The following is a 56,798-nucleotide window of genomic DNA, read 5'->3' on the forward strand; positions in this document are numbered from 1 at the left end:
GTACTGATTATCTAGTTTCCATGTATTGTTAAAAGTCAGAACTTAACTAATAAGGAGCGAGAGTTGTCACGCGATATCGGTATTTACATAGTTAAAAAAAGACTCCCCTCTACTTTTCTCCTCAGAGATTCAATCATTCATTCAGGGTTTCCCTGCGTACTGGATGACGAATTTGATCCTTTAACGTTCAGCGGCTTCTTACCTTGCCCTGTTAATGGTTCAATTTCAGGCTTCGAGTATTATGTACATGAAGTGGATGATGATGAACTTAAAGAGTTAAATGCTACCTTCGTACCTGATTTAGCTATTATTTTATCAACAGGCAGATATGAACTTGAGTGGATTTCTGCTGTAGCGACAGCATCCTGTATTGCAAGTCTTGCAGGAGGGCTTGTAGTTGACTATTTAACCGGCAATCAATACTTTGCTGATGATGCGGTTAAATGGGCTAAAGCTGAGGTGTCGAAAATACAATAGTAGACTGATAAGGTTCAGTCTTTAGTAACCTGCTAACGCCAGTCAATTGTATCTTTTGTTTGCGGCATGACATGTGGGGTACTCTTGAATTTATCATACTACAAAGTCCGCTTCTCGCTCTTCGCTGCCCATGAGCCTTTCCTTCGACTGCTGTGTGCCAGAAGCGGACATTTAAAAAATTTGTTTGCTGAACTGCAGACAGTTGTTTTGAGTGCATAACCATGCAGGCGCACCGAAATCATCAGGGGCGTTTTTTAGTGATATGGGCGGGAAAATGCCGGGCACGGCCACCCGTCCCAGAAATGCATTGATGGGTACTCAGATGATGCAGGCACGAAATGTTATCAAAGTATATTTACTGACGTATCGAGCAGCATTTCTTCCTGCAGTAATAGCGTCAGCCAGTCTGCAAATACCCCACAGCGCGAGGGAGATGCCTTCGGTGCTGACATGCGCTCACCCCCGTTCCTGTAAGTAGCGATGGACAAATGTCACGGCCATCGCCCCCTCGCCAACGGCGGACGCAACGCGCTTCACGGAACCATGTCTGACATCCCCCGCGGCAAAAGAGCCTGGCACGCTGGTTTCCAGATAAAAAGGCTGGCGAGCTAATGCCCAGTTCTCGGGCCAGCTGCTCCCTCGGGAGAGATCGGGCCCGGTTAGCAAATAGCCTTCAGAATCGCGCAAAATATGCGTGTCGCTGGCCCAGTCGGTGTTAGGCTGGCCGCCAATGCAGACAAAAAGTCGTGAACAGGCATGGCGACTTTTTCCACCCGATAACCGGTCGTGAAGAGTAATCGCCGCGAGGGAATCTTCACCGTCGAGCTCAGCTATCTCGCTATTGAAGATGACCTTTATATTGGCTTTTGAAGCGATACGTTGGATTAAATACTTCGACAATGTTTGAGACAGGCTGCTTCCTCGTACCAGCATCGTGACCTGAGCAGCATATTCAGCAAAGTGCATCACCGCCTGGCCTGCCGAGTTGCCACCCCCCACCACATAGACGTGGTCATTCGCGCAATAAGGTGCCTCTGCTGCTCCGGCGCCATAAAACAGGCCGTGACCGAGGAATTTATCTTCGCGGGGTAAATTAAGGCGGCGATACTCAACGCCGGTGGCGCAGATATTGGTTCTGGCGGTTAGCGTCTCGCCATTGGCAAGACGAACATGGATTTTGCCATCCTTAAAATGGGCTTTTACCCCTTCACTCATGGTCACCAACTCAGCACCAAACTTAATTGCCTGCTTGCGGGCCCGATCCGCCAGCGCAGCCCCGGAGATCCCTTCGGGAAAACCGAGATAATTCTCGATTAATGAACTGGTACCCGCCTGGCCACCTGGCGCCTGTCGTTCAATTAATATGGTTCGCAGACCTTCGGATGCGGCATAGACGGCGGCGCTCAACCCCGCCGGGCCCGCGCCGTAAATGGAGACGTCATATTCGCGATATTTGGGGAGCGTGATGTGCCCTAAATAAGCGGCGATGTCATGCAGTCCCGGGGCGAACAGGCGAACCTGTCCCGGAAATTCAACAACGGGAAGACGCAGGTCATTAAACCCTGACACCCCTAATGCCGACAAACACTCTTCTTCACTATTTAGTTCAATCCATTCAAAGGTAACCGCGCTACGCGCCAGATAGTCCCGAAGCAGATAGCCTTCCGGCGATCCCGCCCGGCCAAAAATACGTATGCTGTTTGTTTCTTTATCGGTCATTTTTAGCAACCTCACCATGCAGGGATTGAAGAGCATCGGACGTTCAGAAAGCGGGCTTATCCTGAGGTTTACGGGCAATCGCCCTCATGATGGCATCCTCGATGAGATTTAACGGCTGCGCGCCGGAAATCGTCTCGCCTTCAATGTCAAAATTCGGTACACCGCGGATCCCGGTGGCAAAATTGATTGCCGCCCGCGTCTCTTTTACGCCAGCGTCACCGGTGAGGTAAGCCAGCGCTTCCGCTCTGTCGAGACCATTTTCCGCGGCGATATCAGCCAGAATTTCCACATCGCCGATATCGCGGCCCTGCTCAAAATAGCCATGGAAAATCCCATTCGCGACGGCATCAGCGGCGCCATGCCGATGGGCCAGATTCATCAGACGATGCGCGCGGAAGGTGTTCGGCGTCTTCTGCATTGCATCGTAATTAAACGCGATATCATCCTCCGCGGCAGCCAGAATGGTTTTTCTGTCCAGCGACTGGCTGTACTCCCAGCTGCCAAATTTGGCGGAACGGTAGTTCTTACGATCGACGCCTTCTACCGGCATCGTGGGATTAAGCTCATAGGGCTGCCAGAGAATAGTCACCTCCACATCATCGGGTAAACGACGAATCACCTTTTGCAGACGGCGTTCGCCAATAAGGCACCACGGGCAAATAAAATCAGAGGTGAGCTTGACGGTAATATTCATATTGACTCCTGCTGGCTATGAGTGGGTCGGGAACATCATTGTGTTCAAAAGATGATTGGCGCAAAAGATGAAATACATTACGGACGCTGCGGCGTATTGATATTTAATATCCTGATGATGGTGACATATCAATTGACATCAGGCGGTTGCCCATGTTCATTCCCACCTGCTTCAGGTATTTACCGAGATGCCGCTGCTCCGGCTCCCAGCGTGCCAAAGCGGCATCGATATCGTCAGGATAATTCAGAAACGCCCATAGTAACGCCAGGGCATTTGCCGCCGCCTTGGAAGTGCTTGCCGCCGTGTGTGGGCGTGGAATAGACGCTGCATCGCCAAGCAATAGCACCCGATCTTTCACCATGCTATCAACGGCCAGATCCCGAATAGATTGCGCGAAAGGCTCTTCTGTCGCCAGCACCACGTCTCTGAATCCTGGCGGAAGCATCCGCGCGGCCTCTTTATAAATATGGCTTTTCCATTTTTGCGCGATGACACCTTCAGGTAGAGAATGCCCGCGCATTAGGCCATTTTTATCGGTCATCACGGATTCGCGAGTCGCGTCGTCCATAACGCGATACCACACCCAGTTATAAAGCCGGTGCCCCGGGCGGAGATCGTTATTTATCCCTGGAACTAGGTAGCCCAGAATCTGCGATCCCTTGCTATTGGCAAACGCAAAGTTGCCATGAAGATCGAGGCGCGCGCGCTCCGGCAGCCGATCTTCACGGATCAGCCCTCGCCAGGCGATATAGCCAGAATAGGTCGGGGTTTCACCCGGCCAGAGCAGCTGGCGGACGGTGGAGTTATTGCCATCGGCGCCAATCAGAATATCGCCTTTTATATGGCTACCGTCCTCAAACCACGCGGTAACGCCCTCTTTTTGCGAATCGATACGCTGCAGTTTTTTCCCCTGATGGTAATTCTCTTTACCGGTAGTGGTCAGTAATGTCGAATAAATTAATGACCATGAGGTTTGCATTTGTGGGGCCAACTGTTTGTATTCAACCGTACCGTCGGGATTATAAAAAATGCGGTATTGGGAACGAACGCCCATCTCATCCCATTTTTTATTAACGCCGCTTTCCTGAATCACATCCACCACCTGCGGCTGAAGCACTATTCCACCGCCCTGGCTATCCAGATTTTTTGCCGAGCGTTCGAAAATATCCACATCCCATCCGGCTTTTTTCATCATATTTCCGGCAAAAAGTCCGCCAAGGGAACCGCCGATAATAATGGCTTTTTTAGGTCGGGTAATATCTGACACAGGCACCTCCGCATTTTATTTATGCCACGCAGGTAAGAGCATAAATAATAATTAACTGTCTGGCTGCTGACGTTAACCATAACAGCCTCAGCAATAGCGGAGAATACCAGCAAAACCGGAAACACTATTGCGTAGCACGCAAAGCTGACTGGTATTCCTCACTCAAAACAGGCTAAGGTAAGGACTCACTCAGGCGTTTTTCCTATACGAGAAAGTTAAAGCTATGGATATGTTTTCGTCCTTACAGGCACTGGTCGCGGTGGTTGAGGAAGGCGGATTCTCTTCCGCCGGGCGGCGCCTGTCGCTTGCCACCTCTTCCGTCACCCGGCAAATTGACACGCTTGAGCAATATCTTGGAACGGTGCTACTGGTTCGCTCAACCCGAAAGGTATCGTTAACCGGGGCCGGAGAGCGGTACTACCAGCATGCCTGCAGGATTATGGCCGATCTCTCCTACGCTAACTACGAAGCCCGCGACCACTCCGGTATGCCCCGCGGGATCCTCAGAGCCAGCCTGCCGGTATCCTGGTCACTGCAATATTTAGCCACTTTAGTGCCTGAATTTATGAAGCAATATCCGCTTATCCGGCTTGAACTCACTTTTACTGACGATGTGCTCGATCTGGCTGAGAACCGGCTGGATCTCAGCATCCGGCTGGGGAAAATTTCTGCGCAAAACGTCATTGCCAAAAAGCTGCTGTTGCAAAAGCGCGTTCTTTGCGCCAGTCCGGGCTATCTTGCTGAAAAAGGCGTGCCATTGCTGCCTGCCGATTTACGACGCCATAATTGCCTGCTTTTCTCCTACTCTTCCGGTCAGACAAAATGGTTTTTCTTCCGCGATAAAACGGAAGGCGTCAGCGTTGAGGGAAACCTTAGATGCAACAATTCGCAGATACTCAGGCAGGCGGCTTTGGGCGGACAGGGTATTGCTTTGCTTCCGGACTGGCTGGTGAATAACGACGTTCAGCGCGGTGACCTGTTAGCGCTTTTTCCGGATATACGCGTTGATGTGACCGCTGATGAGGATGAATCCGCGGTGTATGCGCTTTATCATCCAAGCCGTCGCGACATTAAAATGGTGAAATTATTTGTCGATTTTATTTATCAGTTCCTCAACCAGCAGGAGGCAGAGGAAGCTGATATTTTCTGCAGGAAGCCAGGCTAAAGCAGCGCGCCGGGTTATTTATCTAAACTAGCGGCGGATAAACGCAAGCACATCTTGATTAAACTGCCCGGCATTTAGCTGAGCCAGACCGTGGCTGGCGCCGGGATAGATTTTCAGCTCGGCGTCGGCGATTATCTTCGCGCTCTTAATGCCTGCCGCAGCAATGGGCACAATTTGATCGTCATCGCCGTGAATAATCAGGGCTGGCTTATCGATTTTTTTCAGATCGTCCGTATAGTCGACTTCGGAAAACTCACGGATACAGTCATACTCTCCTTTGATACCGCCCTGCATCCCCATCCGCCAGAACGATTCGACCAGGCCATCATTGGTGGCGATATTTTCGCGATTAAAGCCATAAAACGGCACCGCCAGTTCGCGGAAGAACTGCGAACGATTGGCTGCGGTGCCGGTGCGGATATTGTCGAAAACCTCCAGAGGCGTGCCCTGCGGGTTATCAGCCGTTTGCAGCATTAGCGGTGGAACCGCGCCGACTAACACCACTTTTGCCACGCGAGAAGATCCGTGACGGCCGATATAGCGGGCGACTTCCCCACCGCCGGTCGAATGGCCAATCAGTATTGCATCATGCAGATCGAGATGGTCGATCAGCTCTGCCAGATCGTCCGCGTAACGGTCCATGTTGTTGCCTTCCCAGGGCTGCCCGGATGCGCCGTGCCCGCGGCGGTCATGGGCGATAACCCTGAAACCGTTCTGCCCGAAGAAAAGCATTTGTGCGTCCCAGGCATCTCCGGAAAGCGGCCATCCGTGAGAGAAAACAACCGGCTGACCTTTGCCCCAATCTTTATACGCAATACGAACATTATCTGAGGTAGTGAAATGGCTCATTATCGTTCTCCTGAAATTAACGGCATTAATTAGGAAACTACATCCCGCGTCGGGTGCAGTTAACTTAAACTACAATGTCAGAGGTGATAATCCGGGGAATATACAACGTAGTTTTGCATCTGGTGCAACGCTGGCATTGTTTCGGGCGCTTCCGCAATTAGCGACTATGCCGAGGAGTGAAAAGCCCCCGGCGAATGATTCAAAAAATTAATCCGCGGTGGGTAAGCGGCAGCCCGATACTGGGCGCATTAGATGTGGTACCCACGACCCTGAACCGTGACTTGTCAGGGGCAATATTGCGTTCGCGACTGCATAGATATAAAACCAGCGCGATCGGTAAGCAAATAAGGAAAGCAAAATAGCTTGTGCGAACGCGATCTGGCCAATCGCCTCTTTGATGCAGGAAAATCCCAACGATCGCTACACCTGCGAGTGCGTCGATCTTCTGATTTGTATTAAGGGTGGTAGCGCCAATATTTAAGTCTCCGGGCCCGGTTTCTTATATCGCCCCGAAGTTCATTGCTGTAATGCCTGTGACCATTTCGAAGTTGCAGATAATCACACCAATCGCTAAATGCCAGAAGGGCGCTGAGTCAGCGGAGACGAGCGATAACACTGTGCCAATGGCCGCCATGAAAGGTCGCTAACCAGGACGGCTTGATTATCTCACTTGCTGCTCAGGTAGGCCTCCAGCCCAATACAGAATTGCGTACCACTGAGACAGTACTTGAGATGTCAGTAACGGGAGCTACCTTGTTTGACCATAAGATACAGACCGTGGGAATCAGAAACTTTGCAGGGTTTTGCGGATGATTTTAAGTTGGGGATTTTTGTGTCGTTGGGAGGTATCAGGGGGCACTGCGTTATCGAACTAACCTGACCCCAGATTGACCCCAGATTTTCCCGATGCGAAGGGAGCACTGCAAATGTATCGGGAAGACTTTTCACACTAGCTTATTGAAGCGAAATCGTGTGGGGATTCGCCAAGCTGCATGAAAACAAGAAATTGGCTCATCTGACTGGGATCGCCTTTGCCAGTAACTGGCTAATAAGTAAGCTAAGCCTGAATTGCTAGTCTGTCAAGACCACCATAATGACCACCAATAATTGCGGATTCCATAAATCTGGTATGAGCGTTCCGCAGCATGGGTGAACATTACTATTTTACTCTCTGAAAATGAAGCGTAGTTAGAGGTAACGTCGAAGGCGTTTACCCTATGTGAAACTGTGTGCAAAGAGGTTTAACTGTCGGCTGAGTGCCAGAAGCGGGCGTTGCTAACGTCCGCGCTGCATCAATTGGAGGGAGCAGGTCAAACAAAGGGATGAGATCACTTTCACGGTAAAGAAAAAGAAGTAAACTTATGATATCCATGACTATCTCATGCTATAAAAATCACCCATAGATAGATGCACTTCGATACAAGGAATTATTGGATGGACTTTTTTGAAATTGATGAAGATACTGATTTAAACCTCCTTCATTTCAAATTTAAGGATCTGAATAACAAGTTAGGGTACGCCGGTGCTAAAGAGGTTGTTTCTTCTTGGGGAAATGACTTTTATGATCGCGATAAAAAAGCTAAAAATGAATTTCAAACATCGTTTCACTCTACTTTTTGGGAGCTCTATCTTCACGCAGCACTGAAGGAAATGAACTTCAAAGTTAGCGAAAAGCACAATCGACCAGACTTTATCGTTGAAGCCCCCACAGGAATGTATATTGAAGCAGTAGTGTCAGAGATTAAAAAAGATGGTGTTCCTGAAAAACTACGAACTATAGAGGATGTGGAGGCCAACTTACGGCCGATTATAACCAAGCGTGAGTTTTCAGATATCATCGATGAGGCAATATCACGTCACTCTAACTCTCTAAAATCAAAGTTAAAAAAATACACTGGATATATAAGCAAAGATAATGTGCCGATTAAAGGATACGTCGATTGTAATTGGGTTTCGCCTAATGTTCCATATATAATAGCCCTATCCTCCCATGACCAAATTGCCTATGGCAGAGAATTTATTTATTCCATGTTTGCTTTACTGTATGGGCACTATTACGACCCAGAAAATAAAGCATACACCAAAAAAAATAAAATTAAAAAACCCGGCACTAACTCGGATTTAGATCTTGGGATTTTTTTGAACCCAGCATTCAAAGAAGTTTCAGCCGTTTTATTTTGCAATACACTGACATTAGGTAAAGTATCTTCGCTACATAAATCAGAAAAAATAAGTTTCGATACAGTTATAAACATTAGATACTTGCAAGATGAACCGCATTTTCGCGTGCATGAAGTAACACCAGAAAATCCCGAGAAATTACTGGATGGTCTGTACATATTCCACAACCCATTTGCCAAAAACAAATTAGATTTCGATATATTTAATAAGTTGGCACAGTTCTCTATGGATGAATATGGACCACATCAAATTGGCAATTACCCTCTAATTGTGTCTAGGTTTCACACCAATTTGTTGCCTAGTTCAATAATTCCAAGTATAAAGACTGATGCTTTTTCAAGCTACAACCCGGAGTACTGTATGCGAGAACTCAAAAAAGAGAGCAGTCTTTTAAAGTTCGCTAAAAGCGAAATGATCAGGCAAAAGAAAAAAAGGATAAATAGAATCGCGAAGGCTTCCCGCAAAAAAAACAGATGATAAACTTAACTTTATCAACCATTTATCAGCGCCAGCTCTTCGCTCACAGCAGACTTAATGACCACTAATCCTGTCTGCTGCGTGCCCAGGCTGTGTGAAAACTCTGACCTGAAACTGAAGTTCGCGCATCTACGCAAAATCTGGAATTAATCGACAGGTTAGCTGAGCCAAATTTTACGTATGAGCGCTGTTTTCAACCCTGTTTTAAGCAGATTAAGCGACCAAAACAGTTTTCACACAGCCTGTGCCAGAAGCGGACATTGTTGGACTGTATATAGTTCATGCTACCTCTGCTTGCGTCACCAGTTAATTTAGCCACTACAGAGCTAAAAATCTTGGTAAATGATTTAGTCAGTCATTCAATCATCGCACGCTTTTTGCACAACTTAGTTTGTATTAGAATAGTCATACTATTGAGGAGATGATCATGTTTAAATATGCCGTAAACTCGCTAGCAGATTATGTTTCAACCGTTACAGAAATAGTAAATGAAGTCGATGACATATGGTTTAGAGGACATGCTTGCGCTTCATATAGATTAGTACCCTCGGTATTACGAGATACCTTTCCCTTAACTGATGCCAGAGGTAATAGGGTCGAAAACGGTCAGGTGATACGTTCAGAGGGCGGTCATGTAACAGGTCTTAGTCCCGAAAATATGTTTTATGAATTTAAGTCTCGAGCGGTTCCTTTTTTGAATCGAGAGCCCTCAAATAATTTTGAGTGGATGTTCTTGATGCAGCACTATGGTGTACCAACAAGGCTGTTAGACTGGACGACAAACGCCTTAGTTGCGTTATTCTTTGCTATCGAATCGAATCCTACCTCTGACGAAGAGAGGCATTACAACGAATCGCCCTCGCTAAACTTTATGGAAAGCGATGAGTTTTGCTCGGAAGGAGCAGCTGTTTTTGCCATAAGCCCATCAAAATTGAATTATTTAACAGTCTCAAACCGATCAAAAATTTATATTTGTGAAGAAGCTGACAAATGGAGTAATTACTTTGACCCTATGAGTAAAGAAGGTAGTTATAATTTTCTTCCAATTGCAGTCCAATCAAGTCATATTGATACGAGAATAAGATCACAATCTGGCCACTTCACATTACATGGTTCAAACATATGGGCATTAGACTATTACGATGAGCTTCGTAAAATTATACATAAAATATTTATACCATATGAAGTGGTTCCCCAAATGCTTAAAGATTTGCAGGCTCTAGGCATAACTGAGTCATTTATATATCCGGGACTAGAATCATTGTCGAGAGATATCAAAAGAAGCGAAGCTTTTAAATTTAACGGTAAAAAGCTTTAGCATTGCATTACAACCTGCTAGCCGCTAAACATGGAGTTAATGGCGGCTTATCGCTCATAGCGGACCTTATTTCCGCGTCCGCTTCGTGCCAAAAGCGGACGTTCTTTAACCCTTCGTTCTGAGGCTATTTAACACGACTTTTTACTATTGCACAGCCATTGCCAGGCGAATCCCAACTGCAAAAAAGGCCAGTGCTACGCCCCAACGTATCCCGGTCATTACCCTGTGATTTCCTAATACATAATGACTAACAGACGAAGCAAAAGCGCCATATAGAGAAAATACAGCAAAAGTCATGGCCGCAAAAATAGCTGAAAGAATCAACATGCTCTGTGTAGGGTGTGCATCTCTGGTGGCGATAAACTGCGGAAGGAATGCCAGGAAAAATAGCGAAAGTTTGGGGTTAAGAATATTGGCAACTACTGCCTGTATTATCAATGCGCTATGAGATAACTCCGGCCCGGGACCGTCTGCGGTTAAAAGTGTCTTATCCCGTAGCGTTTTCCACGCCATAAACAGCAGGTAAGCCACACCGGTATACTTCACAATGGAAAATAGTAACGGACTGGCATGTAACAGAGTGGCAAGGCCTGTAATTGCAGCCAGCATATGAGGCAACACCCCGAGAGTGCATCCGGCAGCAGCAATTATTGCGCTACGTTTTCCCTGCCTGAGGCCGGCAGAAAGCGTAATGATGGCACCAGTACCGGGTGATATGACAATTAGCAGAGATGTCACCAGAAAATCATTATAAAGCATCAAATTTTATCCCTCATCAGCAGCTGAAATAATTGCTTCAGTATTTGATGAAGAGGCTTTTTCTGTCTTGAATAAAATTGCAGCGTTTAGACAGCTAGATTTTTGGATTTTGTTGCGCGTAGACGCCTGGCGTATAGCCATAGCTGCGAACAAACAAACGATTCATGTGGCTTTGATCCGAAAATCCTGCCGCAATGGCTGCATCAACAAGCTCCATTCCGCCCCTGATGAGCTTTCGAACCAGTGACAGGCGTCTCTGCAAAAGATAGGCATGCGGGGTCATTCCACTGTAATGCGCAAAAGCGCGCAAAAACGTAAACTGCCCGAGTCCGGCAATCGCCGCCAGCTCAGTAAGAGATATAGCACTCCCCGGCGCGTCATCCATTTTTTCTTTCGCGTACAACACGCCTTTTATAGGCGTTTTTATCTGAATTCGGGGCATTTGGGCCAATGCGTTAGTCAGAATTAACAATGCTTCATCCGCAGCCAGATTTTTTACATCGCCATTACCACTGATAATGGCCTGATATAACTGGTTAAAAATTTTTGCTATACCGACATTCTTTAATACAGGCATAGCAAATTCGCCGCTGGCAAATTTACCTTCAGAAATATCGATAAAGCACTGATTAATAAGCTCAGTATCAAAATAAAGCATCCGCCAGGCTCGCGAGCCACCGAGAGGCGTCCCATCGTGAACTTCACCAGGGTTAACAGTGATGACATCACCCGCGTTCGACTCGACATATCCGCGCCCACTCAGAGATTTTTGCCCGCCTCTGTCCATCAAACCAATGCCGAATTGGTCGTGAGTATGACGCCCGAATGAGATATCGCTGTTGGCGTTTACCGCCTCAACACCCGCTACAGTTATGGGGAGAAGTTCAATGGAATGTTGACGCACGATGTCAGCATTTATCCTGTTGCAATTGGTCGTGTTGAACGAGTTCGTAATCGATGAACGCACCAATCATAGTCCGGTAAACCTTTTCGATAATCACTGTGGGAAGTCCTAATTCAGTCGCCTGTTTACTTACCTTATCGATTACCTGCTGGACACGATCAGGAGCACGAACGTCTGAGTGATCACTTTTGAAAGCTGCTGCAGCTCTAACACATTGGCTACGTTGCGCGATCATTTTAACCAGTTCAGCGTCAATCTGATCTATATGGCTTCTAACATCCTCAATTGACGAAAATATCATCTTCAATCCACCTGGCTAGTACATGAGTGCATCAGATTACACAAATTTTCGATTCAAAACAGTCTTCAGTTTGTAAAGCCTAACTTGAAGAACGATATCCAAAAACATTCAATCAAGAATATCCAGCGATTGATATTGCGATAAAAGAGAGTGGGTAAATGTCAGCTTCTCGCTCATAGCGGACATTGGTCTGAGTATCAGTCCGTTCTGTGCCAAAAGCGGAAGTAGCTTACAACAGTCGGTGTCAATCATCGGGGAGCAGGTCAAGCAACGCCCACACATATTAAGTATTTTACATCCAAATAAATAGTCAGATGGTTAGTTCAACCAAGTCATGAACTCCACGGGAGATGTGGATATGAGATTTAATGGGCTGGGTGTCGCTCTACTGCGTATTGGCAGCCATCCGCCTAAATCGGCTGAAAGTAACCTCTCATACCAATGATATTTTTGGTCATATCAAGTCAGACTAATAATTTCCCCCCTGTTGCCGATACCATTAGTCCTCAGTCAATATATGAAGGAACATGTATGTACTTCGTTCGACCTGCAGTTCGCCCGCTTATTTTTCTGTCGCTCTTCCCTCTTGCTTTCTCTCAGGCTGCTGAAAAGCCCACATTAACAGGCGGCGGTACGAATCCCTTATCCATAGTCAGAATTCACGATCGTGTGAATTATATGGTGTCTCTTAACTTCAGCAACGGAAAGACAGCTCAGCAATGGCGTTCTGTTGACTGTAAACAGGGGAAGGCACAGCTTCTGTACATGGATTTATTGAATGACCAGGGCTATACCTCCACGCGCTCATACGGCAACAGCTATCTGCGATATGCACCGGCACAGGATGATAAGCAAATGACACCGGAGGATATCCGTACGGTTTGTCAGCTCCCCATAAAAGAGGTCAGGTGGGAAAAGTTATCCGCCACGTCAGAGTTTGGCATCACCAATCTGGTCGATGTGAATAGCATTCAGCGTAATGGCGACAACTTATCCGTGCGCATGGGCTATGACATGGCAGATATCGTCTGGGAGCCGCCTTACGACGCGCCGCTGGTATTAAAGATTGAACACTACATATACAACTGCAAGACCCATCAGGGTAAGGCTGTTACAGCGATGAACTTTGACAGCGAGGGGCGCGTGACGGACTCACTCATAACGGCTGACATTGTTCGCCGCCAAAGTAGCTTTGAAATCACCTCTCAGATGACGCAGCGCTTCGGGGAGTTCTGCGATTTACCCTCCGGGAAACGATTTACTGCCGAAGGGCATTTTGTGCCTGCCGCGAATAAGCGGGCGTCTACGGTGATGGGGCCATCAATGCCCGACCTGAGCAATAATAATCCGCAGTGGCTGAAAAAATATCCACTTACTGCTGCCATTGAGCATCAGGCTCAGTCATTGATTAAACCCTGGGCGCTTCCACGCTTCAAACAGGTTCGTTATACCGAAGTCAGCGCGCTCGCCAAGGTCGCCGTGCAGTTGGATGCGCAACCCGATGGTTACGTACGCAAGCTGGAAGATTACGGTATCTGGACGGTGCAACGGCTAACGCTGGCCAATCTGCTACAGCTTAAATACACCATGTCCATTAGCTCTGGGGCATCGTTGCTCAATAAATTACAGACGGATCTGCGCTTCCCGCTAGTCACAGGGCAACGTTATCAGGCGCAGTGGGAAAGTATTGACGCCGATAAGAAAGTCACGGCTTCCACATTACGATGTGAAGTGACAAACGAGGGCGATGCAAATACCCTTTCGCCGGTGTTCGGCGGGAAATATCTGTTAGTTGAGTGCAGTGCAACCAATGAGGGACAAGTGTCCAGCAGTGACAAACTCGCCTGGATTCAGGAGCTTAATATCTTCGTTCCAATCGCTATGCAGGTCGGTGATAAGCCTGAAACCCCGGTGAAACTGGAAAATGTCAGTGTGATCCGTTAATTAGCAGGCAGGCAAGCTGATTAACGCTTTGTGCCTGCCATATCCCTTTAATTTCTGTGAATGGAATCAGGCATTGAACAGCTTGCCTGGGGTTTTTATTATATTACTTTCAATGAGTTATCTAGCGCGATGTGCTCTTGTCAATAATGTGACGAGCGGCAATTTCAAATATAACACGTCCCAAAGCTATGCATGGAATGTCTCTGTAGCGTCCAAACAGGAACCTTCTAATGAAAGAAAGGTGTCGCAGAGGACCTTATTTTAAGGCGGGATTGCCAGCCATCATGATGAATAAAAGAATTACTTACTTTTATATAAATTAGATGAACCAACCCGATTCCAGACGAGCTAGATCATATTTCCAGCTACTGCAGAGTCTTTGAGGTGTGATGAGCTTCGGCATTCCGCACAGAGCAGACTTTCCAGCCAACTGGCTCGACTGTACTTTGCCAGGAGCGGACGTTAAAAAATTATGTAGATACAGTTAATTTATTAGTTAAAATAGCCGCGCACGGTAAGGCTGTTATCATCTTTTGGTAGATACAAAAATATAATCATGAATAAAAGTTATTATTTCGAAAGTAAATATAAAAAATGGTCCATTACAGCCGTGGTATGCATCATTATGGGCGGATGGTTATGGTATATGTTGTGGGCATCAAGCATCTCCCATAATATCATTTTAAAAAAATCGGTACCTGAATGGACAACGTATATTTCTTTTGGTGTATTGATTGGAAGCTTCTTTTTTATTCACGCTTTTTATCTTCGCACTTTTAACAAAACAATAAAGTATCTTTGTAATGCATTCTTTGGCGGTTTTTGCCTGGGATTTGTATTGAGCTTAAACTGTTACGATGTCTATGTTTATCTCTTCCCAGACAAAATAATTGGCTATAAATCTGAATATGAGGTTGTATTCCCAGGACCATCGAGGGGCAAGCATGGGCATTGTGAAGCAGGGGTCTGGTTAAAAGATCAGAACACCTCCAGATGGATACAGCTTTGTACAAATAAAGAATTTCTACGCAGCCACCGTAAGCAAGGAATGACAGGAGTATGGGTATCATCTCGTGTTAATAAAATTGGAACCTACATCGTGAAATACGAATTCATTTATATGTAAATGAAATAATCTGAATATATTACAATCGCTAAGGTCGCCATTTTTCTGTGTCTGTGAAAATGGATAATAGCCAACGTTCGCTTCTCGTTCACAGCGGACGTTGAGCCCAATAATGGCAGACTAGTTCAATATGCAAATATTTATTAATAAGAATGAGCAGAACTAATTATATGTACTGGTCGCTCATTATTGACTGGAAGCAAACCATAGGGGCAGCAGACTAAAACGCAGCGAATTTTTAGTTATCGCTCATATCGGTGCATCATCAGCATTACTCTTTGAACAGCTATGATTGTTACGTGCCGGATGATCAAACTCCCTCAGCTCTGGAAACCAGGCCCCACAACATTGACCTCAATCGCATACATGGACTTTGAAAATTTTCACAAGTGAACCAGGCTTAAGTCTCTAATCAAAGGAAGCCATAGATGCCCTATAAATCCCGAAATTCCCTGCCAGATAGCGTCAGACATGTCCTTCCTGCACATGCGCAGGATATTTACCTTGCGGCTTTTAACAGCGCGTGGGATGAGTATAAAGATAAAAAAGACCGTAAGGATGACAGCTCGCGGGAAGAAGTGTCACATAAAGTGGCCTGGGCTGCGGTCAAGCATACGTACGAAAAAGGCAGCGACGATAAATGGCATAAAAAGAAATCCTGAGCAGGCCCTAGGTTCCATGCAAGGCTGGTACAACCCAGCCTGAGTTCACCTGTAAAGCCCCCCTTCATGGAGACTGATTTGTCATTAACCAACCGGACTCAATATCGCGACCTTAAACGTTCTTTCCTTTCTGCCGTTCCGCTGGGTATTGGCGTGATGGCATCAGTGGATGAGATCATATTTCATCAGCTGCTGGCCTGGCATCACTTCTTTGACTGGGGCACTCCCGCTTATGGTCTATTTTCCGATGGGTTACTACATTCTGCCGAACTCATCGCCTTTGTAGCGGGCGCCTTCATGATGCTTAACCTCATCCGCGACCAGAGCCTGTGCAGACTGTCTGCATGGTCCGGTTTCTTTACGGGTCTGGGAGGTTTTCAGATTTTCGACGGCATTGTCGACCACAAGCTACTCAGACTTCATCAAATACGTTATGTGGATGATTTGTTGACCTATGACCTGGTGTGGAATGGCGCGGGACTGCTGATGCTGTTAGCTGGCTGGCTTTTGTACCGACGAGCACGAAGAACGGAGGGTACCCCTTGGAGGAGATGATCCATCATGGCCCACCCCCGGGTTCCTCTGTGCTGGTCTTGTTGCTTACCCTCTTACCACTGTGTCTGCTATGCCTCTATGCCATATCCGCCTTTCGCAGGCGTGAGGCAGCAGGATGGAGCGGCTGGCGCATGGCGAGTTTCACTGCGGGTATCATGCTAATTGTGATAGCCGTGCTGCCGCCGGTCGCGCCCTGGGCACATCATGATCTGCGCGGTCATATGTTTCAGCACCTGTTGCTGGGGATGTTTGGCCCGCTCGGATTAGTGTTCGGTGCACCCGGCACGCTGCTAATCCTAAGTTTGACGAAATCGGGGGCACACCGGTTCATGAATATTATGCGGTTGCCACCGATCAGACTGCTTATTCATCCCGTCACCGCAGCCATTCTGGATATCGGCGGAATGTATCTGCTTTACCTCACGCCTTTATTTAGTCTGAGCATGTCCCATCCGGTTTTATTTGTACTTATGCATCTGCATTTTGTTCTGTCTGGCTATTTGTTTACCTGGTCCATTGCCGGGCCCGATCCGGCACCTCATCGTCCCTCAAGAAGTTTGCGACTGGTGGTCGTTTTTCTGGCAACAGCGGCGCATGCTGTTCTTGGCAAATTGATGTACGGATACGGATATCCACAGGGGATGTCTGGCAGCCTGAATGAGGTGCAGTCTGCGGCACAATGGATGTACTACGGCGGTGATCTGGCTGAACTCTTGCTGGTGACAGGTTTCTTTGCGGCCTGGTTCAGGCAGCGCAGTGTATTGCCTGATTTTATGGCAACCAGAGTTGCGCGTGCGCGCAATGAAGAGTGACGTTTTATTTCTTTTTTTCTGGGTCAAAATCCCTATATATCGCACTGAGCCGCTCTCTGAACACCACCGGATCGTGCTCCCGACGGATGCGCGCGACAGACTGTATAGAACGTTCTTTGACGGCATTTCTGTCACTGATGATCTGCAAAATGTGGGCTTTCAGCTGACTAACGATGGCACTTCTCAGTACCGTTTTGTCGCTGAGCGCTCCTACCGTCAGCTCCGACATACTGTTCAGGGGGCAGCGGATAAGCCAGCCGGCATTTTCCGGATTGATTTCCGGCAGGGCTCTGACGTTAGTCGTAATCACCGGGCAGCCGCAGGCCTGCATTTCCAGAACGGAAAAGCCGTAGGTCTCCTGCCAGGTGGGAAGTAGCCCAACGTCAGAGGTCTTAATCAGCTCCAGCACCGCGTCGTTGCTGAGCGATGTATGGTGCCGGAATATCGGGCATTCACGTAGCGTGTTCTCTATGCTTGCCCGAAAAGCGGCATCGTCCTGGAATTCCTGGTGGGCCACGTTATGCGTCCTGCCAGGATCCCCCACCATATTTACGCGCACGTCGTTCATGCTTATCATGTTTTCCCTTAACAGCTGGCTAACGGCCAGAATAACTTCTGCCCCTCCCTTGCGCTAGAACTCCTTACCCACGAAGATAAAAGTCAGCGGACCTTCCTGAACCGTAGCGCTTTTTTCCTGTATCACCGGCTTCGGGGGGTGCAGTACGTGCAGTTTAGGCCCGATGATGGCCTGCTCTCTGGGGAAATGCTCCAGCAGCCGCAGCTGGATTTGCCGTGTGGCTTCTGAGATAGCGATGATGCCTTTGCAGCGCGAAGAGCAAACATACCGGAGTTCGCGCGCCAGCTCGGGGTTGTCAAATTTCACTATTCCACCGACGGGCAGAACACGAGGCAGTTCGGTTTCAAATGTCGCTACCCAGTCGCCAGGGCCCGAAGAGACTTCGTTGAAAAGGTGGATAATGTCCGCATCAACTGAAGACATCAGGGGCAGCGGGCGGAAAATAAAGAGTTTATTTTGGTGCAGCAAGCGCTGCCTTATGACGTTGATCCAGGTCCATATGTTTCTGGACCGGTAATCCAGATAGCGATGTGAAGGGTCTGTGATGATGTTTCTCTTTTCCGGGTAGCCCTTGCCCCCCACGATAATCTTCATCCTTCCCCCTGCTGGCGAGTGTGAAAAAAATCAGTTTCAGAATTAATCAACAACCATTGAGTTTGTAAGGACGTGCAAGTGCTTGCGCGTTTTAAAAGCGGACGTAGCGTTGAGTAATGAACAAGACGTCCAAGGCACCTCCACGCTGTTTCGAGAAGCTGCGCCGATTCAGGTGCAGGGCTGCACATAAATGGCGCTGGCTGACATTCCGATATGCTTAATTATGCGCGGGCCCACCAGAGAAAGGCGTGTAACTGCAGGCATTTACTGACATTCCGGAAAACTTCGGGAGAGAAAGTACCACCGAAAATTTAAAATTCAGGTTGCTATATCGACTGTCATTAATGCCTGAAAACCCGCATCGGCCGGAGCATCCAAATCTAATGCTGCTATTTAGATTACGAGTGCCCTCGGTGCTAAGGGCTGGTAGGCCAGGCATGTGGTAATGATTGGACCAGGAAGGGTATTGACGGACTGATTGCCCGCAAGGCGATAAACCCCGATTACTCCTTCAGCAGGGATATCCCAACGTTTCTGTACCTGATGGCAAAAATACTCTGTCATGTATCCTGACAGCTTATCTCCTGACGCTGCGGCCCATATACTGGGCCGGCTGAACAATTAGCTGCAGCGGCAGCCAACGTGAAGCGGTTAGAACTCCTGACGAGTCGGGCGAAGCACGATTTCATTAATGTCTACATCCGCAGGCTGTTCAATCGCAAACGCAATGGCCCGCGCTACCGACGAGGCAGGGATAGCCTGTTTGTAGAACGCCAGAACATTTTCGGCGGCCGTGCCGGTCGTGGAGTATTTTAAATCACTCTCCACCGCACCGGGTTCAATACAGGTGACGCGGATGTTGCCGCCTATCTCCTGACGCAGACCATCCGATATGGCTCTGACCGCAAATTTCGTTCCGGAGTACACCGTGCCTCCAGGCGCAAAGACTTTGATGCCCGCCACTGAACTCAGGTTAATGATATGTCCACTCTCCTGAGCCTGAAAGCGCGGCAGCGCAGCGGCGATACCATAAAGTGTCCCTTTCAGGTTGACGTCGATCATGGCATCCCATTCGTCAGTATTCACTTCAGACATAGGGCGGATCGGCATCAGACCCGCGTTATTAATCAGCACGTCCAGCTGGCCAAAATCGCTGACCACCTCTGCGACGACGGCTTCAAACTGGTGCTTATCGGTAACATCCAGCTGATAACCGCGGGCGACATGACCGCCGTCGGTAATCTCCTGTACAACCTGATCCGTTTTTGACTGTCTGCGTGCCGCAACGGCGATTTTTGCGCCCCGCATCGCCAACAGTCGAGCAACTTCAGCACCAATACCCGAATTACCGCCGGTGATAAGAATGACTTTGCCTTCGATACCGTTATTCATGGGTATTCTCCATAATTACTGACGTTGCAGGTGGGTAAACTGGATAATCAGTAAAGCCTTCCTCAGAACCACCGTAGAGACGCGCGGCATTTAGCGCGTTAAGCGGCCAGCCGTTGGCAATCCGTGCCGGTAAGTCAGGGTTCGCCACAAAGGGTCTGCCAAACGCAATCAGATCGGCATAATTGCTGCGGATCATTTTTTCTGCACGCTCTGCTGTGTAACGTCCGGCATAAATGATGCGGCCACTGAACACACGGCGTATCTCACGTCGGAAGGCCTCTGGCATATCCGGTGCGTTGTCCCAGTCCGCTTCAGCAATTGAAACGTAGGCAACGCCTGCGCTTTCGAGGACTTTCACCGCTTCCACGTAGGTCGTATGCGGATCGCTCTCCACCAGACCGATATAAACGCGATCTTCGTCGGTACTGGTAAATAACGGGGTGAATCGCACACCGAGGCGATTGGCACCGACAGCCGCGCTGACAGCTTGCACAATTTCACGCAGGAACCGCAGACGGTTTTCGAGTGAGCCGCCGTAAGCATCCTGACGATGATTGGCATGTTCAGAAATAAACTGGTTCACCAGGTAGCCGTTGGCCGCATGGATTTCCACACCATCAAAGCCGGCACGAATCGCGTTTCTGGCAGCCTGAACGTAAAGCTCCACCAGTTCCTGAATGTCCGCGATTCCCAGTTCACGCGGCGCGGAGGGTGAAACGAGCGTTCCGGTCCCTGGCCCAGTTTCAATAAATGCCTTAACTTTTTCAGCCTGAATGGCCGACGGTGCCAGCGGTGCGCCATTTTCAGGCTGCAGTGACGTATGGGAAACGCGGCCAACGTGCCAGAGCTGGGCGAATATCACACCTCCGCTGGCGTGCACGGCATCCGTGACTTTTTGCCATCCCTCAATCTGCGCTTCGCTGTAAATGCCCGGTGTCCAGGCATAACCCTGACCGCGCGGTTCAATCTGAGTTCCTTCGCTGACCATAAAGCCCGCGCCGGCACGTTGCTGATAATATTCTGCCATCAGGCCGGTTGGCAGATCGCCAGGCTGGCCGCTGCGCTGGCGCGTCAGCGGAGGGAATACAATCCGGTTTTTCAGGGTATAGGGACCGAGGTTTATCGGATGAAACAACGCTTCATGTTGCATTTCTATTCTCCAGTATCTCTGCAAAAAAATCACATTAGACCGGTCGACTAGTAATAACGTAACCCTAGGCCGATCGGCTATTTTCATCTCTTCAATCAACCAACAATGAGATCAGTCGACTAGTAAATACATCCGGAAATTTCCCCGTGATGAAGATTTTCAGCTCAGGTGATATAGCCCACCCGCTAGATTCCAACACTGATACCTCATGCTTACTTGTAAATTTCCGCCGTGCCGTAAAGATAATTGCGACCGCCGGCAGAAACCACGCGATAGGATCCGGCACCTTCGGCTGTCGCTTTCGCATCGAGTCGGTTTATCAGTTCACTCAGATTGCTTCCGGCAGCCGAGGCTGAGATGACGCCGATACGTTGCTCGCCAGCAGGTTGATCCTGAACCTGATTAGCGGCAAATGCAGGTAATGAAGCGGTAGAGATGGCGAACAGTGCAACAGCTTTAGTCATGATTTTCATGATATTTTCCTTTCAGTCAGTAAAGTGATTTGAGTAGTAGAGAGAATTTTTGGCCGGGACCGCTTAGTGGCTCCGGCGTTAAGTTACGAACATTTAGTGCGACAAACTCTGTGCTGCCTTTTCAATCACGGCCGCAATCTTACCGGGCTGTGAGGCATAAATTGCGTGGTTACCTTTCAGTTCGGTCACCTTGCTGCCGGCACGCTCGGCCATAAAACGTTCCAGCTGCGGGTTGATGGCGCGGTCTTCCGTCGCTACCACAGCCCAGCTCGGCTTATGCTTCCACGCCGGTTCGCCAGCGGTCGCACTGAAGGCCGCCACCGCGGGCATGACCTGAGACTGTGCCAGCAGCGCGGTCTCTTTTTCCGGCAGATCGGCGGCAAAGTCCGCGTGGAACGACTCAGGTTTCAGATAGAGGAAATGATCGTCCGTTTCAGCAATCGAATGCGCGGCGGGCGGGTATTTTTTTGCCAGGCTCAGCAGCGAGTCCCCTTTTTCCGGCTGCATCGCTGCGATGTAGACCAGCCCTGCCACCGACGGGTCATTACCCGCATCGCTGATAATCATGCCGCCGTAGCTGTGTCCGACCAGCAGCGTTTTGCCGCTCTGCATTTTCAGTACGCGTTTTGTTGCGGCCACGTCGTCTGCCAGGGAGGTCTGCGGCTCCTGAACAATCGACACCTTGTAGCCCTCTTTATGCAGAATGCGGGCGATCGGGTTCCAGCCGGAGCCATCAACGAAAGCCCCATGGACCAGAACGATATTTTTAACCGGCTCGGCCAGCGATGACTGAGCATAGACAGACAGAACCAGGCTTAAAGCGGCTGAAGCGACAGTTTTTTTGAACATTTTTTATCTCTCTTTCATAAACAGGTTGAGTTTGCTGTACCGGGTGCTGAGAGAGTTGCTGGGCAATCCCCCGCAGCCGGCCGGAGTCATATCACTGTGCCAGCTGTTTGATCAGCTGCGCTGCGGTTGCTGCTGATGAGGTCGGGTTCTGACCGGTGATCAAAAGACCATCAGTAACCACATATGAGCTCCAGTCCGCGCCTTTGGAATAAATACCGCCCTTCGCAATCAGCTCATCCTCGACCAGGAATGGCACCACGTGGGTCAGGCCTACCGCCTCTTCTTCAGTGTTAGTGAAGCCGGTGACCTTGCGTCCTTCGACCAGCGGTCTGCCTTCCGGCGTTTTCACGTGACGCAGTACGCCAGGTGCATGGCAGACGAACGCCACGTTTTTTGAAGCGGCAAAGAAAGATTCAATTAGCGCGATAGAATCCTTATCTTCCGCCAGGTCCCACAGCGGACCGTGGCCACCCGGATAAAACACGGTGTCGAACTCGGCCTGAGACACACTGTCGAGGCGGACGGTGGTCGCCAGCTGCGCCATGGCGTCAGTATCGGCTTCAAAGCGGTGCGTAAGCTCGGTCTGGAAGTCCGGCTCATTGCTTTTTGGATCCAGCGGTGGGTTACCCCCCTTCGGTGAGGCCAGCACGATTTCCGCACCGGCGTCCTTAAAGGCGTAGTAAGGAGCGGCCAGCTCTTCGAGCCAGAAGCCGGTTTTACGGCCGGTATTGCCCAGCGTGTCGTGTGAGGTCAGTACCATTAAAACTTTCATTGTCATTCTCCAGTATGTCGATTTGTGATATTCAATTAGACCAGTCGTCTATAAACTTGCTGCATTTCCTGTCCTGGTGCTGACGGTTGCTTTGCTTAAACCTGATGGCTATGCAATTGCCCCCGATTTTAAGCAACCTCGTTTGCCCTGACAGTTGCCGTGAAACCAAACTAACATCAATTAGACCGGTCGTCTACAAAGATTGTATGTCATGTTCAGATTTCTTTTTAAAACAATTATGACGTAGAACGGCTTCGGTATTTTCACAGTAACATCAAACCATTGCGCAAGCCGGTTCTACAGAAGAAACGTCATTGTCGCAGACTCAGTCCAGCTCTTTTGCCCAGACAGCCTGCGCATTCGTGAATTCGCGCAACCCGAAGTGGGACAGCTCACGGCCGTAACCACTTTTTTTCACGCCGCCGACAGGAATGCGGGCGTTAGTGGCAGAAAAACCGTTAATGAACACGCCGCCCGTTTCCAGACGCCGGGCCATCCGCTGTCCACGCTGAATATCCGCCGTCCAGAGGTTACCACCCAGACCGTAGTCGCTGGTGTTTGCCAGTTCAATGGCGTGCTCAGCATTATCCGCAATCGTGATAGCCGCAACGGGACCAAAGGTTTCCTCGTCAAAAGCGGCCATACCCGGTACCACGTTACCCAGCACCGTAGGCGCGTAGAAATTACCGCTTCCTTCCAGTTTGTGTCCGCCCAGCAGGAGCGTTGCCCCGGCTTCCAGCGTACGCTCAACCTGATGATGAAGCTCATCGCGCAGATCCTTTCTGGCCATTGGGCCAACGCGGGTCTGAGGATCCATCGGATCACCCACTTTCAGCTGGCTAACCGCAGCGATAAATTTTTGCGTAAACGCCTCCGCGATGGGCGCTTCCAGGATAAACCGTTTTGCCGCCAGGCAGACCTGACCTGCGTTCTGGAAGCGGGCTTCAACGGCGGCACGCACTGCCTGATCGATATCCGCATCAGCAAGAACAATAAAAGCATCTGAACCGCCCAGCTCAAGCAGACTCTTTTTCAGCGCTCTGCCCGCAATAGCCGCTACGGCAGATCCTGCTCGCATGCTTCCCGTCAGGGTTACTGCGGCGACACGGTCATCTTCAATGACGCGCGCCACCGTATCATTGTCCGTCACCAGGTTGGTAAACAGGCCAGCAGGAAAACCTGCGCTTTCATAAGCATCCTGCAGGGCATAGGCCGATCCCATGACGTTAGGAGCATGCTTGAGAATAAAGCCGTTGCCGGAGAGCATGATGGGGCCGGATGCGCGGATAACCTGCCACAGCGGGAAGTTCCACGGCATCACCGCCAGGATTGATCCCACCGGTAAATAGGAGACATAAACCTGGTCGCCGTTATCGACAGACACCGGTTCGTCAGCCAGCACTGATGGACCGTTGTCTGCAATCCAGTCTAACGTGGCCGCGCATTTCTCGACTTCCGCGCGGGCTGCTGAGAAGGTTTTGCCCATCTCAGCGGTGATCAACCCGGCCAGTAAATCAGTGCGTTCGCGCAGAATCTGCGACAGACGGCGGTAAGCCGTAACACGTTCGCGTAAAGGGGTGGCGCGCCACAGGCGAAACGCGGCCGCATTCTGTTCCAGCAGCGCTTCCACTTCTTCAGTGGTCTGGTAGGCATAATTAGCAATGAATTCATCGGTCGCCGGATTACGTGATACCGCAAAGGTGATGTCAGATGAAACTGGATTAGCAGATTGAGATGTCATTTTGAAGCCTCCTGAGTGATGGGTGCAGCATGATTGTGCTGCCTGAAATCCATCTTAAGTGCGCCCAAAAATCTCAGGAAGGCGTGTTGTTATCCTATTACTGATGGTCACTGGCAACATGTCTGGGAATGTAGGTTACCAGTGAAAGATCGGGTCTGCCCTCTGGCGTCAGGGCGACATAGGTGAATTCAATGTGTCCTGAGGTGGGATGTGCCAGCCTTTTACTCCCCTCACTCATGCCCTGTACGTCGGTATCCTGCCACCACTCCCGAAATTCAGGTGACTGCTCGCTCAGTTCATCGATCAGGGCGTCGAAATGCGCTTTGTTCTGCGCCCGCGCGCGCGATGCACGGAATACGGAAATCATTCCGCGCGCCATCTGCTCCCAGTCCAGAATCAGCGTCCGATAAGGCTGGTAGAGAAACAGCAGGCGCAGTGTATTTCGTTCGTGCGGCTGCAATGAACTGTAATCAATGAAAAGGTCGGCGATGGCGTCATTCCACGCCAGAATATCCAGACGCGCATTGCGCACGTATGCAGGGATTGGATTGATGGCGCGAACCAGCATGTCGAGCCCATCGCTGACACCCATATCCACCTGACGCGGTTCCGGCTCCTCACGCGGTGAAAGGGCAAAAAGATGCGATGACTCTACGCGGTTTAATCTGAGCACCTTTGCAATACGCTGCAGCGCTTCAGAGGAAGGCTTGATTTCACGGCCCTGTTCCAGCCAGGTGTACCAGCTGACGCTCACACCAGCCAGCATGGCTACTTCTTCACGGCGTAATCCCGGCGTGCGGCGGGTGCCCTTTGGCATGCCGAACGCTTCTGGATCCAATCTAGCCCGGCGACTGAGAAGAAATGCACCCAGCTCGCGACGCTGCTCCTGAGTGGTCTTTTTGACCATGATGCTAAGCCCCTGAATAAGAATGTTTCGACAGCTATTTTTATATCAGCAGTTAACAGAAAAAAAGGTTTTCCTTAAATTTTCATCTCAGCAGAGAGACTCGCTCTGCTGAGAGAATTAACTGACTGCCATGCTGTTTAAAATGGGTGACACCATACAGGATGGTAATTATTAAAAAATGGCTGTAGCAACACCGCCAGGATTTTATTTATCAATTAGTTGAATTATAGCGCTTCAATAACCTCATATTCTTCTGCAACTAGCTCCATATCTTCAGAGTAAAAACCTGCTCTGGTAAAAAGCTTTATGCTCTGCTCTCCAGTATTCAAGGCTCAAATTCCTTTCACCTTCTTTACGCGCTTAACATGCTAATTGAATATTACGTTAACAGTCCGCGCTTCAGATAAGATCGGTATTCACTCGTTTACCTATATCTTTAAGCTGCGAATATTTTTCAAGCAACTGTGGCGCATCGTCAAGGCTCATCGCGAACATCCAGAGATAGGTCATGACGGAGTAAATGTGACCAGCGTCGGTCCCGCCTCGGAGTGCCATAGTGAAAATAGTCATAGCAAATAACAACGCGGTGACCGCCCCGATAGAAAGATATCCCATCGCTTCACGATCTGACAGGCGGATACGCAGCCCCGCAATTACCCGATAATGCCTGCTCAAAGAGGCAACCGGGGCACTGCTGACAAAGCCCACTTCTTTTTCCAGTCGGTCATTAAGCCGGTAAAAAAGCGCCTCATTTTTACGCGTATATCCGGGCAGGAAAAACGAAAAGAATAGCAATACGGCCAAACAGGCGATCCCGGACCAAAATTCAATCGCGAGCAGCATGAATGCCGCCCCGGTAATTGAAGCCAGGGAGGTAATCAATACCGGCAGATGTTTTTCAAAGAAGTCGACGAATTCTCTTGAAAGCGCAACGCGGGCGGCGATCGTGGAATGGCTATGATTTTCCCGACGCTGGGCAAGAATAACCGGCACTGCCAGTTCGGCGTATATCCTTGCGAATGTGCGCGTATCCAGGCTGCGCCGGGCGGCACCAATCACCCACATGGTAAAAACCATCAGCGCATAAAATACTGCATGCCATGCCTTACCGGCGACGATTGCATTTATGGCAAAGCCGGCCAGCAGTGGATAGAGCAGATAGGTCAGGTTTTCGGCGATAACGAGCATGAGGGTAAAGAAAAGCTTTTTGCTATGACGGCGTCCAAGTCGTTTAAGCGTTTGTACCGCGCTGCCGGTTACTTTGACCGGATCAGTAATATCATGCGTTTGCATAGGTCCATTTTCTGTTAATATTAATTTGAGCATGTGCTCAAATTTAGAATCGCAGTCTATTTGAGCAACTGCTCAAAGTCAACGGAGCCATGCCATGAAAGAAATAAAGGAAGCGCTTAAAGCACGTATATTGGACGGCGCTGCTTTGCTATTCGCAGAGAAAGGTATTGAGAATGTCTCAACGCGCGAACTGACCGAGCGGCTCTCTATCTCACGCAGCCATATCTATTATTATTTCAGCGACTGGCAGACGCTATGTATAGAAGCTCTGACAAGATATATGCAGAATGAGCTGGATACTTTTTCACGATCCATAGAATCCATATCACCCACCGAAAAACTGATTACGGTTATTGAAAATTATCTACCGGATGCCCCAGACGCCGCCTGGCAGCTTTACGGTTCCCTGTGGCAAATGGCGGGACGCGATAGCGCATTTGCTGAACTGGCAGAACTATTACTTCAAAAGTGGACGATTTTCATCACCGAGATCGTTGAGCAAGGTATCGCCGCTGGCATTTACCGACCTGTTGAAACCGCGCGTTTTACCCGGCAACTTGGCGCTTTGCTTAACGGATATGCCGATAGCCTCACAATAAACCCTAGCCCGGCAAAGCACCGCGAAGCTGTCGAAGATATACAGGCGTTTATCCAACTCACTCTTTAGGATTTTTTCTGCTAACAGAATCATCGGGTTATCCACTCATCACCCTTCATGCTGCCGTGAGTGAGAGCAATGAACGGTGAGATAATTGGCAGGTCAGGCATTTACCTGTAAACCTGCCGTTGGTTTTAGTGAAATGACCGGCTTCCGGTACCGGTCACGACTGGGGATACCCTGACCCGATAGGCAATAACCATTGCCGCAACCAGCATTATGCATCCCGCGGTGAGGAATACTCCGGTGATGCCGCTTATGCCATAAACCAGTCCCCCAATAGCGGCACCGATGGCAATTGAGGATTGAACGGCGGCAACCACCATTCCTCCTGCACTCTCAGCCTCATCGGGTAAAGCACGCGCTACCCAGCTGGACCAGGCTACCGGCACGCCGCCAAATGCAAAGCCCCACAACATAACCAGCAGAGTAAGTCTTGTTAGTGATACCGGCAGGGTTAACATAGCGAGTGCAGCCGCCCCTACTAACGTGGGCATCACGATCAGCGTCAGGCGTAAGCTTCGTTCCATCAACCATCCTGCCGCTAGCGTCCCAACAAAATTAGCCAGTCCAAATCCCAGCAAAATTAGCGCAAGTGTTTCACTTCCAACATGCGCGAGCGTTTCAAGTGCCGGACGTATGTAGGTAAAAAGCGCATACTGCCCGGTGTGTGCCAGCACACAGCCCAGCATCCCCACGCTAACGCCAGGCCGCTGCAGAAGAGAATAAACCGATGCTGTTTTACCCCGAACAACCGGCGCCATACCGGGAAGCGTGAACCACTGAAAAATTAAGGTGATTGCCCCGACTGCAGCGGCGACAAAAAAGGCGCTACGCCAGCCAAAAAGGCCGCCAATGTAGCTTCCCAGAGGGACAGCCACAACGGTGCCTAACGCGATACCACTAAAAATAATCGACAGTGCGCGCGGTACTAACCTCTCAGGCACCAGTCGCATTGCCACCGCCGCCGCCATGCTCCAGAATCCACCGAGAGCGATCCCCAGCAAAACGCGCATCGCCAGCAACATAACGATGCTTGTAGATAGCGCCACCAGCACATTTGAAACGATCATCAACACCGTAAAACTTAACAATATGGTGCGCCGATTCATCGCACGCGTCAGGCGCGGGACCATTAACCCGGCAAATAACGCAATTAACGCCGTAATCGTGACGGCCTGACCTGTAAGTGATTCTGACACCTGAAAATCCTGCGCCATGGGCGTTAATAAACTCGCCGGTAAGTATTCTGCGGTTAGCAAGCCAAATACGCCCATGGTTAACGAAAACACCGCCCGCCAGGCAGGCCGAATTTGCTCATCACGGTCTAAGACTTCCTCGTGCGTATTCACACAGACTTCGTTTGTCATTCCCGTTTTTCCTTCTCAATAGCTTTAAAGGTCGAAGTCTATGCAGGCGGGCGTGGATGATCTATGCTCTAAAACCCTCAGTTTTTAACCCAAAACCCGAATATGAACGCGACCAATCCCTTTGCCCTCTCGTCTGAACTCATCAGTGAACTGCTTGCAGGTCTGCGGCTACATGGCGTGCAGTATCGGCGTATACAGACTGGCAATACCTTTGGTTTGAACTTTGTCAGTCGGCCTGGTCACGCTTATTTGCACTATGTTGCCGTGGGAGATGTGCTGCTTAGAACCCCAGGTGGCCATTGTCTTACGCTTTCAGCGGGTGAAGCGGTCTTTATTCCCCACGGCATAGAGCATCAGCTGTTGTCGGCAACCACCGTTGAAGTGATGAATATCGATGATTTAGAGACAGCACCACTGGATGACAACGTGAGTGGACTGGATAGTTGTCCCAGCACCCAAGAGACGCCCAGTGCGGTGATGTTTTTTGGTTGCATGGAGATCAACTTAGGCAGCATGCAGCGGCTAGCAGGGGCGATGCCTGAAATTATGCTTGCCGATGCACAGGGCACTCACTGGCCTGGACTCATGCATATACTTGATGCGATGAAACGCGAGATATGCTCCGGACGCATGGGCTATGCCGGCATCCTTGCCAGGTTGGCCGATGTCGTTGCCGCGATGTTTATCAGGGGTTGGGTGGAAAACGGTTGTGATAATAGCTCAGGACTGGCAGCGGCCCTGCGTGATCCGCGTTTGGCCCGCGCCATTCTGGCCATTCATCGCGAACCGGCTCGGGATTGGAGTGTGGCAGAGCTCGCCGCTGAATCGCATATCTCCCGATCCGCATTCGCGGAGAGGTTTCAGGCAACAATCGGTATACCTCCCCTGCGATATGCAACGGAAGTGCGCATGCAACTGGCTATCCGCTGGTTGTCGTCAGAAAAAATCACCATCGACGCTGCATCACAACGCTTAGGTTACTCCTCGCAAGCCGCTTTCAGTCGGGCATTTAAACGCGTGACAGGCAAATCTCCCGGTACACTGCGTATTCCGAGCTGAGGCATTTCAGGTCGGATTTTTATTCAGCGCTTAGAGTGATATTTAATATTGGGCATCATTATGACCTGAATAAAATGCCTGATTTCACGTATTAATTAAATTGAGCAAATGCATTACTGTCCTGGAGGGATTATTGCGTCGCCAGGCAAAAGCGATATCGGTGAACAGAGTGTTATTCTCTATTTCACAAAACGTGATGTGTGGGTTGTTCACGCAGCACATTGACTCTGGTACCAGCGCGATTCCGCAACCTGCGCCCACCATGCCGAGAGACGACGTAATCTGTGGCGCCTGAATAAATCGTGTCGTTATGAACCCCGCACGCAGACACGTGCTGACGATCAGCTCATAGAGACTGGGAGCGACTTCACGCGGAAACATAATCAATGTTTCATCCACCAGCTGTGATAACGCAATGGTGTGCAGATGGCTACATGCATGACCCACAGGTAACGCAACCATCATTCTCTCAGTAGCGATAACCTTCAGGTTGAACGCTTTGCTGCTTTCACACGGCAGGCGAATAAACGCCGCATCCAGCAATCCATCCCGCAAATCCTGCATCAGTAAAGCCATGTTCTCTTCACGCGTGATGAGCTCCATCGCCGGATAACGTGTTTTAAAACGGTGAATAAGATCAAACACCGGTGCACAGAAGGCGACTGAACTGGCGAACCCCAGCGACATCTGCCCGCTTATGCCCCGCGCCATGCCTCGGGCTTTCTTGAGCGCATGGTCAGCCAGCTGCACAATCTCTGCGGCATCATTCAGGAATGCCCTGCCCGCGTCGGTAAGCTCAACACCGCGCGTCAAACGTTTCAGTAACGGTGTCCCAATCTCGTGTTCCAGCCGCTGGATTTGCTGGCTCAGCGGCGGCTGAGAAATGCCCAACATCTCCGCGGCACGGGTGAAATGTAGCGTCTCTGCAACGGCTACAAAATAACGCAGATGGCGAAGTTCCATATCAAATACGTCTCAAAGTTAACAGGTTTCGCTATTGGATTCCGTAGGCCAAAAAGCCCACCATGATATTAACACGGCTTAACTATTGGTTTGCGAGGTGGCAAATGTGTAATTTTGTATCTGACTGTTCATGCGAGGAACAGCTGAAAGAGACCGTCTTAAAACTCCATGATGATTCACCAGAAAAGGTTATCTATCAGACCTCCCTGATGAGCGCGCTGCTGAGTGGTGTTTATGACGGATCCACCACGGTGTCGGACTTATTAAACAAAGGCGATTTTGGTCTGGGTACGTTCAACCAGCTTGATGGCGAACTTATCGCCTTCGACAGCAAAGTCTATCAGTTACGCTCCGATGGCAGCGCCAATCCTGCCAAACCTGAGCAACAAACGCCGTTTGCAGTAATGACCTTTTTCAAACCGGAACATCATCACCGCTTCAGCGGAACCGCGACGCGAGAAGAGGTTCACCGGGTTATCGACAGTAAAATTACTTCAGACAATCAGTTCTGCGCCATGCGCATCAGTGGCCGCTTCCAGGCGGTTCAGACTCGTACCGTTCCCTGTCAGTGCCGCCCTTATCGCTCGATGCCTGAGGTGCTAGGCGATCAGCCAACCTTCGCATTCAAACAGACCCCGGGTGAACTGATTGGCTTCCGGACGCCGCAGTACATGCAGGGGATTAACGTGGCCGGTTATCACGAGCACTTTATTACGGATGACCGGCAAGGCGGCGGACACATCCTCGACTATGTGCTCGAGGAGGGAACGCTGACCTTTGGCGCGATTAGCAAGCTGGTGATTGATCTCCCCCGGGATACCGAATTCCTCCAGGCAGAGCTCAATCCTCACAATCTTGATGAAGCCATTCGGGCCGTTGAAAGCTAACCGTAGAGGTCACTATGAAAACGTTAAAAACCAACACTATTTGGAACAGCGGCGCCGATTTAGTTGTCGCACAACTTGAAGCGCAGGGGGTTAATCACGTGTTTGGCATCCCCGGAGCCAAGATCGATAAAGTGTTTGATTCGCTGGTGGATTCACCCATTCAACTGATCCCTGTCAGACATGAAGCTAATGCTGCCTTTATGGCCGCAGCAGTAGGCCGACTCACAGGGCATGCAGGTGTTGCACTCGTGACCTCCGGACCCGGCTGTTCGAACCTGGTTACCGGCATGGCAACCGCCACCAGCGAAGGCGATCCGGTGGTGGCCATTGGCGGAGCGGTAAAACGATCGGATAGCGCCAAACAGGTTCACCAAAGCCTGGATACCGTTTCGATGTTTCGCCCGGTCACAAAATATGCTGTTGAGGTCACCTCTCCCTCCGCGCTAACTGAATGTGTCTCCAATGCATTTCGTCATGCTGAAAACGGACGCGGCGGCGGCACATTTATCAGCCTGCCACAGGATATTGTCGACCAGCCTGTGTCCGGCAGCCCTTTGCACAGCAATGGACACATCAAGCTGGGCGCCGCACCCGATGCCCTGATTGAGGCGGTCAGCCAGGAGATCACTCGGGCAAAAAATCCGGTCATTCTGCTGGGCCTGATGGCCAGTCAGCCAGAAAACAGTGCTGCAATTCATGAATTACTGTCGACAAGCCAGATCCCGGTCACCAGTACTTACCAGGCCGCAGGTGCCGTCAGACAGGAGAACTTCTCACGGTTTGCCGGACGTGTTGGACTATTTAACAACCAGGCCGGAGACCGTCTATTACAGCAGGCAGACCTGATCATCACTATCGGGTACAGCCCGGTTGAGTATGAGCCGGCAATGTGGAACAGCGGCAAAGCTTTGCTGGTCCATATTGATGTGCTGCCAGCTGATACGGATAACCTTTACCTGCCTGACGCAGAACTGGTCGGCGACATTGCCCAGACCGTAAGCAAGATTGCCACCCGCATCACCGCGCCGCTTCAGCTCAGTAACAGCGCAGCTTCTGTGCTGGAAGATCGGCAGCAGCAACGGCAATTACTGGCACTGCAAGGCGCCAGCTTAAATCAGTTTGCACTGCATCCACTGCGCATCGTGCGCGCGATGCAGGACATCATTAACGCTGACATCAGCCTTACCGTTGACATGGGAAGCTTTCACATCTGGATTGCGCGATATCTGTATAGTTTCCGCGCGCGCCAAATCATGATCTCCAATGGTCAGCAGACCATGGGTGTCGCCCTGCCCTGGGCTATCGGTGCATGGCTGGTTGATCCCTCACGCAAAATTGTATCGGTCTCCGGTGATGGCGGATTTTTACAATCAAGCATGGAGCTGGAAACTGCCGTCAGGCTCAAGGCCAATATTCTGCACATCATCTGGGTCGATAACGCCTACAACATGGTTGCCATGCAGGAAGAGAAAAAGTATCAGCGCATTTCAGGTGTCAATTTTGGCCCGGTTGATTTTAAAGCCTATGCCGAAGCGTTCGGCGCTGCCGGCTTCTCAATAAACAGTGCTGCTGAACTGGAGCCAACGTTGCGCAGAGCCATGGATGTCAATGGCCCGGCAGTGGTCGCTATTCCGGTCGACTACAGCGATAACCCATTGCTGATGAGTCAGTTACACCTCAGTCAACTTCTTTAAATAAATATCAAGGATGCCATTATGAAAAACAGAGTCGCATTTGTGACCGGTGCCGGCCAGGGCATTGGCGCTGCCATCGCCTTACGCCTGGCAAAAGACGGCTTTGCCGTTGCCATCGCGGATTTCAATCTTGAAACAGCGCAGCATGTCGCTGATGAGATTATCCGCTCGGGGGGAAAGGCTTTGGCGCTGCAGGTTGATGTCAGCCAACGCGACAAGGTATTTCACGCTGTTGAAGAGGCACGCCATGCGCTGTGCGATTTCAATGTGATTGTGAACAATGCCGGTATTGCGCCATCAACACCCATCAGCGATATCACCGAAGAGATTGTGGATAAGGTCTATAACGTCAACGTCAAGGGGGTGATTTGGGGAATGCAGGCGGCGATCAACGCTTTCGCCGCGGAGAATCACGGCGGCAAAATCATTAATGCCTGCTCTCAGGCAGGACATGTAGGCAACCCGGAACTTGCCGTATACAGTTCCAGCAAGTTTGCCGTTCGCGGGCTTACGCAGACAGCGGCCAAGGATCTTGCGCCTAAAGGCATCACGGTTAATGCATTCTGTCCCGGCATTGTTAACACTCCTATGTGGCAATCCATCGACAAACAAATTTCAGAAGCGGCAGGTAAACCGGCCGGGTATGGTACTGAGGAGTTTGCCAAACGTATTACTCTGGGCCGCCTATCTGAGCCGGAAGATGTAGCCGCCTGCGTTGCATTTCTGGCGGGACCCGACTCCGATTACATGACCGGGCAATCGCTATTAATCGACGGCGGTATGGTATTCAACTGATTCAGTGATCGTGCTTACCCGCACTACAATGCGGGTAAGTTATTAGCCATGAGTATTTACCTATGCATCTCATTCCATCGGAAGAACAGTTGCGCGTCTTCCTGGCTAAACGGCAGGTAACCTATTTTATCTTTGCGATCAACATCACCCTTTATTTCAGTCCCAATTTGACTGCCAGCCGATGAAGATTACCGGGATCCAATTCCAGCTTTCTAGCCGCCTTAGCCCACACCCGATCGCAGCTTTCATAAACCTGTTTAATGTAGTCGTACTGAAATTTACGCGTCGCCTCGCTGAGGTTCACCACTGGCGTGGTTAGCAACGTTTTGATCGGCTCTGCATGAACGGTTCCGCCATCCTGCAGTTGAAAATGTTGTGGAAGCAGAATGACTTCGCCGTTGCGTGATTCGGCCTGCGCGATGATCACGGCACGATATATAGCATGTTCCAGCTCGCGCACATTTCCCGGCCAGCTTGCGGCTTGCAGCATAGCGCGGCAGCCAGCACTTAACGCAACGCTCAACAGGCCAAATTTTACCCGACACTTTTCACAGAAATAGCCCGCTAGCAGTACGATATCGTCACGACGTTCATTCAGCGACGGGACGAACAGCGGGAAGACGCTAAGGCGATGATAAAGATCAGCCCTGAATTTGCCATCGGTCACCGCCTTGCGCATATCGAGGTTGGTTGCGGCGATAATGCGCACATCCACGGTAAGCGGCTTATCTTCGCCCACTCGCTGCAGATCGCCATACTGCAGCACGCGTAGCAGCTTGGCCTGCAGCGAAAGCGGCAACTCTCCAATCTCATCAAGAAACAGCGTCCCTTTATCCGCCAATTCGAATTTGCCCGGCCGATCGTGAATGGCGCCGGTGAACGCCCCTTTGACGTGGCCAAACAGCTCGCTCTCCGCCACGCTTTCCGGCAGGGCTGCACAGTTGAGATAAACCAGCGGCCGCGCTGCGCGATGAGAATGTTGGTGAAGGGCCTGAGCAACCAACTCTTTACCGGTGCCGGTTTCGCCCATGATCAACACGCTGAGATCGGAAGGAGCAACCACACCAATCTGTTGTTTGAGATGCGCTAACGCCGTCGAATCACCGATGATCTCCACCTCCTCACTCTCTTCGGGCCGGTGTGGTGGCGGTGTAAAGGATGAGGCGGGTTTTTCTAAACGCTCCATCAGCAAGGCATTATTCAGTGCGCCCGCCGTCAGGCTCGCCAGCACCCGTAACTCTTCATCGCTGTAATCATCAAATTGAGTAGCGTTAATGCCATCCAGCGTCAGGGCGCCGATCAGCGTTTGCCCAACAAAAAGTGGCATGCCGACGCAGGCGTGGACGTGTAAATCGCCTTGGTCGGGAATCAATCCATCATAGGGATCGGGTAAATCACTGTCGGCGGGAAAGCGCACCACATCGCCAGCCCGCGCAATGGCCTCAAGTCGTGGATGAGCATCGAGATTGAATCGCCGCCCCATCACATCCGGTGCCAGACCCGCGGTGGCCAGCGGACGAAACTGCTGATTCTCATAACGTAATAGCGCGGTGGCGTCACAGTTTAGCGCGCCGTGGATGCTGTTAATCATCCGCATAAACCGGTCGCGGCCATGCACTCCATTTTGAATATCAACAGCCAGTGCCGCCAGCGTCTGAACAGAAAGAGTCATATTGTCACCCGCACATGAATTGTCTCAAAGACAAGCAAAGACATTGTATTTTACACAACATGCAATTATCCATTTGATTAAAATCAATGTGTTATGTTATGGCACGGAATATGCCTCATTAGATTAGATAATGTAGCTCAGGAGTATCACCGTGTCAGAACAACAAAACAGTCAGGCGCTTAGCGCTTAGCAAATTGCATCGGCCGCGGATGCCCTGCGTTGGGCAGCGGCATTATCTATCCACCGGCGCTGTTAATTGCACTGAATATATAACCCGCTGCGGCGGGTTTTTTATGCCTGTAAATTGTCATTAATACAATTAGTTGTCACTAACACAAAACTGGTTATTGTAATTTAAACAACATCCAATATGTAAACATATAAATATGAGTAACTTAAATATTGGCACGCTTGATGCACAACGATTGTGAAACCAACTTACGCTAACAGGGCATCAAATGAATATTCACGTAAAAAACAACATTTTTTGGGTCGGCAAACGTGACTGGGAAGTTGAGCACTTTCACGGCAAAGAGTACAAGATGCAACGGGGCACCAGCTATAACAGCTATCTTATTCGCGAAGCCAGGAACGTCCTGATCGATACGGTTGATCTGAAATTCCGTACTGATTTTGTTAAGAATCTGGCAGAAGAAATCGACCTGAAAAAAATCGATGCCATCGTAATTAACCATGCAGAAGAAGACCATTCAGGCGCACTCGCCGAACTGCTGGCGCTGATTCCAAACACGCCGATTTACTGCACCGCTAACGGCGTTGATTCCATCAATGGTCATCACCACCATCCCGAATGGAATTTTAACGTGGTTAAAACCGGTGATTCGCTTGATCTCGGCAACGGCAAAAAACTGATCTTTGTTGAAACCCCGATGTTGCACTGGCCAGACAGCATGATGACTTACATGACAGAGGACGCCGTGCTGTTCAGTAATGACGCCTTCGGCCAGCATTACTGCGATGAACATCTGTTTAACGATGAAGTTGACCAACACGAACTATTTGATCAATGCCAGCGCTATTTCTCCAATATCCTGACGCCTTTTGCGCGTCTGGTTACCTCAAAAATCAATGAGATACTCGGCTTTAATCTGCCGGTCAGCATGATTGCGACTTCGCATGGCGTGGTGTGGCGCGATAAACCCACCCAGATTGTAGAGCTGTACCTGCAATGGGCTGCGGATTACCAGGAAGATCGCATCACCCTGTTCTACGACGCCATGTCTAACAACACCCGCATGATGGCGGATGCGATCGCCGAAGGTATCCGCGAAACCGATCCGCGCGTTGCCGTGAAGGTTTACAACGTCTCCACCCACGACAAAAACGAAATCATCACCTCCTGCTTCCGCTCCAAGGGCATTTTGGTCGGTTCCTCCACCATGAACAATGTGATGATGCCGAAGGTGGCGGGCATGCTGGAAGAGATTACCGGCCTGAAATTCCGCAATAAACGCGCCTCCGCGTTCGGTTCTTATGGCTGGACTGGCGGAGCGGTGGATCGCGTTGCCACTCGCCTGCAGGATGCCGGTTTTGATATGACGATTGCGCTCAAAACCAAGTGGCGTCCCGACCTCTCCGCGTTGGAAGAGTGCCGCGAGCATGGCCGCAAAATCGCCCGTGAATGGGTGCTCTCGCCGCTGCCAGTAACCGTCGTTGCAGCGAATACCGCCGCTGCGGTTATGGCAGCTTCCGCACCCACAAACCAGGGTGGCGTCGGTGTGGTAGAAGCGGGTGAAGACATCGGGCAGAAAATGATTTGTACGGTTTGTCAGTGGGTTTACGACCCGGCCGAAGGCGAACCAAACCAGGATGTCCTACCCGGAACCGCATGGGAAGCCGTGCCAGACGATTTCTTATGCCCTGGATGCGCGCTGGGCAAATCCGTGTTTGATCCTTACGAGGGCTGAGTCCATGTCAGCAGACATTGTGATTGTTGGCTCAGGCTTCGCCGCCCGCCAGCTGGTCAAAAACATCCGGCATCTGGATAAACATGTGCCGATTCGCATCATTGCGGCCGATAGCTGTGATGAATACAACAAGCCCGAACTCAGTCATGTTTTCAGTATGGGTTATCGCGCTGAGGCACTCACTCGACAAACCGCAGCAGAGTGGGCGGAAAACCAGAACATCATGCTGCATCCTTTTACCACGGTTTCGCGCATTGATACGGCAGCAAAGGTTATCAGAACTCCCGCTGGCGATTACGTCTATGGCAAGTTGGTGCTTGCTACTGGTGCCGAGGCCATCGTACCGGCGATAGAAGGCAGTGATCTGATCTTCACGCTGAACAGTCAGCAGGAATACCGCCGCTATGACAACGCGCTGATAGATGCGCATCGAATATTGATGGTCGGCGGGGGTCTCATCGGCACAGAACTCGCGATGGATTTTAACCGTGCAGGTAAAGCAGTAACGGTAATGGACCGCAGTAACGGCCTTCTTTCGGCGCTGTTACCGCCGGAAATCAGTGCTCGTCTGCAAAACCGTTTGATGAACAACGGAGTAGAGTTTCTCTTCAGGCATGAACTTACCAAAATCTCACGGCATGAAGATTTACTGGAGGCAACGTTCAGTAACGGACAACGGAGGATTTTTAACGCCGTGGTGTGTGCCATTGGCTTACGCCCTAATCTTACGCTGGCGCAGAGTGCGGGAATCGAAACACGTCGTGGAATTGTGGTTGATGACACTCTCGCCACCTCGGCTACCGATGTCTACGCCTTGGGTGATTGTGCAGAGATTCAGGGAAAACTGATGCCCTATCTGCAGCCCGCTACCCTTGCGGCAATGACGCTGGCTAAAAACCTTACCGGTCACGACGCCAAACTGATGCTGCCAGCCATGTTGATCAAGGTTAAAACGCCGGATATGCCGCTTCACCTGGCGGGCGATCCAGCGAATGCAGCTTATCATTGGGATATGGCGTTATCCCCGTCAGGCATTATTGCTCAAGGCCGTGATGAAGACGGGGCATTACGGGCATTTGTTGTCAGCGAAGAGCATATGAAGCTGGCATTCAGTATGTTGAAAGACATCAAACTTTCGGGCACATCTTAACCCAAGCATTTTATTAACAGACGATCGGACGCATTTAGGTTCGCTAATTAAAGCGACGATGGTCCTTACATCTACCAGGCCGGTAATCCACCGGCCATTGCTTCCAACTTAATATCAAAGGTTGTGGCACAATGAATATGCCTGAAGCCCCAGCAGTAACCAATATTACCCTGCATAACCCCTCCTCTTGCACCTGTGGGAGAATTATTTGGTTAACCATGCACTGTGATTCCTTCGCCATGAATATGGGAACATGTGACGTTGATGCACGCATTGATGCAAGTATTGGAACGATTTCTCAGCGTAAAACGTTCCCACCTGGAATGCTCAAGGAGGTCGTTGCTGCGATATTTTGGGAGATGTGGAATGCGTGGGAGCCAGCAGAAGGCATAAAGGTTGTGGCTGAATAATAAACAACACCTAAGCCGCATTTTTATAAGTTTCAATCAGTGCCAATAGCGGACATTAATGAATGTTGCCGTGGATTAAACGCCGCGATGTTTATCTTTGTATTGGCGTTATCAAAAAACAGACTGTGCCTTGCCGTTGTTTAGGCCTTTCGCCGTTATGCCTCTGACAAAACCTGTAATCTGTACAATCGTTGTATAATGCGCGTCCCTTGCTTCACAGCTTTTAGAGGCTGGCAGGTGCATCCTTGCACATAACGCCTTTTTATCATCCATGGTTCTCGGTGTTCTTTTGCTAAGCACAGCCATTCAGAGAATGATGAAATGTCGGCCATTCATTCCCCGGCTTTAGCTGTTATACAACTTACTCATCAGCTTCGGTTAAGCCAGCAAATATCCAACAAGAACTCCACTACCAGGGCTGACGACCATGGCTACCAAAAAAACCACCCGTCGGCCCATCTGATTCCGTTAATGCCATTTTTATGGCCGTAATGGCTCCTTCATCTGGCGTCAGAAAACCCGTATTGCCATTTAAATCGGTCTGCACATGGCCGGGTTCAACGGCATTGACTTTAATACCCATAGGTTCGAGTTCTTTCGCGAATGAAACGGTAACAGCGTTCAGAGCAACCTTTGAAGAGGTGTAACCTAACAGGTTTACGCTTGAATATATTGAAGTCGGATCGGTAATTAGCGTTAAGGATCCTACGCCGCTGCCCATCATGACAATCCGGGCATTGCTGGACGCTTTAAGCAGAGGTAGGAAAGCCTGTGTCACCCGAATCGGGCCAAACAGATTAACTTCATACACCGCTTTCATATCCTCAATACTAACCTGGCTTGGTGGGATATGAATATCATTGATGATGCCGGCATTATTAATAAGGACATCAAGTGATGCGACTTTACGCGAGAGTTCATTAACGGCATTGGTCACGCTTGCTTCATCCGAGACATCCAGTTCAAGTAGTCTGACGTCAAGACCTTCCTGGATTAAGCGTTCAACGGCGTCTTCACCCCGCCTGCGGTCGCGCGCGCCCATCCAGACGGTCATACCGGCCTTTGCCAGACCTTTGACGATTGCAAAACCAATACCTTTATTGGCTCCGGTAACGAGAGCGTTCTTATCAGTGTCCACTACGCCTCCTCAGCCTGTGAACGGGCGGCAGAGTTGCCAACATGGAACTGAAGATTACCCATCAAACGCGGAACAACGTTGCGGGATGTGAAGCGCCACTGGCCGTCATGTTTCTCAAAACTGTCGAAATAGCGTCCAGTGCAAATTGGCTGCAATGAAAATCCATCCAGCTCCTGATGAACGGTGAAATAGCTGACGCTCGTTGCTGTATTACCGGCCGGCGAGATGTCTATCAGTGCATTAGAAACGTTATGCGACGTCCGGGGCGTTCCGTATTCATGGCGCTGAACGCCATGGATAAGAAATTGTTCAACTTCTTCGCGACCCTGCGCAGTATCACTTAAAACGATAAATTCGGAATGCTTGAACAATTCAGCGTTTTCGGCAAATTTCCCATCATCCAGATTGTGGACATAGATAGCCAGCAAACGCTGTATTTGTAATTCATCGATATAATTTTGAATATTTTCAACTTTGTTAAAGTTAGTCATGATTAGAACTCCTCAGGATAGGATTAAATTCCACATTCTTTTAAAAGCGAACGGATATAATTAACTTTATTTGATAGCAGACACAGAAAGCGTGTAATTGACACCTTCAGCCCAGCAGTGCAGCGAATGTATTGCTCACATTAAATGATGAACAACGTCACTCGGCAGATGAGATATAATTGTTAGCCTCTGCGTTACATTAAAATATTAGATCTGCGATGCACCACCATCAGAAAATATTTCAGCGCCATTGATATAGGCGGCATCCTCACTGGCAAGGAAAGCAACCGCTTTTGCAATTTCGCTTATCTTCCCAATGCGCCCGATTGGGCTGCGGTCTCTTAACGATTGTAAAATTACGTCCACAGGCTGTGGCAGGAAGTCGCGTAAAGACTGCGTATCAACCGGGCCGGGACTGAGAACATTTATGCGAACGCCTGAACCTTTGATATCCAGTATCCAGCTACGTACCATTGCGCGTAATGCGGCCTTGGTACCGCCATAAATACTCATCCCCTCCCCGGGATTAATTGAGGCCGTCGATCCTGTAATAACAATGCTGCTACCGGGTTTCATCAGCGGTAAGGCTTTCTGCACGGTAAATGTAATACCTCTTACGTTGGTGGTGAACTGACGATCAAACTTCTCGGGAGTAATTTGCCCGAGTGGTTCAATTTCTCCCATGCCAGCATTAGCGATTAAAATATCAATGCGACCAAATCGGGATTTAATCTGCTCATAAAATGTATCCAGATCGGGGAGGCTTGAAACATCCAGCTGAACCTGACTCGCATCAGGGCCTAAAGTACTGACTGCCGACTCAAGTTTATTTTTATTTCGGCCAGTAATGATTACGGTTGCACCGCGTGCGGCAAGCTCTTGCGCGATACCCAGACCGATGCCGGATGACGCACCGGTTACAACTGCGATTTTGTTCTGGAATGACTGAGGCATGGTGATGTTTCCTTTCTGGTAGTGATTGAACATGTAGTGATCACTACATAGAAAAAGATTCATGCACAAGCTTTATTTTAATGGCTATTTATAAATCGATTAAATTCAATTACATAAATTTAACCTTTGATGCTTTATCATTTAGCGGTTACTATATAAATAGCATTTAGGAGGCGAGATGACACAGATAAACAGGCAGCGACGCCCTGCTTTTGATCGCGAGGCTGGTGTGGCCATTGCACAGGCGCTATTTCATGAACATGGCTATGACGCAGTGAGCATTGCTGACCTGACTCAGGCGTTGAACATTAAGCCACCCAGTTTTTATGCTGCATATGGCAGTAAGGTGGGTTTATACCAGAGGACACTGGAACGTTACGCACAGGAGAGCGCGCTTCCTCTAGATAAACTTTTATCACCCGAGAAATCTGTTGCGGAAGGTGTGGAAGCTTTGCTTATTGCAGCAGCCAGACAATACGGGCGTCATGCGCATCAGCGTGGTTGTTTGGTTACTGAGGGCATGCGCGCTGATGATAAAGATGCCCGGGAAGTCGCCTGTAAGATAGCTCAGCCAGGAACTACAGCCATTCATAATTGGCTTAAGGCTAAGTGTCCACAATCAGCTGAATGCCTTACAGACTTTATTGTGGTGACACTGAAAGGGTTATCTGCTGCAGCCTATCAGGGCATGTCTCAACGCAGACTCATAGAAACAGCAAAAATGTCTTCTCAGGTTGTTTCCGCACATGTTAAATAATATTGAGCGTTTGGGTCGCCTATATTAATCCGTTCTCTAAAAAGGTTATGTTATTATTTAAAATCCCATCCCCCCTAATTATTCATCACCTTCAGGGGTAAGTGGATAACTTATACATCGTTATTGAAAACAAGAGCGGCTGCTTTTCTCTCACAGCCGACCTGATGTGCAGCAGCATCTATTGATTTAAGAATGACTCTACTTCGTTGGAAAACCGTTCTGGCTGATCCAGCATAATAAAGTGAAAACTGTTATCGATACGTGTGAACTGAATATCTGGCGCAGAAGCATAGGCCTGACGGTACATCGCATCCACGCTGGCGGCAGGAATCCCGAATAAGGTGTCATATGCGTACATGACCTCAATCGGCGCTTTAATGCGACCAAGTTCGGGACGCAGATCGGTAATCATTAATTCATACACGGCATCCGCCACTGTTTTGCGATCAGAATTAATCCCCGCAGTCACCAAAGCTGGCCTCTCCGACTCGGTCTTAGCCAGACGGGCTATGGATGCTTTCTGAAACTCTGCCATTTGCTCTGGCGACTGCCCCAATAGCCAATCCCGCGTAGCAGTAGCACGTGGGGCTGCAGTTTCGCTGGTCGCCGCAGGGTCAATCATCAGCATATAGAACGGCAACGCATCGACGATCATCAAACGACCGACCAGGTCGGGATGACGGGCCGCCAGCAATATTGCTATTTCTCCCCCAAGAGAATGGCCAATAATTACCGGTGCTTTGATGTGCTGGCTTTGAATGTAATCAGCGATGGCATCAACTGCCGGAGCGATGACCTTCCCGTCAGGATTGGCAATGGCAGGCGTACTCGCAAAGCCCGCAAGTTCTATAAGATGAATGCGGTGGCTCTTACGTAAACCTGATGCTAAATCGCCCCAAACTTCGCGTGACGATGCCAACCCCGGAATTAATATGACATCCGCTCCTGAGCCTTGCGTCTGTACAGAGATACGCTGCGAGTTCGGATGCTCTGCAGGTATAGACATAGACTGAGTTGCGGACGCTGAGACTAAGACTGACAGCAATAAAAGAGTCCCTCCAAGCGCGGCACGAATAGTTGCGGTAGGCATGAGTTTAGTCCTTGTTATTTTTATCCCTAATGAACCGGGTTAGCTTACAGAAGGGTTTATCATAAAAGATAAAATCATTAGGGTATGGATACAAAGACTTTGGCATGTGCCGGTAACAGTTCCGCGCTGCCAGGATAAACGTTAGTTCGCTTTTCACTCATAGCGAAGCTGCCTTGCAATGTCTGCTTCGTGCCAAAAGCGGACGTTACGGCACATTATTTTATGATGTGGTAAATATCCCTGTCTTTGACAGATACAAACATTTGGACATTTGCGTGTTTATAGTTGCAAGTGTCATTATCGTTTTTGTCTTACTCGCGGAAAGAAACTACTGCAATGCCAAGCGCACCGCCGATTTGCTGATTTGCTGATTTGTTTGAAGTAAACCGGATGCGGCACCTGCATACTCGGCGGGTACGTCACGCATAATCGCCACCGTTCTGGGCGCAAACACAAGTGCAATGCCGACGGCGTGAACAAACAGTGGGATAAGCACGGCCGGGAAGTACGTGCTGTACTCGTCCATCATCGCCAAGCCAAGTAGACTGGCGGCAACGAGCATGCTCCCACTGACAAGCAGCCTGCCAATTCCAAAATGACCTAATAGCCTGGGCACGAAACGACTGATCACAAACACCGTTATAGTTACGGGCAGGTAGGCGAGGCCGGCAACAATCGGCGTATAGCCCAAGATACGTTGGAAATACTGAACGAGCATAAACAGCACTGAAAAATGCACGCCAACGATCAGTGCCATCACTATCAGATGCTGAATTGAGATTCGGGTGCTGATTGGAAAAATGAGATTTCAGAGTTCAATCAAACATTGAAAGCCACCGTCTAGGCGGCTTGAATTCAAGGATTAGTAGCCAACGCCGCGCACACCACCCGCAGCCCGGATGGATTCGCCCGTTACCCAATGGGAGTCTTCAGATGCCAGAAAAACTGCGACGGGTGCGATATCGGTGGGTTCGCCGAAGCGACCCAATGGTGTTCCTGCAAGCAGCTTTACCCCGAGTTCTCCCGCGAAATTTCCGTCGGTTGCGGGCGTATTGGTATGACCAGGCAAAATTGAGTTTACGCGAATGCCGCGCGGTCCTAGCTCACGAGCCAGCGCAAATGTCATTGTGTCAACCGCTCCTTTGGTTGCTGAATAGACACTAGAGGCAAGGTAAGGGTCGGTGCTTAGAATGGAACTAATGTTTATGATGCTCCCTCCCGCATCACCAAAATGTTTTACCGCCTCTCTGATTGCCAGGAAGTAGCCCAGAACATTGACGTTGAATTGCTTGTGGAACGCATCTTCCGTCATATCGGAGATCATTTCGAATACGGCGACACCAGCATTGTTGACCAAAACGTCCAGCTTGCCATGGTCCGCCTTAACCTTGTCAAACAAACGGACGACGTCTGCCGACTTGCTCATATCCGCTTGCACGGCAAATGCTTTTCCTCCCGCAGCCTCTATTGACGCGACGACGGTGTTAGCACCCTTTTCGTTACTGGCATAGTTCACGATGACAGTAGCCCCTTCTGCTCCGAGTGCTTTTGCGATGCCACTGCCAATACCGCTTGACGCGCCCGTTACAATGGCGACTTTTCCGGATAACTTCATTTGGTGACCTTTTTGTTTAACGTATGTGCTCGAGGCAAATCGCCCCGATTGACAAGAGTTATTTTAAGGCGGTCACACGCTCATTTACGTGCCTGATCTTCGCATATCGTTGCCTATTCTTCTCGTTTGATTGCAGCGCAGAAGCGTTGGCGTATATTGGTCGGCATGAATGATACAATTAATGAATTGCGCAACTTAGTGATGCGCGCTGAAAATGAATGGACCGCTACCGGTATTCCGCGCGTAAGGATGGTCAGAGGAGAGGCGTGCTCTGACCAGTTGTATGAACCGATGCTCCACCTAGTATTACAGGGGACTAAAAACCTCTCTATTGGCAATCAGGTTCTTTGGTTCGAGCCTGCGTCCTACACGCTTATCCCAATCGATGTACCGGCTATAGGACAGATTCATTCCGATGGCCCGAACAAGCCTTTTCTGGCTGTTGGCTTGACTTTAGACCGTGTTGTTATCGCGACCATGTTCGGTGACCTTTGCGATACCCGGCCAATCCTTCGTGAACCCGATTTTTCGCCTACTGCCGCGTCAACGGAAATGATGGACGCCTGGCTCCGGATGATGCGGCTAGTTGATCGCCCGGACGAAGCGGGAATATTGGCGCCGATGATCGAAAGGGAAATACTCTTTAGGATTTTTCAAGGCCCACACGGCAATATGCTCAGGCAAATCGCACATGCTGAGAGCGGGCTGTCACAGGTTCGTCGGGCGATCGACTGGATACGCGTACACTTTGCCGAACCTTTCCTCGTGGAAGAGCTTGCGGCTCTGGCTGGGATGAGCGTTGCCGCATTGTATCGCCATTTCAAAGCAGCTACCGCCATGACGCCGATCCAGTATCAGAAAAGGCTCAGACTTTTGAAGGCTCGTCGGCAGCTCTTATTCGAGTCAGACGCAGCGGCCGCGGTGGCCTTCTCCGTCGGTTATGAAAGTGTCTCTCAGTTCAGCCGGGAATATGCGCGCATGTTCGGCATGCCTCCCGCACGTGATGTGGCCCGGTTCAAAACCCCGGGAGTTTGAAGCATGTTGATTAGGTTTTAGGGGGAAAGTCTATATACGTTGTATTTATGCCTTATTCAGCATTTTACTCAACATCATGACCTGCTTCCCGATGTCAATAAAATTATTTAGCTTGCAGCACGAATATCGCAGCCGACAGTCTTTGTCGTTTACAGCAATGTCCGTTTTTCGCTCATATCGGTCCTTGTGCCCAAGTCAGTCCGCTCTGCGCTCAAAAGTGGACTCTAAACCAGAGGATACCCTTTTGTCTGATTACTATCAGCTTGTTGAAACTGTTCCGTCCGTAGAGGATTTTTGCCGCTTACGCATTATCTCAGGGTTGACGCCACGTACCGCAGAGGGTGTCCGTCTGGGGCTGCCTAACAGCTGTTATGGTGTACATATATGCTGGCAGAATACTGTCGTCGGCATGGGACGTATAGTGGGTGACGGCGCCATTAATATGGAAATTGTCGATGTAGCTGTTGATCCAGAGCATCAGGGTAGAGGGCTGGGCCGCAAGTTAATGGAAAGTTTGGCAAACTGGCTCGATAAAAATGCATGTGATGGTGCTTATGTAACTCTCATGGCTGATGTGCCGGAGTTGTACGAAAAATTTGGCTTCATGCGAGTCAGCCCTGTGAGTGAAGGCATGGCAAGGGTCTGGAAACGAACTAAAACTACATAAGATAATGTCTGCTTTTCGCGCATATGGGACCCTGTCTTGCAGCTGTCTGCTTTGTGCCATTAAAGGAAAATGAGATGTCACCTCAGGTGATCGCACGGTAACTTTATTATTCTTTAAATTAATAACATTACCGTTATATCGTTGTTTAGGCTATTAACGTGCTGTTTTCTATCTATAAGCTTACTAAATAAGGATTAAAAGATGGTCTCATTTCGCTTAATGACGCAAGAAGAGTATCCTGCTTATCTTGAATATTTTATTTCTGATTATGCAGATGAGATAGCGTCAAATTATCGGATGTCCAGAAGTGATTCGCTGGCGAGAGCCAGGCAGGAAATATCAGAATTGCTTCCAGAAGGAATGAATACACATGGGCAAACTTTACTGTTTATTGTCGAAAACTTAGATGTATCTCAAAGGCATGTTGGCTATCTCTGGTACAAGCCAGATGTGGGAATGCGCACAGCGTTTATTTATGATTTTCATATTTTCAATTCATACCAAGGAGAGGGGTTGGGTAAACAGACTCTTAGCGCTTTTGAAGAGAATCTTCAGGATAAGGGTTTTAAAGAGATTAGACTTCGCGTTGCTGGAGATAATGCTCGTGCTCTCCATATCTACGAGAGCAGCGGTTATGGAGTAACGGGTATCAATATGAGTAAGGCCATTGTGAACAAGAATATTAAATAACAGACTAAGTAATTTAAAACTATTTCCGCTAAGCTAATTTTCTTCCAGCCTGCGTAGCATATTAAATCCTTCAGCCATGCTCTGCGTTCTTAGCTCAACAAACCCCGGGTTGCCCGGGGTGGGATTTGCGAATTGGATATCCATCAGTCATTCCAATGATTTCAGTCTTCATATTCTGGACATGATTAACTGAAGGGTTTAACGTGAGAGTCGTAATGCCCTTGCCTTTGTAACTATAAATGTCTGCTGTGTGCCAAAAGTGGACGTTATCGGGACCCTATAACGCTAATTATTTCCAGCATCACGTTCCGGGATCCTCAACTTATGCACGAGTCGATTCTTAACCATTCTCTTTTCCTTATGCGACTGGCAGTGCAATGAATGCAGCGATGAAAATCAATGTCCTATTTGTCCCTCGTTAATTAAAAGTGTTAGCCCTTTGAAGTGAGATTTTTTTCATATCCGCTGAAGGTGGCAGTCCAAAATATCTTGCGTATTCTCGGCTAAATTGAGTGTGGCTTTGATAGCCTACCGAAAGCGCGACATTCATAATATTTTCGCCGGAGGTGGCAAGCTTATATCTGGCCTGCATCAGGCGAATTTGTTTTTGGTATTGCATTGGGCTGAGGGCGGTAATAGCGCGGAAATGGCGATGAAAGGCGGATACGCTTAGTGCTGCCATTCCGGCCAGATCCTCCACCCGCAAAGATTGCGCATAATTCGTCTTAATCCAGTTAATTACCTTGTAGATACGTGCAAGATGGGTATCAGGCGTAGCGATATCCCGTAACATCCAACCCATTGGTCCCTGCAGTACCCGAAAAAGAATTTCCCGTTCATACGCTGGTGCCAGAGCGGCTATTTCATCTGGCTTTCTGATAAGGCTAAGCATCCTTAACCAGGCATCCAGTAATTCCTGCGTTACCGGCGCTACCGAAAATCCTGAATGATAAAGATTAGCCGTGCCGGTTTTGGGAATACTATCCAATAGGTCTGCAATAATTTCAGCTTTGGGCGTCAAACTGACGGCCAAATAAGGTGCATTGGTAACGTCATCAGGAAATACATTACCTACAGCGGGTAAGTCTACCGACATCACAAAGTAAGTTGCAGGATTATAGTGTAAGGTCCTGCCACCGACAGACATACTTTTTGAACCCGTCAGAATCAGGTTAATCATCGGCTCATAAACAGCAGAAAGTCTGTGCTCAGGAATTTCTCCCTGCACCATAGCCACCCGCGGTATTCCCGTCTCTGTCCGCTGATTTCCAGCTCCGGAAGCCAGCTCTCTTAGTTCGTGTAATTTATTTTCCATCCGCGATTGATAGCACGCCTCCGTATCCAGCAACAGCATAAAAGCAGAATTGGGCAACAATCGAAGAGGATCGCATACGCCAGCGTTCCTCCTGATGCGTAACCTGTGAAGCGTATTCTTTAACTTACAGGAGCAATGATGAAATATGTTCTGATTACCGGCGGTAGCCGGGGAATAGGTGCCAGTACAGCGATAGAGTGTGCCCGACGTGGATTTGGCGTCATTCTGACCTGGAACAGCCAAGGTGAATCTGCACAATCTATTGTTGATCGCATCAAGGCTGAAGGCGGTAAAGCCATTGCGATGCAGCTGGATGTGGGTGATGTTGGAAGTTTTGATCTATTCCGCAGTTCACTTGAGCAGGCGATGAAAACCCAATGGAATGCATCTGGTCTGGATGGTCTCGTTAACAACGCCGGTTACGGACTGTTTAATCCGCTTGATACAGTCACTGAAGCGCAATTTGATGGCTTAATGAATGTGCATCTTAAAGGGCCATTCTTTTTAACTCAGAAGCTGCTGCCTTTACTGCGTAAAGATTCCAGTATTGTGAATATTACCAGCGCCACCACGCGCGTAGCCATCGCTGGCGTAGCCCCTTATGCGGCGTTCAAAGGTGGCCTCGAAGTCCTCACTCGCTATATGGCTAAGGAGTTTGGTAGTCGTGGAATTAGGGTGAACGCGGTATCGCCCGGCCCCATCCGCACCGAGCTTGGCGGTGGACTTAATGATGAGCTTGAATCTCTGCTTGCTGCACAAACGGCGTTAGGACGCGTAGGTGAACCTCATGAAGTCGCGCGCGTGATTGCCTCACTATTAACGTCCGATGGTGGCTGGATCAGTGCACAGTCAATTGAAGTTGCGGGCGGCTTTCACGTCTGAAAAAGGAACACACTATGCTCGACCATATCTTTATTTCAGTCAGCGATCCTGAACGTTCCATCGCATTTTATGAGCGCGTTCTGCCTATTCTCGGCATCGTAAACCGTCATGATTATGACGGTAAACAGGGGCCTTCTGGGCATCCAGACCTGAAAGGCTTTGGTGCAAATGGCCGGATATTTTTTTGGCTCAGGCAGGGAGTCGTTTGCCCGGATGCTGTTCACGTAGGTTTCAATGCAGAATCGGAAAACATGGTCAACGACGCCCATGCTGAAGCACTCGCTGCGGGGGCAACCGAAATTCACCCTCCCGGCACGCAACGGCATTATGACCCTCGTTATTACGCGTCACAGGTCAGGGATCCCGATGGATATACCCTTGAATTTGTATACAAAAATTGGCAACAAGCTGGTCGAATATGAAGACGTTGATGATTTATGGCGCAAGCGGTTATACCGGCAGCATGATTGTTCAACACGTATTAGCGTCCGGCATTTCGGTCATTATTGCGGGGCGTAATAAAGAGAAATTGGCCGCTATGGCCAATGACCTGAACTTACCTTTTAACGTTTTCACCGTTGGTGACAATTAAGCGCATAGTCATGCAGGCTTTGTAAAAAGATCAGGAGTATTTTTCACTGCATGGACATGACAATGGTGCAGGAAATGGCCCGCCTGCGCCGCCTTGACGCGGCCTCTGAGGAGGTACTGGCGGAGTATAATGATAAATTTGAACGCCTAAGGGAGTTTCGGAAGACCCATCGGTATACTATTCAATGTACTGGCTGAAACGAAGAAGGTAACCATCCGGGTCCTGCACGAGAAACTCTCGCTGACAGGCGGTCGTTTCTACGGTGCTGTAATGATTATCGCGAAGATCACGGAACAGCGTTATGCCATGCGCACTTACTCTGTCGAAAATCTGCTTAATGTCATCGACTTCTATCTGGAAATTGACGCCACGCCCCAACGGCCTGGCGAGCTCCGCCGTGTTCCATCCGCTTGAATGATAATGCTCAAGCATCAGTTGCGCCTCACCGAGGCTGATATAAGCAAAATCCGGCTCTGTGCGTCTGATTATGACACTGAAGCCAAGCACGTCTGTGTAGAAGTGCAGGGAGGCGGGAAAATCCGTCACGGTCAGCTCAGGAACCAATCGGTTCCAGTAGAGTTCCTTTGGTTCAGTCATTTTTCTCATCCTTTTTGACTGACATAGCATACACAAAATAACTTATGCAGAGCTCATGGCCATAGTATTATGTTAAAAGACACTCAGTAACTCCCCTACACTGACCTTTTGTCCCATTCACCGTGGGTCAGTGTAAATAGCATGCTGGCCGGCGCATCTTTCACATCATGAATATCCCGTACATACCTGAGCCCGGCATTCGTTAGGACTTTCTGGGATGCAAGGTGATTTGCTCTTACTACTGCAGATATCTCAGACAGTTTGAGCTCACCAAATCCGTAGCTTACCGCATGGTTAGCAAACTCCGTCGCCAGGCCTTTTCCCCATGACTCAGCAGAGAAACGATATCCCAAGTTATTGATAGAGGTATCAGCATAACTGCGGATACTTAGCCCACCAAAACCGATGATTTTTTCGGGATTATCCTTCAACGAGATAGCCCAGTTTCCGAAAGCATACTCTTCCCAGTGTTTAAGCCAGTGAGCCAAAATATCGCGGGCATAATCAATATCAGGGTACGGGCCAGCGGGATTAAAGGTATTTGTAGCAGGATCGCCATAAATTCTGAAGAGGTCATCTGCGTCTGAGGTGATTACAGGCCGAAGATGCAGTCGAGAGATAGTTATCTTCAAAATGTCTCCTGAGGTTTTGATTCATTCAATGAGTTATCTTGCTGTTTTAATAGCTAGAAATCTTAAGGTTCACAACAGGGTTGTAATGTTTAATATGACAGAGAACTAACCTGACGCCATGATTTTTGACGTCCGCCTCGCAGTTCTCACAAGGCTGCAGCGACCTACTCGCAGCCGTTATTTTGTTTAACTACACGCGGATGAAGGGGTAAAAGTGGTGGTGTACCGTTAAATTTTCTTTCCCTCACGCCTATTCCTCAACCTCGCCTTTTGCTAGCCTATGCGGCTGGACTGCTTCCAGCCGCATTCGCGTTGCCGGTTAAGGAGTTTCCATGTCGCCTTTCAACAAACACCGCCCCTTCATTTCCCTTTCTCGTCGTCAGCGTCGTAAAAAAGTCATCAAGCTTAAAAACCGTATCTATCGTGAACGTCAGCGTTGTGGCGGGATGTTCTATGATGACTGCGATATCCAACACTACCAAGACAACCCCGACCATATTTGGGCGTGGAGTGATATCTATTTTGTCGGCCGCGATCCCGCCGATCTCTGGAATGCTGAAATCATCACGGCTAAGTTGGCGTTTCAAGATGCGGTACACGATCGCGCATTCAATGAAACCTGGGCGATGCTCAGTCAGCAGGAACAAGAAGAAGAGGCGCGATATGAAACAACCCCCAATGTGAATAGCAAAGGCAAAATCGTTAGCCATACCCTTGTGCACCGAGAAAAACTGGCCTATGCGATTTTTGGCGGACTGACATTTTGGCAGTTTGTTGAGAAGCGTGAGCAGGAAATAGCGCAAGATGAACCGCCGGCTGTGTGTTGTGGTTATAAGTTTCTACCGGGGTTCGCTTATGGGCATGGGCTACGGATGATTGTTGATGCTGAGGCGCTGAGTGTGCCGGTTATTGAGGCGGCGATTGGGGATTTTTTGAAAAGAGTGAGTGAAGTGCTGGGGGACAGCGATTTATATGTGGGAGGATTTAGGATTTCACAATCTCTTTCTAAATTCATATCACGCTGAAACAATAGGATTTATCATTTTCAAACCATAGTCATCAATAAGGCCATCCATGAATAGCACAGTATACGATGCTTTCCGCTGCCTGAACTTACTCGCGACAGCGACTCGTCCGCATGGAATTCGTGAAATGGGACGGGAGCTTGGACTGGATTCAGCCAAGGTTACACGATTGATACAGACTTTGCTGACGCTTGATATGGTACAGCGCGATGCCAACCGCAAATACAGTTTGGGTATCGGTATCCACCGCTTATCGGCTCACGCGATTCACAATTCGGCTTTTTACAATGCAGTAATGGACTTACTGGAAGAGAGCGGGAATCACGCCATCTCCATCGTGATCGGTGTGCTAAGTGGAAATAAGGTGGTCTACTTGATTCATACCCGCGGCGGAAAAAGTATTGCGCGTGCCATAGGCAATTATGAGTCCTATCCGGTCCATGATTCGGTGATCGGTATAAAACTTCTATCAGCGATGAGCGACGAAGAGATTATCAGCCAGATTGGTATCCACGATTATCAACTGCTGAGAAGTGATATTGACGAGTCGCGCCGGCATCAGGTGTTTGCCAAAGATTTTGGAGAGGGCGATTACCGCCTGGCATGTAATATCCCTGGCATGCAGGCAGCGATCGCGCTATCGAATATCAGCAGTGAAAAAATGGATATTGAAAGCTTACGTTTGTATCTGACGTCGGCCGCGAAAAAAATCAGCGGAGAATCACTGCCGATGCTGCAGCAATAATTCGCAACGAGCCGCGGTCTCGGCCACGCGCTGGCCAGTTTTATACAGCGCGGAACCGAGCCCTACACTGTCGTAATAACGCAGGAACTCAGCTGCATTCTCCACCCCTACCCCACCCACGGCTGAAAAGCTGACGGGCTGAGAGAGCGGGCCTTTCACCAGTTGAGGGTAATTTGTTGGCAGTGCACAGGCCGGAAAAACCTTCATCACATCCACTCCCAGATCGATCGCCGTGAATATTTCACTCGGCGAATACACCCCCGCGTACACTAAAAGTCTATGCAGTTTAGCCTGCGCAATCACAGCCGGATTCAGGTTAGGAGTCAGGATAAAATCCGCAGCGGCCGAAAAACTTCGCTGAACCTGATCTGCTGTAGTAACCGTTCCCACGCCGAGTTGGATATCACTCCCAAAGCGCTGGCGGACTTGTCGCAGACTGATTTCCCAGTTGGGTGAGTTGGTCGTGATTTCTATACGTTGAATGCCATGCTCAACTAAACAGGCAATATGCGGCACTGCATCTTCGGGCGTAATCCCGCGGAGGATAGCGATGATTTGGTGATTATCCGCCATAGCTAAACACCTCATTTAATCCGGCAATGATTGCGTCTTCAGCAGCTAAAAGTTCATAACGATGATGCAAAACCTCACATGCCTGCTGGTAACGGGGCAAAAGCATTTCACTACCAATAAAGCACACCGTTTTATCGCCGCCGGGATGCCCGCATGCAACTTCGTATCCAATGAGCAATCCGGAAAGCCAGGAGGCGGCCTCTTCCTGTGCCAGAGCACCAAGAATGTAACGGCCCCGGCAGCGAAACAGTTCCGTCACCAGCTCAACTTTTTCATGCACCACTGACAGCGCGGTTTCGACACCCGCCTGAAAAGCGGCCGGCGAGTGAACTTGCTCCGGCAAGCCTTTACCCACCACGGAGTGATTGAGTAATAAATGATAAAGCTCGCCGGTCATCAAGGTCTGCATCCCTGTGACCTGCTGCTGCGAGCGCTCAACCTTCAGCCATTTACTGTGGGTGCCGACGGCGGCGAATGTGGCGGCATCAGAAAGCGTAAGCGCACCCGCCAGCTGCATCTCTTCACCCCGGCAGATCTCATTCACTCGTTTATCGCAAATGCCGGGACGTAAGGTCAGCGGATTTGGCAAGATATCCGGCAGTTCCATGCCTTTACCCAGGAGTTGCGAAAAACTCAGTGGCATATCGAGGTAACCGGCGTCAGCAATACCGATATTGCTGCCAATCATGCCGCAGAGCAGCACGGGTATTTGTTCATCGTAAGCATCTTCCAGCCGATGCAGCTGCTGCTTTAAAATCTCAGGCAACGCTGAGCGCTGGCACTTGCCGACGCCGCAGCTGTCTTGCACAGATTTGATCACTACGCCATCGCGCACGCTGAGGGCGCGAAAATTGCTGGTACCCCAGTCCACCGCGATATAGTTCATGGACGTCCTCCCAAGACGGCGAGAGGCAGGTAATCCGTGATCTCTTTCAATTCCCGACGCGTGGCGTCATCCAGACTTTTCGCCGGCTCACGTACATAATCGCTGGCAAAAATGCCTGCCTGATGCAGCACTGTTTTATGTATGGCTACCCCGATCCCCGGTTGCACTCCATAGCGCAGGAAAGGTAGATAGCGATAAAACAGCGCCTGCGCTTCCTGACGATCCTGCTGCCATGCCGCCAGGATGGCATTGATCACGTCCGGGAATTCGCAAGCAGGCATGGTGCCCGTTACACCACGGCATAACTCCTCAAACAGGAAACCTGCGTTCAAGCCGCCAAACAGGCCTACGCTATCTCCAAGCGCCTGTTTTAACGCAGTGATTTTCAACGTCGTCGGCGGTTGTTCCACTTTGATATACCTGATGGCAGGAAAGTCCTGACACAAACGCACCAGCGTCGAAACGGGAATGTTAACGCCCGTCATCAGAGGCGCATCCTGGATCATGATATCGATTTCGCAGGCCTGACATATGTCTCGCCAGAAGTGATAGATCTCCTCCGGACCGGGCTTAACCACCGAAGGCGGATTGACCATTGCCACCTGAGCCCCCCAGCGATGCACCCGGTTGATCTCTTCAATGGCAACAGGGGATGAAGCACCGCCAGCAGCAGCCACCAGCGGCAAATCACCCACCAGCCTTTTGACGCAAAAGAACAGACTCTGCTTTTCATCCTGCGTTAAGGCGTAGCCTTCGGAAGCATTGCCAAACAATGCCAGGCCATCAATGCCTTGTTGCAGCAGAAATTTCACCAAACGTTCAATGGATGTAAAATCCAGCTGGCCCTGCTCATCAAACGCCGTGGCGAGAATCGGTACGTTACCTTTTAACATGCAGCCTCCATCACCACGTCGCGCACGCGATCTTCATCGATTTCAATGCCTAATCCTGCGCCCTGCGGCAAATGATACTCACCGCGTTCGCAAATCAGTGGCTGCTTGAGCAGTTGATTAGCGATGGCAAAAACGGGCGGCTGATATTCGAGCATAAACAGGTTGGGTATGGCGGCGGCAACATGGATCGACGCGGCGATGCAGGGACCTAAACCTACGCTTAAATGCGGTGCCACGCATAAATTCCATGTCTCGGCCAGCGATGCGATATGCATCAGCTCGCTAATGCCGGTTCTGCCGACATCGGGCTGCAGGATGTCTGCAGCGCGCTGTTCAATCACCGCTTTGAATTGATAACGCGTACGCTCGGTTTCACCTAACGCAATGCTGACCGCGCTTTTGCCACGTAATTCGCGATGGCCGGCGATATCTTCTGGCAGCAATGGTGCTTCGAGAAAGCCGACGCCCAGCGCGTGCAGTTGCGCTGCTAAATCGGTAGCCTCTGCCACGCTGTAATTCCAGTGCGCATCAATGAAGACTTGCGCCTCATCGCCGAGCGTTTCACGAATGGCGCGAATATTTTTAATGTCTTCGCGCACGCCGTAGCCCAGGGCTAACTTAACGGCATTAAAGCCCTTCTCCTGCCATTGCCTGGCGAGGCGGCAGCGGCTTTCAAT

At 49.6% G+C, this 56,798-nt stretch carries 58 protein-coding genes and 2 pseudogenes (1 of these 60 running past the window's edge); 26 read left to right on the forward strand and 34 right to left on the reverse strand.

Features of this window, described 5'->3' with window-relative positions; all coding sequences use genetic code 11:
• Positions 1-63: 63 nt before the first annotated feature.
• Positions 64-477, forward strand: a complete 414-nt coding sequence (locus PMI17_RS00590; RefSeq protein ID WP_007885024.1) for a hypothetical protein — start codon at positions 64-66, stop codon at positions 475-477.
• A 456-nt stretch (positions 478-933) separates the two neighbouring features.
• Here PMI17_RS00590 and PMI17_RS00595 read toward each other — a convergent pair whose 3' ends face one another.
• From PMI17_RS00595 to PMI17_RS00605, 3 genes are all read right to left on the reverse strand, one after another.
• Positions 934-2,196, reverse strand: a complete 1,263-nt coding sequence (locus PMI17_RS00595; RefSeq protein WP_007885025.1) for an NAD(P)/FAD-dependent oxidoreductase — start codon at positions 2,194-2,196, stop codon at positions 934-936.
• Between the two features lie 43 nt (positions 2,197-2,239).
• A complete protein-coding gene (locus PMI17_RS00600; protein ID WP_007885026.1) occupies positions 2,240-2,890 on the reverse strand; it encodes a DsbA family oxidoreductase in 651 nt (216 codons plus the stop codon).
• Positions 2,891-2,993: 103 nt separating this feature from the next.
• Complete coding sequence (locus PMI17_RS00605) at positions 2,994-4,157, reverse strand: FAD-dependent monooxygenase (RefSeq protein WP_007885030.1); 1,164 nt, start codon at positions 4,155-4,157, stop codon at positions 2,994-2,996.
• Between the two features lie 223 nt (positions 4,158-4,380).
• Between PMI17_RS00605 and PMI17_RS00610 the strand changes: the two genes are divergently transcribed.
• Positions 4,381-5,322 carry a LysR family transcriptional regulator gene (locus tag PMI17_RS00610; RefSeq protein ID WP_007885033.1) on the forward strand — a complete coding sequence of 314 codons (942 nt, stop codon included), beginning with the start codon at positions 4,381-4,383 and terminating at the stop codon, positions 5,320-5,322.
• 27 nt (positions 5,323-5,349) lie between these two features.
• Here PMI17_RS00610 and PMI17_RS00615 read toward each other — a convergent pair whose 3' ends face one another.
• A complete protein-coding gene (locus tag PMI17_RS00615) occupies positions 5,350-6,171 on the reverse strand; it encodes an alpha/beta fold hydrolase (protein ID WP_007885035.1) in 822 nt (273 codons plus the stop codon).
• A 1,434-nt stretch (positions 6,172-7,605) separates the two neighbouring features.
• Between PMI17_RS00615 and PMI17_RS00620 the strand changes: the two genes are divergently transcribed.
• Together PMI17_RS00620 and PMI17_RS00625 are read left to right on the forward strand one after the other, a co-directional pair.
• Positions 7,606-8,829, forward strand: a complete 1,224-nt coding sequence (locus tag PMI17_RS00620; RefSeq protein WP_007885036.1) for a hypothetical protein — start codon at positions 7,606-7,608, stop codon at positions 8,827-8,829.
• 427 nt (positions 8,830-9,256) lie between these two features.
• Positions 9,257-10,147 carry an FRG domain-containing protein gene (locus PMI17_RS00625; RefSeq protein WP_007885037.1) on the forward strand — a complete coding sequence of 297 codons (891 nt, stop codon included), beginning with the start codon at positions 9,257-9,259 and terminating at the stop codon, positions 10,145-10,147.
• A 144-nt stretch (positions 10,148-10,291) separates the two neighbouring features.
• Here the strand turns inward: PMI17_RS00625 and PMI17_RS00630 are convergent, their stop codons facing one another.
• From PMI17_RS00630 to PMI17_RS00640, 3 genes are all read right to left on the reverse strand, one after another.
• Positions 10,292-10,906: a LysE family translocator gene (locus tag PMI17_RS00630; protein ID WP_007885039.1), complete on the reverse strand. Its 615-nt coding sequence runs from the start codon at positions 10,904-10,906 to the stop codon at positions 10,292-10,294.
• Positions 10,907-11,000: 94 nt separating this feature from the next.
• Positions 11,001-11,810: an AraC family transcriptional regulator gene (locus tag PMI17_RS00635; RefSeq protein ID WP_036619817.1), complete on the reverse strand. Its 810-nt coding sequence runs from the start codon at positions 11,808-11,810 to the stop codon at positions 11,001-11,003.
• A 4-nt stretch (positions 11,811-11,814) separates the two neighbouring features.
• Positions 11,815-12,111 (reverse strand): chorismate mutase, encoded by a 297-nt coding sequence (locus PMI17_RS00640; RefSeq protein WP_007885044.1) that lies wholly within the window; start codon positions 12,109-12,111, stop codon positions 11,815-11,817.
• 531 nt (positions 12,112-12,642) lie between these two features.
• Here PMI17_RS00640 and PMI17_RS00645 point away from each other — a divergent pair.
• The 5 genes from PMI17_RS00645 (at position 12,643) to PMI17_RS00660 (ending at position 17,210) form a co-directional block, all read left to right on the forward strand.
• A complete protein-coding gene (locus tag PMI17_RS00645; protein WP_007885052.1) occupies positions 12,643-14,055 on the forward strand; it encodes a hypothetical protein in 1,413 nt (470 codons plus the stop codon).
• A 556-nt stretch (positions 14,056-14,611) separates the two neighbouring features.
• Positions 14,612-15,181 (forward strand): hypothetical protein, encoded by a 570-nt coding sequence (locus tag PMI17_RS24580; protein WP_007885053.1) that lies wholly within the window; start codon positions 14,612-14,614, stop codon positions 15,179-15,181.
• 428 nt (positions 15,182-15,609) lie between these two features.
• A complete protein-coding gene (chaB, locus tag PMI17_RS00650; protein ID WP_007885055.1) occupies positions 15,610-15,843 on the forward strand; it encodes a putative cation transport regulator ChaB in 234 nt (77 codons plus the stop codon).
• 78 nt (positions 15,844-15,921) lie between these two features.
• Positions 15,922-16,398, forward strand: a complete 477-nt coding sequence (locus PMI17_RS00655; protein WP_007885056.1) for a DUF2243 domain-containing protein — start codon at positions 15,922-15,924, stop codon at positions 16,396-16,398.
• Positions 16,395-17,210, forward strand: a complete 816-nt coding sequence (locus tag PMI17_RS00660; RefSeq protein WP_036619820.1) for a cytochrome c oxidase assembly protein — start codon at positions 16,395-16,397, stop codon at positions 17,208-17,210. Before PMI17_RS00655 ends, PMI17_RS00660 begins: the two co-directional genes overlap by 4 nt.
• Positions 17,211-17,214: 4 nt before the next feature.
• Here the strand turns inward: PMI17_RS00660 and PMI17_RS25625 are convergent.
• From PMI17_RS25625 to PMI17_RS00705, 11 genes and pseudogenes are all read right to left on the reverse strand, one after another.
• Positions 17,215-17,823 (reverse strand): annotated as a pseudogene (locus PMI17_RS25625) (glycosyltransferase); the annotation flags it as partial.
• An 18-nt stretch (positions 17,824-17,841) separates the two neighbouring features.
• Entirely contained in the window at positions 17,842-18,381 is a 540-nt protein-coding gene (locus tag PMI17_RS25630) for a hypothetical protein (protein WP_007885063.1), read from the reverse strand.
• A gap of 651 nt (positions 18,382-19,032) precedes the next feature.
• Entirely contained in the window at positions 19,033-19,773 is a 741-nt protein-coding gene (locus PMI17_RS00670) for an SDR family oxidoreductase (RefSeq protein WP_007885064.1), read from the reverse strand.
• A complete protein-coding gene (locus PMI17_RS00675) occupies positions 19,766-20,923 on the reverse strand; it encodes an alkene reductase (protein WP_007885065.1) in 1,158 nt (385 codons plus the stop codon). The genes PMI17_RS00670 and PMI17_RS00675 overlap by 8 nt, the downstream gene beginning before the upstream one ends.
• Before the next feature lie 212 nt (positions 20,924-21,135).
• Positions 21,136-21,396, reverse strand: coding sequence for a YdgH/BhsA/McbA-like domain containing protein (locus PMI17_RS00680; protein WP_007885066.1), 261 nt, complete (start codon positions 21,394-21,396; stop codon positions 21,136-21,138).
• A 93-nt stretch (positions 21,397-21,489) separates the two neighbouring features.
• Positions 21,490-22,245 (reverse strand): alpha/beta hydrolase, encoded by a 756-nt coding sequence (locus PMI17_RS00685; RefSeq protein WP_007885067.1) that lies wholly within the window; start codon positions 22,243-22,245, stop codon positions 21,490-21,492.
• Positions 22,246-22,336: 91 nt separating this feature from the next.
• Positions 22,337-23,017 (reverse strand): type 1 glutamine amidotransferase domain-containing protein, encoded by a 681-nt coding sequence (locus PMI17_RS00690; RefSeq protein WP_007885069.1) that lies wholly within the window; start codon positions 23,015-23,017, stop codon positions 22,337-22,339.
• A 325-nt stretch (positions 23,018-23,342) separates the two neighbouring features.
• Positions 23,343-24,758, reverse strand: a complete 1,416-nt coding sequence (locus PMI17_RS00695; protein WP_007885070.1) for an NAD-dependent succinate-semialdehyde dehydrogenase — start codon at positions 24,756-24,758, stop codon at positions 23,343-23,345.
• Between the two features lie 97 nt (positions 24,759-24,855).
• Positions 24,856-25,665 (reverse strand): helix-turn-helix transcriptional regulator, encoded by an 810-nt coding sequence (locus tag PMI17_RS00700; protein WP_007885071.1) that lies wholly within the window; start codon positions 25,663-25,665, stop codon positions 24,856-24,858.
• A gap of 224 nt (positions 25,666-25,889) precedes the next feature.
• Positions 25,890-26,025, reverse strand: a pseudogene (locus tag PMI17_RS25635) (ASCH domain-containing protein); the annotation flags it as partial.
• A 39-nt stretch (positions 26,026-26,064) separates the two neighbouring features.
• Positions 26,065-26,958, reverse strand: a complete 894-nt coding sequence (locus PMI17_RS00705) for an ABC transporter six-transmembrane domain-containing protein (RefSeq protein WP_007885072.1) — start codon at positions 26,956-26,958, stop codon at positions 26,065-26,067.
• A 94-nt stretch (positions 26,959-27,052) separates the two neighbouring features.
• Here PMI17_RS00705 and PMI17_RS00710 point away from each other — a divergent pair, with 94 nt between their 5' ends.
• Positions 27,053-27,625, forward strand: a complete 573-nt coding sequence (locus PMI17_RS00710; protein WP_007885073.1) for a TetR/AcrR family transcriptional regulator — start codon at positions 27,053-27,055, stop codon at positions 27,623-27,625.
• Positions 27,626-27,750: 125 nt separating this feature from the next.
• Here the strand turns inward: PMI17_RS00710 and PMI17_RS00715 are convergent, their stop codons facing one another.
• Entirely contained in the window at positions 27,751-28,986 is a 1,236-nt protein-coding gene (locus PMI17_RS00715) for an MFS transporter (protein ID WP_007885074.1), read from the reverse strand.
• A gap of 102 nt (positions 28,987-29,088) precedes the next feature.
• Here PMI17_RS00715 and PMI17_RS00720 point away from each other — a divergent pair, with 102 nt between their 5' ends.
• Positions 29,089-30,045 carry an AraC family transcriptional regulator gene (locus PMI17_RS00720; RefSeq protein WP_007885075.1) on the forward strand — a complete coding sequence of 319 codons (957 nt, stop codon included), beginning with the start codon at positions 29,089-29,091 and terminating at the stop codon, positions 30,043-30,045.
• Between the two features lie 84 nt (positions 30,046-30,129).
• On the opposite strand, the gene PMI17_RS00725 is transcribed toward PMI17_RS00720, so the two are convergent.
• A complete protein-coding gene (locus tag PMI17_RS00725) occupies positions 30,130-31,008 on the reverse strand; it encodes a LysR family transcriptional regulator (protein ID WP_007885076.1) in 879 nt (292 codons plus the stop codon).
• A 104-nt stretch (positions 31,009-31,112) separates the two neighbouring features.
• Between PMI17_RS00725 and budA the strand changes: the two genes are divergently transcribed.
• The 3 genes from budA to PMI17_RS00740 are packed head-to-tail and all read left to right on the forward strand — an operon-like array spanning position 31,113 to position 34,384.
• Positions 31,113-31,895 carry an acetolactate decarboxylase gene (gene budA, locus PMI17_RS00730; protein WP_007885077.1) on the forward strand — a complete coding sequence of 261 codons (783 nt, stop codon included), beginning with the start codon at positions 31,113-31,115 and terminating at the stop codon, positions 31,893-31,895.
• Between the two features lie 14 nt (positions 31,896-31,909).
• A complete protein-coding gene (alsS, locus tag PMI17_RS00735; protein WP_007885082.1) occupies positions 31,910-33,589 on the forward strand; it encodes an acetolactate synthase AlsS in 1,680 nt (559 codons plus the stop codon).
• Positions 33,590-33,610: 21 nt separating this feature from the next.
• A complete protein-coding gene (locus PMI17_RS00740; RefSeq protein ID WP_007885083.1) occupies positions 33,611-34,384 on the forward strand; it encodes a (S)-acetoin forming diacetyl reductase in 774 nt (257 codons plus the stop codon).
• Positions 34,385-34,535: 151 nt separating this feature from the next.
• Here the strand turns inward: PMI17_RS00740 and norR are convergent, their stop codons facing one another.
• Positions 34,536-36,056 (reverse strand): nitric oxide reductase transcriptional regulator NorR, encoded by a 1,521-nt coding sequence (gene norR / locus PMI17_RS00745; protein WP_007885086.1) that lies wholly within the window; start codon positions 36,054-36,056, stop codon positions 34,536-34,538.
• A gap of 458 nt (positions 36,057-36,514) precedes the next feature.
• On the opposite strand from norR, the gene norV reads away from it, so the two are divergent.
• The 3 genes from norV to PMI17_RS25270 all read left to right on the forward strand — a co-directional run bounded on the left by norV (position 36,515) and on the right by PMI17_RS25270 (position 39,544).
• Entirely contained in the window at positions 36,515-37,984 is a 1,470-nt protein-coding gene (gene norV / locus PMI17_RS00750; protein ID WP_007885088.1) for an anaerobic nitric oxide reductase flavorubredoxin, read from the forward strand.
• Positions 37,985-37,988: 4 nt separating this feature from the next.
• Positions 37,989-39,134 (forward strand): NADH:flavorubredoxin reductase NorW, encoded by a 1,146-nt coding sequence (gene norW, locus PMI17_RS00755; protein WP_007885089.1) that lies wholly within the window; start codon positions 37,989-37,991, stop codon positions 39,132-39,134.
• Positions 39,135-39,265: 131 nt separating this feature from the next.
• Entirely contained in the window at positions 39,266-39,544 is a 279-nt protein-coding gene (locus tag PMI17_RS25270) for a hypothetical protein (protein ID WP_007885090.1), read from the forward strand.
• A gap of 409 nt (positions 39,545-39,953) precedes the next feature.
• Here PMI17_RS25270 and PMI17_RS00760 read toward each other — a convergent pair whose 3' ends face one another.
• From PMI17_RS00760 to PMI17_RS00770, 3 genes are all read right to left on the reverse strand, one after another.
• The gene (locus PMI17_RS00760) at positions 39,954-40,682 is read right to left on the reverse strand and encodes an SDR family oxidoreductase (RefSeq protein ID WP_007885091.1); all 729 of its coding nucleotides are present in this window, start codon (positions 40,680-40,682) and stop codon (positions 39,954-39,956) included.
• Positions 40,682-41,173 carry a nuclear transport factor 2 family protein gene (locus PMI17_RS00765; RefSeq protein WP_007885092.1) on the reverse strand — a complete coding sequence of 164 codons (492 nt, stop codon included), beginning with the start codon at positions 41,171-41,173 and terminating at the stop codon, positions 40,682-40,684. Before PMI17_RS00765 ends, PMI17_RS00760 begins: the two co-directional genes overlap by 1 nt.
• A 207-nt stretch (positions 41,174-41,380) precedes the next feature.
• On the reverse strand, positions 41,381-42,127 hold the full coding sequence (locus tag PMI17_RS00770; RefSeq protein WP_007885093.1) for an SDR family NAD(P)-dependent oxidoreductase: 747 nt from the start codon (positions 42,125-42,127) through the stop codon (positions 41,381-41,383).
• A 178-nt stretch (positions 42,128-42,305) separates the two neighbouring features.
• On the opposite strand from PMI17_RS00770, the gene PMI17_RS00775 reads away from it, so the two are divergent.
• The gene (locus PMI17_RS00775) at positions 42,306-42,884 is read left to right on the forward strand and encodes a TetR/AcrR family transcriptional regulator (RefSeq protein WP_007885095.1); all 579 of its coding nucleotides are present in this window, start codon (positions 42,306-42,308) and stop codon (positions 42,882-42,884) included.
• Between the two features lie 178 nt (positions 42,885-43,062).
• On the opposite strand, the gene PMI17_RS00780 is transcribed toward PMI17_RS00775, so the two are convergent.
• The 3 genes from PMI17_RS00780 to PMI17_RS00790 all read right to left on the reverse strand — a co-directional run bounded on the left by PMI17_RS00780 (position 43,063) and on the right by PMI17_RS00790 (position 45,589).
• Positions 43,063-43,974 carry an alpha/beta fold hydrolase gene (locus PMI17_RS00780; RefSeq protein ID WP_007885100.1) on the reverse strand — a complete coding sequence of 304 codons (912 nt, stop codon included), beginning with the start codon at positions 43,972-43,974 and terminating at the stop codon, positions 43,063-43,065.
• Positions 43,975-44,302: 328 nt separating this feature from the next.
• Positions 44,303-44,731 carry an MFS transporter gene (locus PMI17_RS00785; RefSeq protein ID WP_007885106.1) on the reverse strand — a complete coding sequence of 143 codons (429 nt, stop codon included), beginning with the start codon at positions 44,729-44,731 and terminating at the stop codon, positions 44,303-44,305.
• A 105-nt stretch (positions 44,732-44,836) separates the two neighbouring features.
• Entirely contained in the window at positions 44,837-45,589 is a 753-nt protein-coding gene (locus tag PMI17_RS00790) for an SDR family NAD(P)-dependent oxidoreductase (protein WP_007885109.1), read from the reverse strand.
• Between the two features lie 165 nt (positions 45,590-45,754).
• Here PMI17_RS00790 and PMI17_RS00795 point away from each other — a divergent pair, with 165 nt between their 5' ends.
• The 3 genes from PMI17_RS00795 to PMI17_RS00805 all read left to right on the forward strand — a co-directional run bounded on the left by PMI17_RS00795 (position 45,755) and on the right by PMI17_RS00805 (position 47,981).
• A complete protein-coding gene (locus PMI17_RS00795; RefSeq protein ID WP_007885111.1) occupies positions 45,755-46,624 on the forward strand; it encodes an AraC family transcriptional regulator in 870 nt (289 codons plus the stop codon).
• Between the two features lie 244 nt (positions 46,625-46,868).
• Positions 46,869-47,291, forward strand: coding sequence for a GNAT family N-acetyltransferase (locus tag PMI17_RS00800; RefSeq protein ID WP_036619826.1), 423 nt, complete (start codon positions 46,869-46,871; stop codon positions 47,289-47,291).
• 201 nt (positions 47,292-47,492) lie between these two features.
• Positions 47,493-47,981 (forward strand): GNAT family N-acetyltransferase, encoded by a 489-nt coding sequence (locus PMI17_RS00805; protein WP_007885114.1) that lies wholly within the window; start codon positions 47,493-47,495, stop codon positions 47,979-47,981.
• Positions 47,982-48,399: 418 nt separating this feature from the next.
• Here PMI17_RS00805 and PMI17_RS00810 read toward each other — a convergent pair whose 3' ends face one another.
• The gene (locus tag PMI17_RS00810; RefSeq protein WP_036619843.1) at positions 48,400-49,296 is read right to left on the reverse strand and encodes an AraC family transcriptional regulator; all 897 of its coding nucleotides are present in this window, start codon (positions 49,294-49,296) and stop codon (positions 48,400-48,402) included.
• 138 nt (positions 49,297-49,434) lie between these two features.
• Here PMI17_RS00810 and PMI17_RS00815 point away from each other — a divergent pair, with 138 nt between their 5' ends.
• Genes PMI17_RS00815 through PMI17_RS25275 form a run of 3 tightly spaced genes read left to right on the forward strand, consistent with a single transcriptional unit; the run spans position 49,435 to position 50,770 of the window.
• Positions 49,435-50,178, forward strand: a complete 744-nt coding sequence (locus tag PMI17_RS00815; RefSeq protein ID WP_007885121.1) for an SDR family NAD(P)-dependent oxidoreductase — start codon at positions 49,435-49,437, stop codon at positions 50,176-50,178.
• A 14-nt stretch (positions 50,179-50,192) separates the two neighbouring features.
• Positions 50,193-50,600, forward strand: coding sequence for a VOC family protein (locus PMI17_RS00820; protein WP_007885122.1), 408 nt, complete (start codon positions 50,193-50,195; stop codon positions 50,598-50,600).
• Positions 50,597-50,770, forward strand: a complete 174-nt coding sequence (locus PMI17_RS25275) for a hypothetical protein (protein ID WP_007885127.1) — start codon at positions 50,597-50,599, stop codon at positions 50,768-50,770. Before PMI17_RS00820 ends, PMI17_RS25275 begins: the two co-directional genes overlap by 4 nt.
• 177 nt (positions 50,771-50,947) lie before the next feature.
• On the opposite strand, the gene PMI17_RS00825 is transcribed toward PMI17_RS25275, so the two are convergent.
• Positions 50,948-51,367, reverse strand: a complete 420-nt coding sequence (locus PMI17_RS00825) for a VOC family protein (RefSeq protein WP_007885130.1) — start codon at positions 51,365-51,367, stop codon at positions 50,948-50,950.
• Between the two features lie 95 nt (positions 51,368-51,462).
• Entirely contained in the window at positions 51,463-51,999 is a 537-nt protein-coding gene (locus PMI17_RS00830) for a GNAT family N-acetyltransferase (protein WP_007885131.1), read from the reverse strand.
• Positions 52,000-52,331: 332 nt separating this feature from the next.
• Here PMI17_RS00830 and PMI17_RS00835 point away from each other — a divergent pair, with 332 nt between their 5' ends.
• The gene (locus tag PMI17_RS00835) at positions 52,332-53,024 is read left to right on the forward strand and encodes a hypothetical protein (protein WP_007885135.1); all 693 of its coding nucleotides are present in this window, start codon (positions 52,332-52,334) and stop codon (positions 53,022-53,024) included.
• 49 nt (positions 53,025-53,073) lie between these two features.
• Complete coding sequence (locus tag PMI17_RS00840; RefSeq protein ID WP_007885137.1) at positions 53,074-53,769, forward strand: helix-turn-helix domain-containing protein; 696 nt, start codon at positions 53,074-53,076, stop codon at positions 53,767-53,769.
• Here the strand turns inward: PMI17_RS00840 and PMI17_RS00845 are convergent.
• The 4 genes in view from PMI17_RS00845 to PMI17_RS00860 are tightly spaced (each overlapping or abutting the next) and all read right to left on the reverse strand, a layout consistent with a single transcriptional unit that may run on beyond the window.
• Positions 53,746-54,342 (reverse strand): bifunctional 4-hydroxy-2-oxoglutarate aldolase/2-dehydro-3-deoxy-phosphogluconate aldolase, encoded by a 597-nt coding sequence (locus tag PMI17_RS00845; RefSeq protein ID WP_007885139.1) that lies wholly within the window; start codon positions 54,340-54,342, stop codon positions 53,746-53,748. The two genes, PMI17_RS00840 and PMI17_RS00845, sit on opposite strands and share 24 nt — an antisense overlap.
• Positions 54,332-55,228: a 2-dehydro-3-deoxygalactonokinase gene (locus tag PMI17_RS00850; RefSeq protein ID WP_007885141.1), complete on the reverse strand. Its 897-nt coding sequence runs from the start codon at positions 55,226-55,228 to the stop codon at positions 54,332-54,334. The genes PMI17_RS00845 and PMI17_RS00850 overlap by 11 nt, the downstream gene beginning before the upstream one ends.
• Complete coding sequence (locus tag PMI17_RS00855) at positions 55,225-56,121, reverse strand: dihydrodipicolinate synthase family protein (RefSeq protein ID WP_007885143.1); 897 nt, start codon at positions 56,119-56,121, stop codon at positions 55,225-55,227. The genes PMI17_RS00850 and PMI17_RS00855 overlap by 4 nt, the downstream gene beginning before the upstream one ends.
• Positions 56,115-56,798, reverse strand: the 3' portion of a protein-coding gene (locus PMI17_RS00860; protein WP_007885144.1) for a mandelate racemase/muconate lactonizing enzyme family protein. It continues 480 nt past the right edge of the window; the window shows 684 of its 1,164 coding nt (coding positions 481-1,164); its start codon lies beyond the right edge, outside the window; its stop codon occupies positions 56,115-56,117. Before PMI17_RS00860 ends, PMI17_RS00855 begins: the two co-directional genes overlap by 7 nt.

The organism is Pantoea sp. GM01 (assembly GCF_000282675.1).
GTDB classification, from domain to species: Bacteria; Pseudomonadota; Gammaproteobacteria; order Enterobacterales; family Enterobacteriaceae; genus Pantoea; species Pantoea nemavictus.

Bases quoted from the DNA above. Each gene is read 5' to 3' on its own strand.
- PMI17_RS00595 (WP_007885025.1), bottom strand. From the start codon at position 2,196: ATGACCGATAAAGAAACAAACAGCATACGTATTTTTGGCCGGGCGGGA.
- PMI17_RS00600 (WP_007885026.1), bottom strand. From the start codon at position 2,890: ATGAATATTACCGTCAAGCTCACCTCTGATTTTATTTGCCCGTGGTGC.
- PMI17_RS00610 (WP_007885033.1), top strand. From the start codon at position 4,381: ATGGATATGTTTTCGTCCTTACAGGCACTGGTCGCGGTGGTTGAGGAA.
- PMI17_RS00615 (WP_007885035.1), bottom strand. From the start codon at position 6,171: ATGAGCCATTTCACTACCTCAGATAATGTTCGTATTGCGTATAAAGAT.
- PMI17_RS00620 (WP_007885036.1), top strand. From the start codon at position 7,606: ATGGACTTTTTTGAAATTGATGAAGATACTGATTTAAACCTCCTTCAT.
- PMI17_RS00625 (WP_007885037.1), top strand. From the start codon at position 9,257: ATGTTTAAATATGCCGTAAACTCGCTAGCAGATTATGTTTCAACCGTT.
- PMI17_RS00630 (WP_007885039.1), bottom strand. From the start codon at position 10,906: ATGCTTTATAATGATTTTCTGGTGACATCTCTGCTAATTGTCATATCA.
- PMI17_RS00640 (WP_007885044.1), bottom strand. From the start codon at position 12,111: ATGATATTTTCGTCAATTGAGGATGTTAGAAGCCATATAGATCAGATT.
- PMI17_RS00645 (WP_007885052.1), top strand. From the start codon at position 12,643: ATGTACTTCGTTCGACCTGCAGTTCGCCCGCTTATTTTTCTGTCGCTC.
- PMI17_RS24580 (WP_007885053.1), top strand. From the start codon at position 14,612: ATGAATAAAAGTTATTATTTCGAAAGTAAATATAAAAAATGGTCCATT.
- chaB (WP_007885055.1), top strand. From the start codon at position 15,610: ATGCCCTATAAATCCCGAAATTCCCTGCCAGATAGCGTCAGACATGTC.
- PMI17_RS00660 (WP_036619820.1), top strand. From the start codon at position 16,395: ATGATCCATCATGGCCCACCCCCGGGTTCCTCTGTGCTGGTCTTGTTG.
- PMI17_RS25630 (WP_007885063.1), bottom strand. From the start codon at position 18,381: ATGAAGATTATCGTGGGGGGCAAGGGCTACCCGGAAAAGAGAAACATC.
- PMI17_RS00670 (WP_007885064.1), bottom strand. From the start codon at position 19,773: ATGAATAACGGTATCGAAGGCAAAGTCATTCTTATCACCGGCGGTAAT.
- PMI17_RS00675 (WP_007885065.1), bottom strand. From the start codon at position 20,923: ATGCAACATGAAGCGTTGTTTCATCCGATAAACCTCGGTCCCTATACC.
- PMI17_RS00680 (WP_007885066.1), bottom strand. From the start codon at position 21,396: ATGAAAATCATGACTAAAGCTGTTGCACTGTTCGCCATCTCTACCGCT.
- PMI17_RS00685 (WP_007885067.1), bottom strand. From the start codon at position 22,245: ATGTTCAAAAAAACTGTCGCTTCAGCCGCTTTAAGCCTGGTTCTGTCT.
- PMI17_RS00690 (WP_007885069.1), bottom strand. From the start codon at position 23,017: ATGAAAGTTTTAATGGTACTGACCTCACACGACACGCTGGGCAATACC.
- PMI17_RS00695 (WP_007885070.1), bottom strand. From the start codon at position 24,758: ATGACATCTCAATCTGCTAATCCAGTTTCATCTGACATCACCTTTGCG.
- PMI17_RS00700 (WP_007885071.1), bottom strand. From the start codon at position 25,665: ATGGTCAAAAAGACCACTCAGGAGCAGCGTCGCGAGCTGGGTGCATTT.
- PMI17_RS00705 (WP_007885072.1), bottom strand. From the start codon at position 26,958: ATGCAAACGCATGATATTACTGATCCGGTCAAAGTAACCGGCAGCGCG.
- PMI17_RS00710 (WP_007885073.1), top strand. From the start codon at position 27,053: ATGAAAGAAATAAAGGAAGCGCTTAAAGCACGTATATTGGACGGCGCT.
- PMI17_RS00715 (WP_007885074.1), bottom strand. From the start codon at position 28,986: ATGACAAACGAAGTCTGTGTGAATACGCACGAGGAAGTCTTAGACCGT.
- PMI17_RS00720 (WP_007885075.1), top strand. From the start codon at position 29,089: ATGAACGCGACCAATCCCTTTGCCCTCTCGTCTGAACTCATCAGTGAA.
- PMI17_RS00725 (WP_007885076.1), bottom strand. From the start codon at position 31,008: ATGGAACTTCGCCATCTGCGTTATTTTGTAGCCGTTGCAGAGACGCTA.
- budA (WP_007885077.1), top strand. From the start codon at position 31,113: ATGTGTAATTTTGTATCTGACTGTTCATGCGAGGAACAGCTGAAAGAG.
- alsS (WP_007885082.1), top strand. From the start codon at position 31,910: ATGAAAACGTTAAAAACCAACACTATTTGGAACAGCGGCGCCGATTTA.
- PMI17_RS00740 (WP_007885083.1), top strand. From the start codon at position 33,611: ATGAAAAACAGAGTCGCATTTGTGACCGGTGCCGGCCAGGGCATTGGC.
- norR (WP_007885086.1), bottom strand. From the start codon at position 36,056: ATGACTCTTTCTGTTCAGACGCTGGCGGCACTGGCTGTTGATATTCAA.
- norV (WP_007885088.1), top strand. From the start codon at position 36,515: ATGAATATTCACGTAAAAAACAACATTTTTTGGGTCGGCAAACGTGAC.
- norW (WP_007885089.1), top strand. From the start codon at position 37,989: ATGTCAGCAGACATTGTGATTGTTGGCTCAGGCTTCGCCGCCCGCCAG.
- PMI17_RS25270 (WP_007885090.1), top strand. From the start codon at position 39,266: ATGAATATGCCTGAAGCCCCAGCAGTAACCAATATTACCCTGCATAAC.
- PMI17_RS00765 (WP_007885092.1), bottom strand. From the start codon at position 41,173: ATGACTAACTTTAACAAAGTTGAAAATATTCAAAATTATATCGATGAA.
- PMI17_RS00770 (WP_007885093.1), bottom strand. From the start codon at position 42,127: ATGCCTCAGTCATTCCAGAACAAAATCGCAGTTGTAACCGGTGCGTCA.
- PMI17_RS00775 (WP_007885095.1), top strand. From the start codon at position 42,306: ATGACACAGATAAACAGGCAGCGACGCCCTGCTTTTGATCGCGAGGCT.
- PMI17_RS00780 (WP_007885100.1), bottom strand. From the start codon at position 43,974: ATGCCTACCGCAACTATTCGTGCCGCGCTTGGAGGGACTCTTTTATTG.
- PMI17_RS00785 (WP_007885106.1), bottom strand. From the start codon at position 44,731: ATGGCACTGATCGTTGGCGTGCATTTTTCAGTGCTGTTTATGCTCGTT.
- PMI17_RS00790 (WP_007885109.1), bottom strand. From the start codon at position 45,589: ATGAAGTTATCCGGAAAAGTCGCCATTGTAACGGGCGCGTCAAGCGGT.
- PMI17_RS00795 (WP_007885111.1), top strand. From the start codon at position 45,755: ATGAATGATACAATTAATGAATTGCGCAACTTAGTGATGCGCGCTGAA.
- PMI17_RS00805 (WP_007885114.1), top strand. From the start codon at position 47,493: ATGGTCTCATTTCGCTTAATGACGCAAGAAGAGTATCCTGCTTATCTT.
- PMI17_RS00810 (WP_036619843.1), bottom strand. From the start codon at position 49,296: ATGGAAAATAAATTACACGAACTAAGAGAGCTGGCTTCCGGAGCTGGA.
- PMI17_RS00815 (WP_007885121.1), top strand. From the start codon at position 49,435: ATGAAATATGTTCTGATTACCGGCGGTAGCCGGGGAATAGGTGCCAGT.
- PMI17_RS00820 (WP_007885122.1), top strand. From the start codon at position 50,193: ATGCTCGACCATATCTTTATTTCAGTCAGCGATCCTGAACGTTCCATC.
- PMI17_RS25275 (WP_007885127.1), top strand. From the start codon at position 50,597: ATGAAGACGTTGATGATTTATGGCGCAAGCGGTTATACCGGCAGCATG.
- PMI17_RS00825 (WP_007885130.1), bottom strand. From the start codon at position 51,367: ATGACTGAACCAAAGGAACTCTACTGGAACCGATTGGTTCCTGAGCTG.
- PMI17_RS00835 (WP_007885135.1), top strand. From the start codon at position 52,332: ATGTCGCCTTTCAACAAACACCGCCCCTTCATTTCCCTTTCTCGTCGT.
- PMI17_RS00840 (WP_007885137.1), top strand. From the start codon at position 53,074: ATGAATAGCACAGTATACGATGCTTTCCGCTGCCTGAACTTACTCGCG.
- PMI17_RS00845 (WP_007885139.1), bottom strand. From the start codon at position 54,342: ATGGCGGATAATCACCAAATCATCGCTATCCTCCGCGGGATTACGCCC.
- PMI17_RS00850 (WP_007885141.1), bottom strand. From the start codon at position 55,228: ATGAACTATATCGCGGTGGACTGGGGTACCAGCAATTTTCGCGCCCTC.
- PMI17_RS00855 (WP_007885143.1), bottom strand. From the start codon at position 56,121: ATGTTAAAAGGTAACGTACCGATTCTCGCCACGGCGTTTGATGAGCAG.